The 57,671-nt window shown below is 57.7% G+C and carries 40 protein-coding genes (2 of these 40 cut by a window edge); 30 read left to right on the top strand and 10 right to left on the bottom strand.

The window, feature by feature from the left end:
• The 11 genes from FDY93_RS09980 to ligB all read left to right on the top strand — a co-directional run.
• Positions 1 to 649 carry the final stretch of a glycoside hydrolase family 43 protein gene (locus tag FDY93_RS09980; protein ID WP_246068538.1) on the top strand. The gene continues 1,064 nt to the left of window position 1, outside the view, so the window shows 649 of its 1,713 coding nt (coding positions 1,065-1,713); its start codon lies beyond the left edge, outside the window; the stop codon is at positions 647 to 649.
• A 150-nt stretch (positions 650 to 799) separates the two neighbouring features.
• Entirely contained in the window at positions 800 to 2,536 is a 1,737-nt protein-coding gene (locus FDY93_RS09975) for an IlvD/Edd family dehydratase (RefSeq protein ID WP_138235595.1), read from the top strand.
• 179 nt (positions 2,537 to 2,715) lie between these two features.
• The gene (locus FDY93_RS09970; RefSeq protein ID WP_138235759.1) at positions 2,716 to 3,474 is read left to right on the top strand and encodes an SDR family NAD(P)-dependent oxidoreductase; all 759 of its coding nucleotides are present in this window, start codon (positions 2,716 to 2,718) and stop codon (positions 3,472 to 3,474) included.
• A gap of 127 nt (positions 3,475 to 3,601) precedes the next feature.
• Positions 3,602 to 5,194, top strand: a complete 1,593-nt coding sequence (locus tag FDY93_RS09965) for an aldehyde dehydrogenase (NADP(+)) (protein WP_138235594.1) — start codon at positions 3,602 to 3,604, stop codon at positions 5,192 to 5,194.
• Positions 5,184 to 6,248 (top strand): aldose epimerase family protein, encoded by a 1,065-nt coding sequence (locus FDY93_RS09960; protein ID WP_166219709.1) that lies wholly within the window; start codon positions 5,184 to 5,186, stop codon positions 6,246 to 6,248. The genes FDY93_RS09965 and FDY93_RS09960 overlap by 11 nt, the downstream gene beginning before the upstream one ends.
• A 178-nt stretch (positions 6,249 to 6,426) precedes the next feature.
• On the top strand, positions 6,427 to 7,374 hold the full coding sequence (locus FDY93_RS09955) for an ABC transporter substrate-binding protein (RefSeq protein ID WP_171018953.1): 948 nt from the start codon (positions 6,427 to 6,429) through the stop codon (positions 7,372 to 7,374).
• A 42-nt stretch (positions 7,375 to 7,416) separates the two neighbouring features.
• Positions 7,417 to 8,907, top strand: coding sequence for a sugar ABC transporter ATP-binding protein (locus FDY93_RS09950; protein ID WP_138235592.1), 1,491 nt, complete (start codon positions 7,417 to 7,419; stop codon positions 8,905 to 8,907).
• Between the two features lie 2 nt (positions 8,908 to 8,909).
• Complete coding sequence (locus tag FDY93_RS09945) at positions 8,910 to 9,977, top strand: ABC transporter permease (protein WP_138235591.1); 1,068 nt, start codon at positions 8,910 to 8,912, stop codon at positions 9,975 to 9,977.
• Positions 9,977 to 10,966, top strand: coding sequence for a galactofuranose ABC transporter, permease protein YjfF (gene yjfF / locus FDY93_RS09940; protein WP_138235757.1), 990 nt, complete (start codon positions 9,977 to 9,979; stop codon positions 10,964 to 10,966). Before FDY93_RS09945 ends, yjfF begins: the two co-directional genes overlap by 1 nt.
• A 56-nt stretch (positions 10,967 to 11,022) precedes the next feature.
• The gene (locus FDY93_RS09935; protein WP_138235590.1) at positions 11,023 to 11,943 is read left to right on the top strand and encodes an SMP-30/gluconolactonase/LRE family protein; all 921 of its coding nucleotides are present in this window, start codon (positions 11,023 to 11,025) and stop codon (positions 11,941 to 11,943) included.
• 204 nt (positions 11,944 to 12,147) lie between these two features.
• Positions 12,148 to 13,740, top strand: coding sequence for an NAD-dependent DNA ligase LigB (ligB, locus tag FDY93_RS09930; RefSeq protein WP_246068537.1), 1,593 nt, complete (start codon positions 12,148 to 12,150; stop codon positions 13,738 to 13,740).
• Here ligB and FDY93_RS09925 read toward each other — a convergent pair.
• Both FDY93_RS09925 and FDY93_RS09920 read right to left on the bottom strand, forming a co-directional pair.
• Positions 13,711 to 16,140 (bottom strand): glycoside hydrolase family 127 protein, encoded by a 2,430-nt coding sequence (locus FDY93_RS09925; RefSeq protein ID WP_138235588.1) that lies wholly within the window; start codon positions 16,138 to 16,140, stop codon positions 13,711 to 13,713. The genes ligB and FDY93_RS09925 overlap by 30 nt on opposite strands.
• A gap of 81 nt (positions 16,141 to 16,221) precedes the next feature.
• On the bottom strand, positions 16,222 to 17,265 hold the full coding sequence (locus FDY93_RS09920; RefSeq protein ID WP_138235587.1) for an arabinan endo-1,5-alpha-L-arabinosidase: 1,044 nt from the start codon (positions 17,263 to 17,265) through the stop codon (positions 16,222 to 16,224).
• 184 nt (positions 17,266 to 17,449) lie between these two features.
• Between FDY93_RS09920 and FDY93_RS09915 the strand changes: the two genes are divergently transcribed.
• The 8 genes from FDY93_RS09915 to katG all read left to right on the top strand — a co-directional run bounded on the left by FDY93_RS09915 (position 17,450) and on the right by katG (position 30,939).
• Positions 17,450 to 18,502, top strand: a complete 1,053-nt coding sequence (locus FDY93_RS09915) for a glycoside hydrolase family 43 protein (protein ID WP_246068536.1) — start codon at positions 17,450 to 17,452, stop codon at positions 18,500 to 18,502.
• Positions 18,503 to 18,576: 74 nt separating this feature from the next.
• Positions 18,577 to 19,527, top strand: coding sequence for a glycoside hydrolase family 43 protein (locus FDY93_RS09910; RefSeq protein WP_138235586.1), 951 nt, complete (start codon positions 18,577 to 18,579; stop codon positions 19,525 to 19,527).
• A 95-nt stretch (positions 19,528 to 19,622) separates the two neighbouring features.
• Complete coding sequence (locus FDY93_RS09905; protein ID WP_138235585.1) at positions 19,623 to 21,575, top strand: glycoside hydrolase family 97 protein; 1,953 nt, start codon at positions 19,623 to 19,625, stop codon at positions 21,573 to 21,575.
• Between the two features lie 15 nt (positions 21,576 to 21,590).
• A complete protein-coding gene (locus FDY93_RS09900) occupies positions 21,591 to 23,456 on the top strand; it encodes a family 43 glycosylhydrolase (RefSeq protein WP_246068535.1) in 1,866 nt (621 codons plus the stop codon).
• A 105-nt stretch (positions 23,457 to 23,561) separates the two neighbouring features.
• Positions 23,562 to 25,112 (top strand): alpha-N-arabinofuranosidase, encoded by a 1,551-nt coding sequence (locus tag FDY93_RS09895; RefSeq protein WP_138235584.1) that lies wholly within the window; start codon positions 23,562 to 23,564, stop codon positions 25,110 to 25,112.
• Positions 25,113 to 25,310: 198 nt separating this feature from the next.
• Entirely contained in the window at positions 25,311 to 27,296 is a 1,986-nt protein-coding gene (locus FDY93_RS09890) for an alpha/beta hydrolase family protein (protein WP_138235583.1), read from the top strand.
• A 52-nt stretch (positions 27,297 to 27,348) separates the two neighbouring features.
• Positions 27,349 to 28,545: an exo-alpha-sialidase gene (locus tag FDY93_RS09885; RefSeq protein ID WP_220446155.1), complete on the top strand. Its 1,197-nt coding sequence runs from the start codon at positions 27,349 to 27,351 to the stop codon at positions 28,543 to 28,545.
• A 177-nt stretch (positions 28,546 to 28,722) separates the two neighbouring features.
• The gene (gene katG, locus FDY93_RS09880) at positions 28,723 to 30,939 is read left to right on the top strand and encodes a catalase/peroxidase HPI (RefSeq protein ID WP_138235582.1); all 2,217 of its coding nucleotides are present in this window, start codon (positions 28,723 to 28,725) and stop codon (positions 30,937 to 30,939) included.
• Between the two features lie 108 nt (positions 30,940 to 31,047).
• Here katG and FDY93_RS09875 read toward each other — a convergent pair whose 3' ends face one another.
• Entirely contained in the window at positions 31,048 to 32,862 is a 1,815-nt protein-coding gene (locus FDY93_RS09875) for an ATP-binding protein (protein WP_138235581.1), read from the bottom strand.
• Positions 32,863 to 33,369: 507 nt separating this feature from the next.
• Here FDY93_RS09875 and FDY93_RS19770 point away from each other — a divergent pair.
• A complete protein-coding gene (locus FDY93_RS19770) occupies positions 33,370 to 35,418 on the top strand; it encodes a glycoside hydrolase family 11 protein (protein ID WP_240914386.1) in 2,049 nt (682 codons plus the stop codon).
• Between the two features lie 72 nt (positions 35,419 to 35,490).
• Here the strand turns inward: FDY93_RS19770 and FDY93_RS09865 are convergent, their stop codons facing one another.
• Complete coding sequence (locus FDY93_RS09865; protein WP_138235580.1) at positions 35,491 to 36,834, bottom strand: serine hydrolase domain-containing protein; 1,344 nt, start codon at positions 36,832 to 36,834, stop codon at positions 35,491 to 35,493.
• Positions 36,835 to 36,899: 65 nt separating this feature from the next.
• A complete protein-coding gene (locus FDY93_RS09860; protein WP_138235579.1) occupies positions 36,900 to 40,322 on the bottom strand; it encodes a LamG-like jellyroll fold domain-containing protein in 3,423 nt (1,140 codons plus the stop codon).
• 923 nt (positions 40,323 to 41,245) lie between these two features.
• On the opposite strand from FDY93_RS09860, the gene FDY93_RS09855 reads away from it, so the two are divergent.
• The gene (locus FDY93_RS09855) at positions 41,246 to 44,074 is read left to right on the top strand and encodes a TonB-dependent receptor (RefSeq protein ID WP_138235578.1); all 2,829 of its coding nucleotides are present in this window, start codon (positions 41,246 to 41,248) and stop codon (positions 44,072 to 44,074) included.
• Between the two features lie 166 nt (positions 44,075 to 44,240).
• On the opposite strand, the gene ettA is transcribed toward FDY93_RS09855, so the two are convergent.
• Positions 44,241 to 45,905, bottom strand: coding sequence for an energy-dependent translational throttle protein EttA (gene ettA / locus FDY93_RS09850; RefSeq protein WP_138235577.1), 1,665 nt, complete (start codon positions 45,903 to 45,905; stop codon positions 44,241 to 44,243).
• A 179-nt stretch (positions 45,906 to 46,084) separates the two neighbouring features.
• Between ettA and FDY93_RS09845 the strand changes: the two genes are divergently transcribed.
• The 4 genes from FDY93_RS09845 (at position 46,085) to fnr (ending at position 50,522) form a co-directional block, all read left to right on the top strand.
• A complete protein-coding gene (locus tag FDY93_RS09845) occupies positions 46,085 to 47,188 on the top strand; it encodes an enoyl-CoA hydratase/isomerase family protein (RefSeq protein WP_138235576.1) in 1,104 nt (367 codons plus the stop codon).
• A gap of 66 nt (positions 47,189 to 47,254) precedes the next feature.
• Entirely contained in the window at positions 47,255 to 48,163 is a 909-nt protein-coding gene (gene mmsB / locus FDY93_RS09840) for a 3-hydroxyisobutyrate dehydrogenase (RefSeq protein WP_138235575.1), read from the top strand.
• A gap of 125 nt (positions 48,164 to 48,288) precedes the next feature.
• A complete protein-coding gene (hemN, locus tag FDY93_RS09835; RefSeq protein ID WP_138235574.1) occupies positions 48,289 to 49,689 on the top strand; it encodes an oxygen-independent coproporphyrinogen III oxidase in 1,401 nt (466 codons plus the stop codon).
• Between the two features lie 95 nt (positions 49,690 to 49,784).
• Positions 49,785 to 50,522: a fumarate/nitrate reduction transcriptional regulator Fnr gene (gene fnr, locus FDY93_RS09830; protein WP_246068534.1), complete on the top strand. Its 738-nt coding sequence runs from the start codon at positions 49,785 to 49,787 to the stop codon at positions 50,520 to 50,522.
• 17 nt (positions 50,523 to 50,539) lie between these two features.
• Here the strand turns inward: fnr and FDY93_RS09825 are convergent, their stop codons facing one another.
• The 4 genes from FDY93_RS09825 to FDY93_RS09810 all read right to left on the bottom strand — a co-directional run bounded on the left by FDY93_RS09825 (position 50,540) and on the right by FDY93_RS09810 (position 54,460).
• On the bottom strand, positions 50,540 to 50,944 hold the full coding sequence (locus FDY93_RS09825) for a hypothetical protein (protein WP_138235572.1): 405 nt from the start codon (positions 50,942 to 50,944) through the stop codon (positions 50,540 to 50,542).
• A 104-nt stretch (positions 50,945 to 51,048) separates the two neighbouring features.
• On the bottom strand, positions 51,049 to 51,603 hold the full coding sequence (locus FDY93_RS09820) for a HugZ family pyridoxamine 5'-phosphate oxidase (RefSeq protein WP_138235571.1): 555 nt from the start codon (positions 51,601 to 51,603) through the stop codon (positions 51,049 to 51,051).
• A 14-nt stretch (positions 51,604 to 51,617) separates the two neighbouring features.
• Positions 51,618 to 52,130, bottom strand: a complete 513-nt coding sequence (hutX, locus tag FDY93_RS09815) for a heme utilization cystosolic carrier protein HutX (protein ID WP_138235570.1) — start codon at positions 52,128 to 52,130, stop codon at positions 51,618 to 51,620.
• Between the two features lie 284 nt (positions 52,131 to 52,414).
• Positions 52,415 to 54,460, bottom strand: a complete 2,046-nt coding sequence (locus tag FDY93_RS09810) for a TonB-dependent hemoglobin/transferrin/lactoferrin family receptor (protein ID WP_138235569.1) — start codon at positions 54,458 to 54,460, stop codon at positions 52,415 to 52,417.
• Positions 54,461 to 54,734: 274 nt separating this feature from the next.
• On the opposite strand from FDY93_RS09810, the gene FDY93_RS09805 reads away from it, so the two are divergent.
• From FDY93_RS09805 to FDY93_RS09785, 5 genes are all read left to right on the top strand, one after another.
• A complete protein-coding gene (locus tag FDY93_RS09805) occupies positions 54,735 to 55,430 on the top strand; it encodes an energy transducer TonB (protein WP_138235568.1) in 696 nt (231 codons plus the stop codon).
• Positions 55,431 to 55,501: 71 nt separating this feature from the next.
• Positions 55,502 to 56,191 carry a MotA/TolQ/ExbB proton channel family protein gene (locus tag FDY93_RS09800; RefSeq protein WP_138235567.1) on the top strand — a complete coding sequence of 230 codons (690 nt, stop codon included), beginning with the start codon at positions 55,502 to 55,504 and terminating at the stop codon, positions 56,189 to 56,191.
• A complete protein-coding gene (locus tag FDY93_RS09795; protein ID WP_138235566.1) occupies positions 56,188 to 56,628 on the top strand; it encodes an ExbD/TolR family protein in 441 nt (146 codons plus the stop codon). Before FDY93_RS09800 ends, FDY93_RS09795 begins: the two co-directional genes overlap by 4 nt.
• 40 nt (positions 56,629 to 56,668) lie before the next feature.
• Complete coding sequence (locus FDY93_RS09790) at positions 56,669 to 57,535, top strand: heme/hemin ABC transporter substrate-binding protein (RefSeq protein ID WP_171018952.1); 867 nt, start codon at positions 56,669 to 56,671, stop codon at positions 57,533 to 57,535.
• A 122-nt stretch (positions 57,536 to 57,657) separates the two neighbouring features.
• On the top strand, positions 57,658 to 57,671 hold the start of the coding sequence (locus FDY93_RS09785; protein WP_138235564.1) for a FecCD family ABC transporter permease. 1,048 nt of this gene lie beyond the right edge of the window; 14 of the gene's 1,062 nt are visible here — the first part of the coding sequence; its start codon is at positions 57,658 to 57,660; its stop codon lies beyond the right edge, outside the window.

The raw sequence follows: 57,671 nt of genomic DNA, 5'->3' as shown, positions 1-57,671 counted from the left end.
GGCAAACACGAATGTTGTCGGTATGGTCACTTCGGACGAGTTCGACCAACCCAGGCTGCCCCTGCCTTGGCAGTGGAATCACAATCCGGATAACGATCACTGGTCTCTGTCCGCCCGCCCCGGATATCTGCGTCTGACCAATGGCCGCGTGGATACCGATCTCCTACAGGCTCGCAATACCCTGACTCAGCGCACCTTTGGCCCGGAAAGCACTGCGGAAGTGCGTCTCGACCTGTCGGCGATGCACGACGGCGACGTTGCCGGCCTGACACTGCTGCAGAAGCACTACGGCTATGTCGGTGTGGTGCGGGAAGCGGGGGAGCGATTTATCGTCATGATGAGCGCGGAGGGGAAGTCGCCGCGGGAACTCGACCGCGTGCGTCTGCAGGGCGACGTAGTCTACCTCAAGGCGCACGCGGATTTCCGCGACCTGAAAGATACCGCACACTTTTCTTACAGCACGGATGGCGAGGCGTGGCTTGCTATTGGAGCGCCGCTGGCGATGACATACACCCTGCCACACTTTATGGGCTATCGCTTCGGCCTGTTCAGTTTCGCGACCGCGGAGCCGGGAGGCCACGTGGATTTCGACTATTTCAGGCTGAATAAGCCTGCACCCTATATGCGGGGCCCGACACTGCCGCTGTGATGCTGTAGGGGCCTGCTTCGCCCGGTGCGGGTGGTTCCACTGTGCTGGCGGCGGGGGCTCCCTCGTCGCCATCGAATGCTTGGGGCTTGTTCCCGATTTTAATAAGTCATACAATAACATTTATGTGAGAACGAATGGGGTTCATTAATAATGGCCAGTGATAAGAAAAAGACGGTACTGCGGTCGGCCAACTGGTTCGGAACACGTGACAAGAACGGGTTCATGTATCGCAGCTGGATGAAGAACCAGGGTATCCCCGAGCACCACTTTGAGGGCAAACCGGTCATCGGTATCTGCAATACCTGGTCCGAGCTGACCCCGTGCAACGCCCACTTCCGCAAAATTGCCGAGCACGTCAAGAAAGGTGTGATCGAGGCCGGTGGTGTGCCGGTTGAATTTCCGGTGTTTTCCAACGGCGAATCCAACCTGCGTCCCACCGCCATGTTCACCCGCAACCTCGCGGCGATGGATACCGAAGAGGCTATTCGCGGTAACCCGATCGACGCCGTGGTGTTGCTGGTGGGGTGTGACAAAACCACGCCAGCCCTGCTGATGGGGGCCGCCAGCTGTAACCTGCCGACCATCGTGGTTACCGGCGGACCAATGCTGAATGGCAAACACCAAGGCAAGGATGTGGGTTCCGGCACTCTGGTGTGGCAGGCCCACGAAGAGTACAAGGCGGGCAACATCTCCCTGCACGAGTTCCTCAGTGCCGAGGCCAGCATGTCCCGCTCCGCCGGTACCTGTAACACCATGGGTACGGCATCCACCATGGCGTGTATGGCGGAATCCCTCGGCACCAGTCTTCCGCACAACGCCGCGATTCCCGCGGTGGACTCCCGCCGCTATGTGCTGGCGCACCTCTCCGGTATGCGCATCGTCGACATGGTGCACGAAGACCTGACCCTGTCGAAGGTGCTCACCCGCGAGGCTTTCCTCAACGCCATTCGCACCAATGCGGCCATCGGTGGCTCCACCAATGCGGTGATCCATCTCAAGGCCATCGCCGGGCGTATGGGCGTGGATCTGGATCTGGACGACTGGAAAGAAGGCCGCGGTGTACCGACGCTGGTAAATCTGCAGCCTTCCGGTCAGTACCTGATGGAAGACTTCTACTACGCCGGCGGCCTGCCCGCGGTGCTGAAGCGCTTGGGGGAATGCGGTGTTCTCAACAAAGACTGCCTCACCGTCAATGGCAAGAGCATTGGGGAGAATGTTGCGGACGCGCCTTGCTATAACGACGATGTGATTCGTCCGCTGGACAACCCGCTGGTAGCAAACGGTGGCATCTGTGTACTGCGCGGCAATCTGGCTCCGCGCGGCGCCGTGTTGAAGCCATCCGCGGCCACGCCGGCGCTGATGAATCATCGCGGTCGTGCGGTGGTGTTTGAAGACTTCGAGCACTACAAATCCCGCGTTGTCGATCCGGATCTGGACATCGACGAAACCTGTGTAATGGTGTTGAAAAACTGCGGCCCGAAGGGTTATCCGGGCATGGCGGAAGTGGGCAATATGGGCCTGCCAGCGAAGATCCTGAAAAAGGGTATCAAGGATATGGTGCGTATCTCCGACGCGCGCATGAGCGGTACCGCTTTTGGTACCGTGGTATTGCACACCGCGCCGGAAGCAATGGAATTCGGCCCGCTGGCCGCAGTGCAAGATGGCGATATGATCCACCTGGACGCGCATAATGGTGTGCTGCACCTCGAGGTGCCGGATGAGGAAATTGCCGCGCGGCTGGAAAAGCTCAAGGCCAATCGTGTTATCGCCAGTACCAGCGGTTACGAAGCTATGTACCGCAACCATGTGATGCAGGCGGATGAGGGTTGTGACTTCGACTTCCTGGTGGGGTGCCGCGGTGCGGAAGTGCCGCCGCACTCACACTGAGCATGCCATGTTTCTTTACAGATAAGCGCAGTCCGGTTTATCACGTTTGACTCCCTGCGCCCTCCGGGGCGCCTTTTTCTCGCAAACGTCGCTGGCATAAGCGGTAGACTGTGTGCTGCAGGAATCTGTATCGCGGTCCCACAGAGGGCGTGAGTAACAATGAATCAAGTGAGCGAATGATGACGCTGACCAACCAATACCCGAGCCTCAAGGGCCGGACTGTATTCGTCTCCGGCGGTGGTTCCGGCATCGGCGCCAGCCTGGTGGAGGCTTTTTTTCAGCAGGGGGCTAAAGTAGCCTTTGTGGATATTCAGGAGGATGTCTCTAACGCTCTGGTAGCGCGCCTCGGCAGCGACGATGTGCGCTTTTATCCGTGCGATCTGACCGATGTCGCGCGCCTGCAGGCGGTAATTGCACAGGCGGCTGACGATCTGGGTCCGATATCGGTGCTGATCAACAACGCCGCCAACGACACCCGCCACGATTTCCGCGAAGTCTCCCCGGAACAGTGGGACAAGTGCCTGGCGGTCAACCTGCGGCATCATTTCTTTGCCGCTCAGGCCGTGTACCCGTACATGAAGCAACTGGGCCGCGGTGCGATCATCAATCTCGGCTCCATGAGCTGGCACGCGGGGCAGGGCGGTATGCCGGGCTACACCTGCTCCAAGGCGGCCATCGAGGGCCTGACCCGCGGTCTCGCCCGCGATATGGGCCCAGACAGAATCCGCGTGAATTGCCTGGTACCCGGTTGGGTGATGACCGAGAAACAATTAAATGAGCGGATTGATGCCTCCGCACGCGAGGCCATCGACAAAGGCCAGAGCGTGAAAGACCCCTTGATGCCCGAGAGCATCAGTGCGATGGCGCTGTTTCTGGCCTCTGATGATGCTTCGATGTGTACCGCACAGAACTTCATCGTAGACGGCGGCTGGATCTGAGCCCTGACCGTAGGAGCCTGCCTACAGGCGAACCGAGCACGCACAGAACCAGAAAAGTTCGTCTGCAGGCAGGCTCCTACAAAGAAGGCAGCCGCACGAAACATCGAAAAAAATTCAGGAGAAACCAATGACCATTACCGGAAAACAACTTATCGCAGGCAACTGGACCGATGGACGCGCCGGCAATTTTTACGGTGTGAACCCCGCGACCGGCGAAGACCTGCAACCGGCGTTCACCGCGGCCGATGAATTCCAGGTGGCCGAAGCGGTCCATGCCGCCAGTGCCTGCGCGGGCGAGTTTGCCAACCTGGCACCGGCAAAACGCGCGGAGTTCCTGAATACCTGCGCCGATGAAATCATGGCGCTCGGTGACGAACTGCTGGAGCGGGTATCCGCCGAAACCGGATACCCGCGCGCCCGCGCCGAGGGCGAACGCGGGCGCACCTGCGGCCAGCTGCGTCTGTTCGCCGACTGGATTGTCAAAGGCGAGTACCTCGATGCGCGCATCGACACCGCGCTGCCGGAGCGCCAACCGCTGCCGCGCCCGGACCTGCGCAGCTTCAACCAGGCGCTGGGACCGGTGGCGGTGTTTGGGGCGAGCAATTTCCCACTGGCGTTCTCCGTCGCCGGCGGCGACACCGCGGCGGCATTTGCTGCCGGCTGTCCGGTAATCGTCAAAGGACACAATTCCCATCCCGGTACCAGCGAACTGGTGGCACAGGCTGTGGCTAACGCGGTGAAAAAATGCGGTCTGCCGGGAGGTGTTTTTTCCCTGATACTCGGTTCTGGAACCCGCGTTGGTGCGGAACTGGTCAAGTCGCCGGGTATCAAAGCCGTCGGGTTTACCGGTTCGCTGCAAGGCGGTATGGCGTTGTTCAAACTGGCCAATGAGCGTCCGGAACCCATCCCGGTATTTGCGGAAATGGGTAGCATCAACCCGGTGGTGCTTTTGCCGGAAGCGCTGAAGGCGCGCGCAGAAGCCATCGCTGAAGGTTTTGTGGGTTCCTTGACCCTGGGCACCGGCCAGTTCTGTGTGAATCCGGGGCTGGTGATTGCGGTGGAAGATGAAGGTCTGGACCGTTTCATCGCCGCCACCAGCGCCGCGCTTGCCAAGGTGCCGGCCGGTGTGATGCTGAATAAGAATACCCTGGCCGGCTATCAGAGCGGTGTCGCTCGCCTGCGCGACCAGGCGGGTGTGGAGCAGGTCGCCACTGGCGAGCCAGCCCGCGGCGACGGCGGTTTTACTTGTCAGGCGGGGCTGCTCACCGTGACCGCAAAAGAATTCCTGAGTAATCACACGCTGCAGGAGGAAGTGTTTGGCCCCATGTCCCTGGTAGTGAAGTGCCGCGACCGCAGCGAACTTCTGCAGGCGGTGTCGGCGCTGCAGGGCCAGCTTACCGGCACTTTGCAGTGCACCGAATCCGAGCTGGTTAACTACGGCGATCTGGTGGACGTGCTGCGCCAGAAAGTGGGCCGCGTTGTGTGCAACAACTTCCCCACCGGGGTGGAAGTGTGTCACTCCATGATGCATGGTGGCCCCTTCCCAGCGGCCACCGACGCGCGCTTTACTTCTGTTGGCACTATGTCCATCGCCCGTTTTGTGCGCCCGATCTGCTTCCAGAATTACCCGGAAGCGCTGCTGCCGGACGCACTGAAAAATAGCAATCCGTTGAATATTTGTCGTCTCGTCAATGGTGAAAAAACCTGTGATGCCGTCTGAATTGAGCCTGACGCGGGGGATTGTTGCCTCTGAAGTGTTTACTCGCGACGGCAGTCTGCCGCTGCAACTGGTGACGTTGGAAAATGGCCGCGGCACGCGGGTCACCTTGTGTGACTTGGGTGCCAGCCTGTATTCCATTCACACCAGGGATCGCTACGGCCACAGCGACAATATCCTGCTGACCTATGCCGACCCCCAGCACTGGTTGGAAAATCACTGGTATCTGGGGGTGACCGCGGGACGCGTCGCCAACCGCATCGGCGATGCGCGTTTCACCCTCGGCAACGAGACCTATCTGCTGCCGGTAAATGACGGCAAAAATCATTTGCACGGTGGCCCGCAGGGGCTGCATACCAAGCGTTGGCAGGTCGTACAGAGTGAATCCTCCGCGCGATTCCAATCGGTAACCTTTCGCTGTGTGAGCGAAGATGGCGAAGGCGGATACCCTGGCAATCTGGACATCGAGCTGACCTACTGTCTGGACGAAGACGATGCGCTAACGCTCGAATACCGTGCACTGACCGATGCGGATACGCCGGTGGTCCTGACGAACCATTGCTACTGGAATCTGGCGGGTGCCGACGGAATTCTTGAGCACGAGCTGGAGATTCATGCGAACCAGCTGCTGCGGCTGGACGAGCAGCTGATTCCCACCGGTGAGTTATTCAACGTTGCGGGCACTCCGGTGGATTTCCGCAAGCGCAAGAAAATCGGCCGCGATATCGACTGGTGGCCGGGAGGCTATGACAATTTCTGGGTAGTGGATGAGACTGCTGAGAAAACACTGAAGCCGATTGCTTCGCTGGTGCACCCCGCATCCGGGCGCTCGGTGAGAGTCGTTTCCAGCGAAGCCGGAGTGCAGTTCTACAGCGGCAACTTCCTGGATGGCAGCCGCAACCGCGACAGTGGATCGCCCATACACAAGTATGCTGGCCTGTGTCTGGAAACCCACGGATTTCCGGATGCACCCAATCACCAGAATTTCCCTTCGGTAATCCTGAAGAAGGGGGAAGAATACCGGCAGACGACGATCTATCAGTTTTCTGCGGAGTAAATTGGCTTTTAGCTAGAGGTGGTGGCCCTCCGGATTGGTTGGCGCTACCTCTCACCGGTATCGGGAGCTTCGCATTGAAGTTCTTTGTGTTCATTCTGAGTAGTTGGATGGACCGAATAGGGAGTTTGCTCCCCAAAATAAATATAAACAGACAATCCAAAGTGATGAGGAGTCCGATATGAAGATCTCTCAATTCCTGCCCGCCGCAATGGTGCTTGTCCTTTGTGCCAGTCACAGCGCGCTTGCCACCACCATCGGTTTTTCCCAGGTTGGTTCGGAAAGCGGTTGGCGCACGAGTTTCAGTGAATCAGTAAAAGCCGAAGCCAAAAAACGCGGTATTGAACTCAAGTTTTCCGACGCCCAGCAAAAGCAGGAGAATCAGATTAAAGCCGTGCGCAGTTTTATCGCCCAGGGCGTTGACGCGATCATGATCGCGCCCGTGGTCGAAACTGGTTGGAAGCCTGTGCTGCGGGAGGCCAAGCGTGCGCGTATTCCGGTGGTAATTTTGGATCGCAATGTAGACGCCAGCGGCGATGGACTCTTCCTCACCCGTATCGCCTCCGACTTCGTCGAAGAGGGCCGCCGCGCCGCCCGTTGGCTGATGGACGAGACCGACGGCAACTGCCGTATTCTTGAGCTGCAGGGCACCGTCGGCGCCACTGCGGCGATCGACCGCATGAAGGGTTTCAATGAAGTCATCGCGGATTTTCCCGATGCGACCATCGTGCGTAGCCAGACCGGGGAGTTCACCCGTACCAAGGGCAAGGAAGTAATGGAGGCCATGTTGAAGGCGGAGAATGGCGGCAGGGACATCTGCGCACTCTGGTCTCACAACGATGAAATGGCCATCGGTGCCATCCAGGCGATCAAGGAGGCGGGGCTGAAGCCGGGCACAGATATGCTGGTCGTGTCGGTGGATGGTGTACCGGATTACTTCAAGGCCATGGCAGATGGCGACGCCAACGCGACGGTGGAATTGAACCCGCACCTGGGCGCGCCGGCCTTCGATGTGATCGAGGCCTATCTGAAAGGCGACCGCAAAGTGGAAAAGCTGATTACCACTACCGGGGATCTGTTTACCCAGGCCACCGCCGCGGAAGAATATGCGAAGCGCGCCGGGAAATAATGAATTACTAATAGAAACCACAAGTACTGACAGGCCTGAGCTATGAATTTATTGAGCCTGAGCGGGATGGAAAAGCGCTATCCCGGTGTGAAAGCGCTGGACGGCGTGGACTTTCAGTTGCGTGCGGGAGAAATTCACGCGCTGCTGGGAGAGAATGGCGCTGGCAAGTCGACGCTGGTCAAGGTCATGACTGGTGCGCTGCAAGGTGACGGCGGCAGCATGTCATTTCTCGGTGCGCCGCTGAAACTGAAAAGTACCGCACACGCCCAAAGCGTGGGTATCAGCACGGTTTATCAGGAAGTAAACCTGCTGCCGAATCTCACCGTGGCACAGAATCTCTATCTGGGACGCGAGCCGAAACGCTTCGGGCTGATTGACTGGAAGCGAATTAATCGGCAATCGCGCGAGGTGCTGAAACGATTCGATCTGGATATTGATGTTTCCCGCCCGCTGTCGAGCTTCTCTGTGGCGGTGCAGCAGTTGATCGCAATTGCGCGCGGCGTGGATATGTCGGCGAAGGTGCTGGTCCTGGATGAGCCTACCGCCAGTCTGGACGCGGATGAATGCGAACAGCTGTTTGGCGTGATGCGCGAACTCAGGGACAAGGGTATCGGCATTGTGTTTATTACCCACTTTCTGGATCAGGTCTACGCGGTGTGCGATCGCATCACTGTATTGCGTAACGGCCAACTGGTAGGTGAGTTTGAGGCCGCGACCCTGTCTCGCAGTGAACTGGTTGGGCACATGCTTGGCAAGGAACTGCAGGCTCAGACCCATGGGCGCGAACACCGGGAAGAAAAATCACTGACGCAACCGCTGTTGGAGGTTCAGGAGCTTGCGGTGTCTGGTTCGCTGCAGCCTACTTCTCTCTGCGTGCGCCGCGGGGAAGCGGTAGGCCTTGCCGGCCTGCTGGGCTCCGGGCGCTCGGAAGTGTGCCGGGCGGTGTTCGGTGTGGATCGGAAGACGTCCGGCACGCTCAAGGTCAACGATGCCGAGAAGCATTTTCTGCAACCCGCGGATGCCATCAGCGAAGGTCTGGCGCTATGTCCGGAAGATCGGAAAACCAGCGGGATCGTCGGGCCGCTTTCCATCCGTGAAAACATTGCTCTGGCGCTGCAGGCCCGGCGCGGCTGGTGGCGCCCTATCAGCCGGGTTGAGCAGGAACGGCTGGCGCAGCGCTTCATTCGTGAGTTGCAAATCGCCACGCCGGATGCCGAGAAACCCATCGAGCAGTTGAGTGGCGGCAATCAGCAGAAGGTTATTCTCGCTCGCTGGCTCGCCACCAGTCCTCAGCTGCTTGTTCTGGACGAACCCACGCGCGGCGTAGATATCGGTGCGCACGCGGAAATTCTCAAACTGATCAGGCAGTTCTGCCGCGACGGCATGTCCCTGCTGGTGACGTCATCCGAACTGGACGAACTGCTGGCCTTTTCCGACCGCGTGGCCGTCATGCGCGATCGCCGCAAAGTCGCGGAGATCGAAGGTGATGATATCACCGAGGGCAATATCATGCGTGCCATCGCCGAGGCGTAACAATGAGTAACTTGAATACTACCGCGGGCCGGCCTCCGGCCCCGGCAAAAATAAAACTACCCCGGGTAAACGGCCGCTATCTGTGGCCGCTATTGGGGCTTTTTCTCCTGCTGGCGGTGAACCTCGCCATCACCCCTGAATTTTTTCGTATCGAAATCCAGGACGGCCGCCTCTACGGCAGTTTGATCGACGTGTTGAACCGCAGCGCACCGGTGGCGCTGTTGGCCATAGGCATGACGCTGGTGATTGCCACCGGCGGTATCGATCTGTCCGTGGGAGCCACCATGGCCATCGCCGGTGCGGTTTGCGCCAATCTGATCGTAGGCGGGGTCGACAGTATTTTCCTGGTGGTCGCTGCGGGACTTGCCGCTGGTCTGATGGCTGGTGCCGTCAATGGTGGACTGGTGAGTTATATGGGCATCCAGCCGATCGTCGCCACCCTTATCCTGATGGTGGCCGGTCGCGGGATCGCGCAGCTGATCAACGCAGGGCAAATTGTCACTTTCCAAAGCGAGGCGTTTGCCTTCATCGGTACTGGGACCTTGCTCGGTCTGCCGTTTCCTATTGTGCTGGTACTGATTGTGTTTGCACTGGTGCAGCTGCTGATGCGAAAAACCGCGCTGGGCCTGTTTGTGGAGAGTGTCGGCTGCAATGCCGGGGCCAGCTACTATCTGGGGATCAACCAGCGTGCGGTGAAAATAGTGGCGTACTGTATCGCCGGTATCTGCGCCGCGCTGGCAGGTATGATTTCCGCCGCAGATATCCAGGGCTCGGATGCGAACAATGCGGGCCTGTGGCTGGAGCTCGATGCAATTCTTGCGGTGGTGATCGGTGGTGCATCGCTGATGGGCGGGCGCTTTTCAATACCGCTTTCTATTGTGGGCGTGCTGGTGATCCAGTGCCTTGGGACAACGATCATCATGAGCGGCCTGCCGGCAAAATTTAATCTGCTGATCAAGGCTGTGGTGGTAATTTTCGTGCTGCTGCTGCAATCGCCACTATTCCAACAGCAGATGGGTGCACTCTTTGCCCGGTTTCAGAAGCGTACTAATACGGAGGCGAAGGTGTGATGCAATCTCTGTTTTTATCCCGGTTTTCGTCACTCTACATCACCACCGCGCTTTTTTGTCTGCTGTTTCTGGTTGGTGCTTTCCAGTTTGAAGGCTTTGGCAGCAGCCGGGTTGTAGCCAACCTGTTTTCGGATAATGCCTTTCTGGTGATTACCGCCATCGGCATGACGTTTGTGATTATTTCTGGTGGTATCGACTTATCGGTGGGTGCGGTGATAGCACTCACTGGTGTGGTGTGCGGTCTTTTGATCGGTGAGCTGCAGATGCACCCATTGCTGGTATTTCCTCTGGTACTGGTGGGTGGCGGCCTGTTCGGCGCGGCCATGGGGGCACTGATTCACTATTACCGGTTGCAGCCGTTTATCGTTACGCTCGCCGGCATGTTTCTGGCCCGTGGTCTGGCGACCACGCTCAGTGAGGAGTCGATTCCTATTGAGCACGCGTTCTACGATGCCGTGTCCGACTTCGGCATGCTGCTGCCCGGCGGCGCCTGGGTGGGAGCATCTACGCTGATCCTCTTGCTGGTGTTGGTGGCGGCGGTGATACTGGCCCATTACAGCCGCCTTGGTGGATATATATACGCCCTCGGCGGTAGCGCTCAGTCTGCGCAGCTGATGGGGGTACCTGTCGCTCGCACCACCGTCAGCATTTACGCTATCAGTGGATTCCTGTCGGCGCTTGGTGGGATCGTCTACTCCTTTTACACGTTCTCCGGGTACTCCCTGGCTGCCGTGGGCATGGAGCTTGACGCCATTGCGGCGGTGGTGATTGGTGGTACCCTGCTGAGCGGAGGTTCCGGCTATGTGCTGGGGACCGTAATCGGCGTATTGATTATGGGCGTCATTCAGACGTATATCTCATTCGATGGCACCCTCAACAGCTGGTGGACCAAAATCGTCATCGGTCTGCTGCTGTTCGCCTTTATCGGCATGCAGCGTTTGCTGACCCGGCAGCAGGCCGCGCGCCTTGCTACCGGCGCGGCACACTAATTGCTTCGTAAGACCCGCCGTTAAACAACGAAGCGACCGACAGTAAAGAGGCTCATATGCTGGAAGTACAACGCATAGATGCAATCGAAGTGGGCAACACCCTCGGTGAGGGTGTACTGTGGAACCACAAAGAGCAGAGCGTCTGGTGGACGGATATTCACGCATGCAAGCTCTATCGCCTCACCTGGCCCGGGCGCGTGCTTGAGGTATTCGACACACCAGAGCGGCTCTGCGCCTTCGCGTTTACCGAGCGCGACGATTGCATCGTTGCCGCGTTTGAGACCGGTTTTGCCCTGTTCGACTATCGCCGCGGCAGGATTCTGTGGCGAAAAACCCTGTTGGAAAAAGGCTGCGGGGTGCGTTTCAACGATGGCAAGGTCGACCGCCAGGGGCGCTTCTGGGCCGGTACAATGGCAGAAGACGGCCGCGAGGAACCCGCCGGAGTACTCTACTGCCTGGAGGCCAACGGTGTGGTCAGCGAGCAGGTGAAAGGTGTCCACATTTCCAATGGATGCTGCTGGGATGTCAGTTCCAGTCATTTCTATTTCGCCGACTCGCCGCGCCGCAGCATCTATCGCTACAAGTTTGACGCCCGCCGTGGTGATCTGGGTCGACGTGAACTGTTTGCCCGCACCATGTTTGGTATTTATCCTGATGGCGCCACAGTGGACGCAGAAGGCTACCTGTGGTCTGCACAGTGGCGCGGCGCGCGTATCCAGCGCTACAGCCCAGACGGCAAACTGGCGGGAGCGGTTCCCGTGCCGGTCAGTCAGCCCACCTGCGTCACTTTTGGTGGTCCAAACATGGATTTGATGTTTGTCACCAGCGCCCGGGAGTCCCTCAACGAGTGGAGCCTGGATCGCGAGTGGCAGGCGGGCAACCTGTTTGTGTTCCAGACACCGTTCAAAGGCGCCATGGGGTTCCGCTTCAGTACCAACCAGCTGCTGGAAAAAATAGCCGAGCCGGAACCTACTTGAGAGCAATTCTGACGACCTGACACTCTTCAACGATTACAGGGCAGACAAATGGATTTGTCGCTCACGCTCCGCGATCTCGCCCCGGGTTCGGGAGTTTCTACGATTCGGGTTTTTTCTCCACGCTGGCTGGCGGCACTTCTGTGGGCTGCTTCCTTCTCCCTTTGCTCTGCGGCGGAGCCACTCGCCTGCCCAGCTTGGAGCTCTGTGCGCGCGCAGAAAGAGATTACACAGCTCAGCACGCAGATTGAGGCCTGGGATCACGCCTTCTATATCGAGCACCGCTCTCTGGTTGACGACGCGGTGTATGACCAGGCGCGCAGCCGGCTTGCCAGCTGGAACATGTGCTTCCCGATGGTCGCACGCAACGCGTCGCAGTCACCGGTACGTTACCCACTGAGTCACCCGATAGCGCAGACGGGGTTGGATAAACTCCGCGATGTCGCGGAGGTACGCCGGTGGTTGGCGCTGCGAGAAGACGTCTGGATACAACCCAAAGTGGATGGCGTGGCGGTAACGCTGGTGTACCGGCGCGGAAAACTCGCGCAGATGATCAGCCGCGGTAATGGCGAGCGCGGTCAGGACTGGACCCATCACGCACTGGTAATTCCCGCTATTCACAACTCGATTCCCGACCGCCGGGAGGTGCTGGTACTGCAGGGCGAATTGTACTGGCAGCTTGATGGCCACATTCAGGCGGAGAGCGACTTCAACGCCCGTGGCCGTGCTGCCGGTGCCATGGCGTCGAACATGCTCTCCAAAGAACAGCGGTTATCCCTTGCTGTATTTGTATGGGACTGGCCGCGCGGACCCGCGTCCATGCCGGAGCGGCTTTCCGCACTTAAATCACTGGGTTACGACACATCTCCCCATACCCATCCCGTAGGCAGTGTGGAAGACGCGCGGAAATGGCGCGAGTTCTGGTATCGTCAACCGCAACCATTTGCTACCGATGGTATTGTGCTGCGCAGGGGCGATCGCCCCGCGGGAAATGACTGGCAGGCACAACCGCCGACGTGGGCTGCGGCCTGGAAGCACCCTGCGGTCACCGCATTGGCAGAAGTGACGGGTGTGGAATTTCCGGTAGGGCGCACCGGCAAAATTGTGCCGGTCGTAACGCTCGCGCCGACGCAGCTTGGCGACCGCGAAATTCGCCGGGTGAGCAGTGGATCCTTCCAGCGCTGGTTGGAATTGGATGTGCGCCCCGGCGACCAATTGCGCATCGGGCTTGCCGGGCAAACCATCCCGCAGATTCGCGATGTCATCCTGCGAGCGACCGAGCGCGCTCCGCTAAGGATACCTGATCCGCACCAATACCATATACTCAGCTGTTGGCGACCCACGGTTGGTTGCGAACAGCAGTTCCTCGCGCGGGTGCAATGGCTGGGAGATCAGCTGGAACTTCGCGGCATGGGAGAAGCGCGCTGGCTGTCACTGCTGGAAGGCGGATTACTGCCCGATCTGCTGGCGTGGTCTGAACTTTCATCTCGGCAATTGACTAGGGTGCCCGGCATTGGTGACAAGCGCGCGAAAAAAATGAAGGGTAGCTTTCAGCGCGCGCGGGAGCTTAGTTTCTCCCACTGGATGCGCGCGCTGGGTATGCCAGCCGCAAACAGTTTTGATGAAAATTTCTGGCGCCGGGAAACCTTTGCAAGCCTTGTCGATCGCGACCCGGAGGACTGGCAGAGCTTCCCCGGTATCGGTCCAAGCCGGTCACGGGAAATCATCGCCTTCCTGCAGCATCCGGAAGTTGAGCAACTACAGCGGAAATTATCCGGAATGGGTATCAGCGGATTCTAGATTATTCTCACCCTCTCTCAGTAAGCGCACACCGTAGATAGCACCGGCAACAGCGTTCTTTTCCGCAACGAACTTGAGTTCGATGACTCCGTCCCTGGATTGCTTAAATACAGCTTCCGGTACCGGATAGTCCACTTCGAAGAAATCATCGCCGTGGCTGCCATCCAGTGAGACCTCGGCAATTTCCACTCCGTTGGCTAGAATGTGAAAACGACGGTTGCTGTCCAGGCCGTAGTAGGTAATACGCAGTGTCTGCGCTTCATTACCCGGATCTTTCAACTGGTAGCTGAACCAGTCGCTGGCATGGCGCCAGTGGCGGCCACGATGAACACCCGCCTCGCTACCCACGCCGGCAAAAAAATGATCCGCCTCCGGTTGCTGCTCTCCCGGCGCTACTTTGTCGATGGTCTGTTGCGCCAGTGCCAGCTGCGCGCGATCCTTCGCTTCGCGCTGTTTTTGTTTCTCTGCCAGTTTCCGCTTCGTAGTGTGAGGCCAATACACGGTGTATCGGGATTCATGTACGCGGTGGAAGGGAATCAATTCCAGGTCGCTATCCGACGAAACAGTTTGCGTCCCCACGACTTTCAGGCTTGCCGGTGCGGCAAAACGCAGCTCATCGCCGGGCAGGCGTTGCAGACCGCGGACAAAATCCCGGTCGTCGCTGATAAAGGTAGGTGTCATTTCCTGTGGGCACATGGGGCCGCTGGCAACGTGCCCCATGCGGCTGTCGTCGGAAAAATAATCCAGTTGTTCACCGGAAATGGGGTCGGTTTTTGCCGCAAGCACCACCGGTCCATAGGTGAGCGCATAGTAGTCTGACTGGTCCGGCAGCTGTTCGGCCTGCGGGTGCATGGGCAAGTGTACCTCAACGCGATCGCCGTCTTTCCAGTGGCGCTCGATGGTAATATAGCTTCCAGGCGCTTGCTCTACAGAGAAGACTTCTCCGTTGACGGTGAGAGAGAGCAATCCTTCCTTCACCCAAACTGGATAACGCAGTTTCAGGCTGAAATCACCGCTGCCGGTGACGGTGAGTACCGTGCGCTCGGTATCAGGGATATGATTCTTCTGACTGATCTGGAGTCCTTTTTCTTTCCAGTCCAGGGTGGAGGGAATAAACAGATTGACGAACAACTCATCGCCGCGATGGGCATAGATCATTTCGCCATATTTACTGTGGTTCTCGATTCCCGAGCCCACGCAACACCACATGGCTGCCTGCGGTTGCGAGTACATGCGATAGTGATTGGGGCGCATGGGTGTGAAGTACACGAGACCACCGGTGTCCGGATTTTGCGAAGACAGGATGTGGTTGTAGAGCGCGCGTTCGTAGTAATGTACGTACCGTGTATCCGGTTCGCTCAGGTATAGCATGCGGGTAAGCTTCAGCATGTTGTAAGTATTGCAGGTCTCCGGCCCTTCCACGTCTTCGATCATCGGTGCAAAGTCGTCGGCAGGGTGGAAGTGTTCACGCACACTGTTACCGCCGATGGCTACGGTGCGGTGTTCTACAACCTGGTTCCAGAAATACGCTGCTGCATCCTGCCACTGCTTATCGCCGGCGAGATCGCCCACTCGCTTGTAGCCGATTACCTTGGGGATCTGAGTGTTGGCGTGCAGCCCGGTCAATGCGTCCTGTTGCTGTTTCAGCGGTTCGAGAATGGTGCGGTGGGAAAGCCGTTTGGCGACGGTCAGATATCTCTGTTCTCCGGTAATTTCCGCTACGTCCGCATAAATCTCGTTCAGGCCGCCGTGTTCGCTTTTCAGGATCTGTTGGACCTGTTCATCTGTCAGGGACTCGACCAGCAGCGCACCCCAATCCGACAGTGCAACCAGCATGGCCAGTGCCTGCTGGCTGTCTGCATATAAATACGCATCGCGCAGCCCTGCATAGATTTTGTGAATGTTGTAGAGCGGCACCCACTTTTCATTGAGCGTAAACAGGTCCGAGCGGATGTTTCCCTGTGCCAGTTCCTGCCACATCGCCTTGCCAGCGGGGATGCCCCCAAGATATCCATTGCCATTTTTGTCCTGGGCGCGCTTCAGTTCATCCAGCATGTAATCGAGACGCTGCTTGATTTCCTGATTACCGGTAGCGGCCCATGCAAGGCTGAGTGCTGTCAGGTAGTGGCCTCCGATATGGCCGTCGAGCCCACTATTTTCCCAGTTGCCGTAGTTGTCCGCTTTGGGTTCCAGTCCCGCGTCCTTCAAATAGGGAGCTAGCAGGCGATCCGGGTTCATGGCGAGGATATATTCGATGTTTTTATCCTGAGCATGTTTAAAGGGGCTATCCAGCAGTCTCACCTCAGACAGTGGAAATGTTTCCAGTGATGGGGATTCTTCATTGCTGCAACCCGTGAGTGTGATTGAGGCCAGGGCCAGGCTCAGGAGTATTCTCTTCATAACGATATGCTTTTAGATTTATTGTTGTGGATGTAGAAAAATTCCAGGTCTATGGGTGCCGCTTCCAGTAACTTTTTCCGGTTACTGGACTTTGAACCCCTGGTAAGAATCAAGCTGGGAAATATTCACCACCGGCCAGAGTTCCTCGTCCCAATCCATGTCCAGAATCTTCAGTTTCTGCAATCCATTGTCGGCAGATTCATACGCGTGCAGCACCAGGTAGTCTTTGCCATTAGAGGTATAGGCACTGTTGTGTCCAAGCCCCGGCCAACGCTCATTGCCAGAAATTAACGGCGTACCACCACCATTCGCCATGTCTATACCATTCTTGTCCAGATATGGCCCGGTCACGGATTTGGATCGGCCGACGGCAAGTCGATAGGTGCTGTCATCCCCCTTGCAGCAGAGCCCCCGGGAAATGAACAGATAATAGAAGCCGTTTTTGCGGAAAAGAAATGGAGCTTCGATTTCCTCCGAGCCCGCCTTATCCACCGGATGGAATTTTTGCCGGTCGCCCCGCGCAATCGTGTGCCATTCCTGTGGCTCCGCCAGTCTCGTCAGCGACGTGTCCAGCTTCACCAGCTTCAGCCCCTCCCAGAAAGAACCGAAACTCATCCACGGGGTGCCGGACTCATCAAAAATTACCGCGGGATCAATTGCATTCCAGTGATCCCGGTGAGGAATTGACTGCACCACAATACCCTGATCCCTCCAACCGTACTCCGGTGAATTCGGGTCCAGAGTCTCGGAAACCGTTACACCAATGGCCGAGGTATTCTTGCCGAAGGCCGAAACCGAGTAATACAGGTAAAAGCGTCCATCGTGCTCGATGATATCCGGTGCCCACAGATGGCCATTAAACGTAGGCGAAACGCTTTTCGCCCAGTCCGGCTCTGTAGCAAAGGCGCGGTCTGAGAATTTCCACTGGCGCATGTCTTGAGAGCGATAGATGGTAATGCCCGGGCCAGTGCTGAACAGGTAAAAGGTATCACCTTCTTTTGCCATTGCCGGGTCGTGGACATCGATCTGGCGTTCGTGTGCTGTGTCACTTTCGGCGCAGGCCGTCAGGGCGAGGCCTGCACTCAGAAGGGCGGCGGCACTGCGCCACAGAGCGAGTCGGAGCATATCTCTTCTCTTACGTTTCTCTTTATTCAATTCACGCGCTTTTCTCAATTCCTCGCCCATTGCCGCAGTAAGGACAGCAGGGGTTGGCAGGTTATTGGTAGTATAATAATATTGTTCTCGTTCCGGCAACCGAGAGCGGCGGCGGGACCCAATATCAGAACAAAGATAACGAATAAACCAAGCGATGAAGATTCGATACCTGCACAGAGCAGCGCTCGGCGCCGTCTTGCTGTGGCTGGCGGCACCGCCGGACACCGCGATGGCCGATTCCCCCTCGGCAGCGCCGCGATCCGCGCCGGCCGAGAGTCTTGTTTACCCCAATCCGCTAGTGCCGCGACGGGCCGACCCGTGGATGTTGCGGTATCGGGATCACTATTACTTTATCGCCACGGCACCGGAGTATGACCGTATCGAGCTACGCCGTGCCGATACCATTGCCGGTATCACTGCCGCAGAGCCCGAGGTTCTCTGGCGTAAGCACACCACGGGTCCCATGAGCGAACATATCTGGGCACCGGAACTGCACCGGATCGACGGAGCCTGGTATATCTATTTCGCGGCCGGTGAGGCGGAAAATCCCTGGAAGATTCGCATGTATGCCCTGCGCAACCCGGCGGAAAATCCGTTGCACGGTGAATGGGAGGAGATGGGGACTATTGCCACACCGGTAGACAGCTTTTCGCTGGACGCCACCAGCTTCGCGCACAACGGCAAGCGTTACCTGGTGTGGGCCCAATACGACACCCAGAATGACCTCGGCTCTCAGTTGTTGATGGCCGAGCTGGAATCGCCGACAAAAATCCGCGAGCCGGTCGTTACTCTGTCGACGCCGACATTCGATTGGGAAATTCAAGGCCACAAGGTCAACGAAGGCCCGGCAGTGTTGCAAAAAGACGGTCGCATATTTATTACCTACTCGGCCAGCGCCACTGATGCCAACTATGCCATGGGGCTCTTGTGGGCCGACGATGACGCCGATCTGATGAACGCGCGCAGCTGGCACAAGTCCCCGCAACCCGTATTCGCCAGTAATGCCGATGTGAAACGCTATGGCCCCGGGCACAATAGTTTTACCCTGGCAGAGGACGGCAAAACGGATCTTCTGGTGTATCACGCGCGCGATTACCGCGAGATTAAGGGTAATCCGCTGAACGATGGTAATCGTGCGACCCGGGTGCGTGTGCTGCACTGGGATGAAACCGGTATGCCGGATTTTCGTCAGCAGGAACCCGATTGATCGTTTTTTGCAAGGGCCTGCAGGCAGGCTCCCATGAAATGTACTGAATAAATGAATTAACGCGAGTGAGAAAGATGAGAAAGCAATTGATCTCCTGCCTTGGCACACTTGGCTTGGCGAGCGCGGCGACCACTGTGCTGGCAGCCAACCCAATCATCACCGATGTTCTCACCGCTGATCCGGCTGCCATGGTGCACGACGGCACCGTTTACCTGTATACCGGCCACGACGAAGCCAAAGACAACAAGGGCTTCTACGAAATGCACAAGTGGTTGCTGTTTACCTCCACCGATATGGTGAACTGGAAAAATGAAGGGTCTCCGCTGGCGGTAAAGGATTTCAAGTGGGCGAGAGGCGATGCCTGGGCCAGTCATGTGGTGGAGAAAGACGGAAAATTCTATTTTTACACCACCGTGCGTCACGATGAGAGCAAACCTGGTTTTGCCATCGGTGTAGCGGTTTCCGACAATCCGAGAGGCCCGTTCAAAGATGCTCTTGGCCGCGCACTGATCAGCAACGACATGACCACCGATACCGAAATCGACTGGGACGATCTGGACCCGGCGGCGTTTATTGACGACAACGGTGAGGCCTATCTGTTCTGGGGCAATACCAAACCACGCTGGGCCAAACTCAAGGATAATATGATTGAGCTGGATGGCCCCATCCACAGTCTGGACCTGCCGAACTTTACCGAGGCGCTTTACGCGCACAAACACGGCGATTACTACTATCTGACCTACGCCATGGGCTTCCCGGAAAAAATAGGCTATGCCATGAGCAAGTCCATTGAAGGTCCCTGGGAATACAAGGGAATTCTCAACGAGCTGGCGGGAAACTCGAACACCAATCACCAATCCGTTATCGACTATAAGGGCCGCTCATTCTTTATCTATCACAACGGCGGTACCCCTGAGGGGGGCAGTTTCCGCCGATCTGTGTGTATTGACGATCTGCACTACAACGAAGACGGTACCATCAAGCGTGTAGTGATGACGTCTGAGGGTGTGGCGCCGGTCAAATAATCCGGTCTCCTTTACTGAGGCCCGTGACTGGGCTTCCGCGAAAACAGAGCACGACAGTTTTACGCCAGAATAACTTATAACCAGGCACTACTGCGATGAGAAAATACCTGATCCCGGCACTGATGCTGGCCTATATATTGGCCATTACTGCCTGCGAGCAAAAAACAGACTACAAACTACAGAGTCCCGACGGGAGCCTGGAGGTAGTCTTTTTCCTCAACGATTCCGGCGAGGCCCGCTATGCTGTTCGCCGCAATCAGGTAACAATACTGAACAATTCGGCTCTCGGTATTGTCCTGGACGAGCGCGACCTGAGTAGTGATTTATCGCTAGTATCGGTAAGTAACCCCAAGCTGGTACACGACGAGTATGAATTGCATCACGGTAAGCGCCGACATAATACCTACACCGCCATGGAGCAGGTATTCCAACTGCAGAACAGTGAACAACAGAAACTGGAAATCGCTTTTCGTGTCTCCAACGACGGCGTGGCTTTCCAGTACCGTCTACCGGGAAAATCAACTGAGATCGCAAGCGTAACCGCGGAGAATACCAGTTTTGGTTTCGCCGAGACCACAAAAGCCTGGCTGCAACCGGTGGCTGTGGCGCAGACTGGTTTTGCCAACACCAACCCGTCCTATGAAGAACACTACCGTATGGACATCCCGGTGCGCGACGTCGAAGCCAGCGCCGCGGGTTGGGTGTTTCCGGCACTGTTCAAAACCGACGGCGGCTGGGTGCTGATCACCGAGGCGGGAATGGACGGCCACTATCACGCTTCACGCCTGCAGGGTGAAGTTGACAATGGCGAGTTTCGCATCGGCTACCCCATGGATGCGGAGCGTTTTACAAATGGTGCGCTGCTGGCGCAGTCGCAGCTGCCATTCCAATCTCCCTGGCGGATCATTGTCGTAGGTGGGCTCGACACGATTGTTGCTTCCACGCTTGGTACCGATCTTGCCGAGCCCGCCATCGCGGCGATGGAATGGGTAAAACCCGGGACAGCCAGTTGGAGCTGGGCGCTGCTGAAAGACGACTCCGTCAATTACGACACCCAAATGCGTTTCATCGACTATGCCGCTGACATGGGATGGCCCTATGTGTTGGTGGACGCCGACTGGGACCGAAAAATCGGGTATGAAAAAATCGCCGAACTGGCAGACTATGCCGCACAGAAAAAGGTGGCCCTGCTGTTGTGGTACAACTCCTCTGGAAGTTGGAACACTACCGAGTACACGCCGAAGAGTGCACTGCTGACCCGGGAACAGCGCCGCGCGGAATTCGCCCGTTTGCAGCAAATGGGCATCGCTGGGATCAAGGTGGATTTCTTCGCGGGCGATGGTGTTTCCATGATCGATTACTACCGCCAGATTCTCGCCGATGCTGCGGATTTTGAATTACTGGTGAATTTTCACGGTGCCACCTTGCCGCGCGGACTGCAGCGCACCTTTCCGAATTTCATGACCGCGGAGGCGGTGCACGGCTTCGAGATGATCACCTTTATGCAGTCGTCTGCCGACAAAGCCGCCGCGCATATGGCGATGCTGCCGTTTACCCGCAATGTCTTTGATCCCATGGATTTTACTCCCACGGTATTTTCCGCAATCCCAAATATCGAGCGCCGCACCAGTAATGGATTCGAGCTGGCACTGCCGGTACTTTTCCTGTCTGGTATACAGCACATCGCTGAAGTCGGCGAGGGCATGGCACAGGTACCGCAGTTTGCGCGCGACTACCTGCGGGATATTCCTGCAATCTGGGACGAGAGCCGCCTGCTGGATGGCTACCCGGGTGAGTTCGCGGTGATTGCCCGTCGGAGTGGTGACAGCTGGTATATATCCGGCATCAACGCCAGCGAGCAGGAAAAAACATTGCAATTGGATCTCTCATTTATTGGTGCCCGGCTCGGCAGCCTGATTGGCGATGGTTCCAATGCGAGAGAGCTGGTGCACAGCGAGATAGAAAGCGGCAGCAGTGTGAGCATTTCCATGGCATCCTGCGGCGGATTTGCGCTGCTCTTTCCCGCGGACGCACTGGCAAAAAACTGAAACTCAGGTAGTACCATGCACAGACATATACGGTCTATTCCCAAGTCTATTTTTGTTGGAATGGCCCTGGCGGCACTCTCTGCCTGTCAGCCTTCCGCCGACAAGGGAGAGGCAGCGACCGAAGCTGTACTAATGGGCAGCACACCGCTGATGGGCGTACAACCGGCGCAGGCCCAGGCGACGCCGGAAGGTATGTTCGCCAACCCGTTGTTTGCCAACGGTGCTGATCCGTGGCTGGAGTACTGGGACGGAAACTACTATCTCACCACCACTACCTGGACGTCCCAGCTGGTAATGCGCAAATCGCCAACGCTCGATGGTCTCGCCACCGCCGCGCCGATCAATATCTGGTCCGACACCGACCCGGCGCGGTGCTGCAATTTTTGGGCGTTCGAGTTCCACCGCTTGAATGGTCCCAACGGTTGGCGCTGGTATCTGATGTACACCTCCGGCCAGCACGGCACCCTCGACCACCAGCATCTTTCGGTTCTGGAAAGTGTCGGCGATGATCCCATGGGCCCATATGTCTACAAGGGGTCACCTATGCCAAATTCCTGGAATATCGACGGCACTTACTTCGAGCACAACGGCCAATTGTACTTGCTATGGTCAGAATGGGTGGGTGACGAGCAGCTGAACTGGATTTCCAAGATGACCAACCCCTGGTCCATCGAAGGGCCGCGGGTGGTCATTACCCGTCCAGAAGCCGAATGGGAGCAGAGCGGTCGCAAGGTGAATGAAGGCGCGGAAATTCTGAAAAAGGATGGCCGCACGTTTATGATTTATTCCGCAAGCTCCTGCGATACACCGGATTACAAGCTGGTAATGAAGGAGCTCACCGGTGATGACCCCATGAATCCGGAGCACTGGACCAAACACCGCGAGCCGGTGTTCCAGCGCGGCAACGGCGTATTCGGCCCCGGCCATAACGGCTTCTTCAAATCGCCGGACGGCAGCGAAGACTGGATCGTCTACCACGGTAATTCCAGAGAGACCGATGGTTGCAGTGCAACCCGTTCAGTGCGCGCGCAGAAGTTTGACTGGAAGGATGACGGTACCCCGAATTTTGGCGTGCCGGTTCCGGAAGGCGAACTCCAGAAATTGCCGGCGGGTGAAAACGGCCCGATCACCACTCGGGTGCAGGGCGCGCGTTGGACACTCGCCAGTGCGGTGAACGATCTGTGCCTGACGGGCAAGGGGAGCGGAAACTGCAAATCCGCTGACAGCGAATGGGTTCTGGATAGTACCGCCGATGGTGCCTACCGCCTGGCCAATGCTGTCAGTGGAAATTTCCTCGACGGCAGCGGTGAACTGGCCCCCTGGACCAATACCGATGCGCAGCGCTGGACGTTACAGCAGAGCGACAATGGCTGGGTACAACTGCTGAACCGGCGTTCCGGACAGGCTCTGCAGGCGAAAGACTGCAGTGGTGATGGTTGTACACAGTGGGCTCTGCAACCAGCCGGCGAAGTGGCAATTGCCAGTGTGCAGAGTGGACGCGTATTGCAGGTGGCGGGATGCGCCGCGGGCGGGCAGGTAAGTCAAGGTGCCTGGAAAGGAGAATCCTGCCAGCGCTGGAGTCTACAGCGGGAGGACGAGGGTTTTGTGAGCATCCGCAGCGGCGAACGGTGTGTGACGATTGCCAGCAACGCGGTCGTTCCCGGTGCGCCAGCAGTGCTCGGCCGATGTGACACAACCAGCAGTCAGTGGTTGCTACAACCTTTGGCGGACGGCAGCTTGCAGATCAAAAACCGCGAGAGCAAGCACAATCTGGACCTGGCCCACTGTGGACTCGCCGAGGGCAATACCTTTGCCCAAGCACCGGCGGCGGATAATGACTGCCAGAAATTCCAGCTGCGAGCGGTTCCTGTGCGCGGCTGAGTTCGACCCTGCTAACCGAGTTTATCGGGCTTGGGTGGCTGCAGCGATGTAGACCACCCCTTTTTATTTGAAAACTTGCAGTAAAAAAATAATGGAGAGAAAAGTATGAAACTGAAACACTGCCTCGCCGCCGCGGCAATAGGCCTGTCTTTTTCCGCTGCGGCCGCGGAGGAAAATCTGCGCATCACCATCGATGCCACGAATCCGGGACCAACCATCGACCGGGATATCTACGGCCAGTTCGCCGAGCATCTGGGGCGTGGGATCTATGAGGGTATCTGGGTCGGGAAAGATTCGGATATCGAGAATATTAACGGCTTCCGCACCGATGTGGTGGAGGCCCTGCGCAAGATCAATGTTCCTCTGGTGCGCTGGCCCGGTGGATGTTTCGCCGATGAGTACCGCTGGCGCGATGGAGTTGGTCCGCGGGATCAGCGCCCGGTGCGGGTAAATACCCACTGGGGCGGGGTGGAAGAAGACAATGCCTTCGGTACCCACGAATTCTTTGAACTGGTGGAACTGCTTGGTGCCAGGGCCTATGTAAACGGCAACCTGGGAACCGGCAATCCGCGGGAAATGGCCGAGTGGCTGGAATACATCACCGGTACCAGTAATTCCGCTGTGGTGGAAGAGCGCCGTAAGAATGGCCGCGATAAGCCGTGGTCTGTGGCCTATTTCGGTGTCGGCAACGAGGCCTGGGGCTGCGGCGGACATATGCGCCCGGAGTACTATGCGGATCTCTACAACCACTTCGCCACTTTCCTGAAAACTCCCCGGGGTAGTGAGCCAAAATTTGTTGCCAGTGGTGGCCACACCACCGATACCTCCTGGACCGATACGCTGAGTAAAAACATCCAGCGGCAGATGGACGGCATCAGCTTTCACTTCTACACGCTGCCGACGGGAGAGTGGGACGACAAGGGCGCGGCCATCGGTTTCGGTGAGGACCAGTGGTTTTCCACACTCTGGCAGACCATGCGGATGGACGAATTTATCCGCCTGAACAAGAAGGTGCTGGACAAGAATGATCCGGAGAAAAAGATTGGCTTCTACGTGGACGAGTGGGGCACCTGGTACAACCCCGAGGAAGGGCGCGAACCGGGTTTCCTGTACCAGCAGAATACCCTGCGCGATGCTGTAGTGGCTGCGGTTAATTTCAACATTTTCCACCAACACGCCGATCGCGTGCACATGACCAATATCGCGCAGATGGTGAATGTGCTGCAGGCGATGATTCTCACCGATAAAGAGAAAATGGTGCTGACGCCCACTTACCATGTTTACGACCTTTACCAGGTATTCCAGGATGCCAGCGCGCTACCGTTGGAGATTTCCAATCCTGTGAGTTACCGCAAGGGCGGCAAGTCGCTGCCCGGCGTGAGCGCATCTGCCGCAAAGGGCAAAGACGGCAAGCTGTATCTGTCGCTGGTAAACCTGGATCCGTCGAAGGCACAGACGGTTTCCGTGGATGTAAACGGATTGGAAGTGACTGAGGCCACGGGGCGGTTGCTCACCTCCAGCCGCATGGATGCTCACAACACCTTCTCCTCTCCGAAAAACGTTGGCCCTGCGAACTACCACGCTGCCGAAAGCGCGGGGGAATTGCAGTTGCAGCTGCCCGCCAAATCCGTAATGGTGGTGGCGCTGGGTCAGTGATCTCAGACGAATAGCGCAATAAAAAGGGGCTGTTGTCATACAGCCCCTTTTTTGTATCTGGCCGCTTGATGTAAGACAGGTGTTCGGAAACGGGAGCTGTTGCCGTTAGAATATCCCGTCGCAGGGTCGCTACGCTTACGGCGGAAACGCAGATCGACTGCAGGAAGAATAAAAAACAACCAAAAAAGAAGGTGGCAAATGATTGCTCGTCTACGTCAATGGAAGATTACCGCGCTTGTCGCGATCCTGCTTTTCCCTCAAATGGTGCCGGCCAAAGAACAGTCCTCAACGGAAGGGCTGACAGCGCGGGATTACGGTACTCTCCCCAGTATCAGCATGATGACAATTTCCCCGAGCGGTGAGCGTATCGCCTACCGTAGCACCGCCGACGGCAAGGATTTCGCCATTATTTACTCGCTGAGTGAAAAGCGTCACGTCGCGTCACTGGATCTCAGTGAAATTACCCCGCGCAATATGTATTTCGCCACCGATGATGAACTGATACTGGTGGCTTCCGAGGTGCGCAGGCTCTTTGGATTTCGCGACAAGCTGGACCTCAGCACCGCCTATGCATTCAACCTTGAGCAGCGCGAAGTGCGCCAGCTGTTGACTCCGGGCGATCTCATCTACCGAGGCCAAAGCGGTCTCGGGCGCATTGCCGGCTTCTCGCCAGACAAGAAGTTTGTATATATGCCGGCCTATGTACCGGACGACGAGTATGACCAGTCGCCGCGCATGTCCCTGGTGCAGGTGGAACTCGACTCGCCGCGCCGCCCCCGCGTCCACTTCAAAGGGCAGGACGAATCTATAGATTTCTTCCTGGATGACAAGGGGCAGGTGATCGCCCATGAGCTGTTCGATAATCGCAAAAATCGACACACGATTCTCGCGCTTCAGGGCGACGAGTGGAAGGAAATCTACCGCGAAGACACCGAACTCATGAAAATCTCCGTGGTCGGCCTGACGCCGGACCGCGAATCGCTGGTTCTTGTGGCAAACAACTCCGAGACCAATCGCGATGACTATTTCATCATGGATCTCGTCACCGGCGAGATCGAGAATGCGGGGCTCGGGCGAAGCGATGCCGATATCGAAAGCACCTTCACCGGCATGGACCGGGTTGTGTGGGGCGTGAGCTATTCCGGATTCAACCCTTCCTACAAGTTTTTCGACGAAGACCTCGACAAACGCATGGCAGAGATCCAGGCCTACTTCCCCGAACACTCTGTCTGGTTGCGTGACTGGAGCGAGGGATGGGATGACCTTATCGTGTATGTAGAAGGTTCGAATGTCGCCGGTATCTATTACAAATTCAGTAAAGGACAGGCACCGGTACAGATGGCTTCCGCACGCCCGGGAATTGCGGACGAGATGGTGCATCCGATTGGGCGCATGAGTTTCAGGGCCAGAGATGGAATGATCATTCCCAGTCTGCTCACCATCCCAAGAAACTCCGTTGCAGAGCTGAAAAATCTTCCTGCGGTGCTGATGCCACACGGTGGCCCCGGCTCCTACGACCGTGTGGGTTTCGATTGGCTGGCGCAGGCGCTGGCCAATCGTGGTTACCTGGTGATTCAGCCGCAGTTCCGCGGCTCCACCGGTTTTGGCCTCGCGCATTACACTGCGGGACATGGCGAGTGGGGCGGTAAAATGCAGGATGATCTCACCGATGCGGTGAGCGTGCTGGCAAAAAAGGGAATTGTGGATCCGGAGCGCGTATGTATTGTCGGTGCCAGCTATGGCGGTTATGCGGCACTGGCCGGTGGAGCCTTTACTCCGGAGCTTTATCAGTGTGTGGTCTCCATCAATGGAGTTGCGGATTTGGAGGATATGCTGCGGGATGAGGAGCGCCAACACGGCGACGATCACTGGGTAGTGGCGTACTGGCAGAAAAATATCGGCAAGGGCGAAGCGTCCCGGGATCTGTTGCGCAAGGTATCGCCAGTGCGGTACGCGGACAGTTTTCAGGCTCCGGTGCTGTTGATCCACGGTGAAGATGATCTCACCGTACCTTTCTCGCAATCTAAGGATATGTACAAAAAACTCAAACGCGCGAAAAAGCCGGTGCAACTGGTAGAGCTGAAAGATGAAACCCATCATCTGCTCCACAACGAAACCCGGCTGCAGACAGTGGAAGCAATAGTGGATTTCGTAGACCAGTATCTGCAACCAAGCACAGAATGACCGTATTTTCAGCCCGCTTTTGCGGGCGCCTGAAACCAATTGGAATTATGCGATGAGAATGACCGCAGCAGCTGGCGCTCCGGTGCAGATTAAAAAATGGCTGTCGACCCTGCTTCTACCGACCCTGCTCTCAGCCCCGATCAGCGTTGCCGCTCAGCCATTTACCGTGACTACTGACCTGTTCGATAGCGCGAAGCCGGATACACTGGGACTGTCGACGCCGGAAGGCGTTGAACACGTTACTGTTTACACCGGCGAAGCGGGCAAGAGCCAATATAACCACGGCACGGTCCTGTATGCCTTTGCGGGCAAATTGTATCTGCAGTGGCAGAGTTCCAAGCGTGACGAGGATGCGGCGGATACTTCCGTACTCTACGCCAGCAGCCGCGACGGGCTGCATTGGAGCGAGCCTGCGGTGCTGGAAAAGGCACGCAGCGACGCGTTGGTGACCACTGGTGGCTGGTGGTCAACGGGGGATACACTCTACGCATTCCTCAATGTGTGGCCAAACGATCTGCAACCCCGCGGTGGCCATGTGGAAGTGCTGGCGAGTAGTGACGGTGAGCACTGGAAAAATGTTGGCCGCCCCATTTTTGCCGATGGCCACCCGCTGGACGGTATTATCGAGCAGGATTTCCATCGCTCCCAGCGGGGCCGTATCGTCACGGCACTGCACCGGCAGCCGGGTTTGCGCGCGACTCCGGTTTACACCGATGACGCATCTGCACTTTCAGGCTGGAAGGTCGGTGCATTTACCAATCACTCGATCGAAAAGGCAGTGAGCCGCGAGCTGGAGCCAAGCAGTTTCCGGCGCGAAGACGGGGCCCTGGTAATGGTGTTTCGAGACCAGCAGGGTAGCTTCCGCGTGCTGGCGTCACTGAGTTGGGATAATGGCGAGACTTGGTCCAGCGCGCAGCCTACCAACCTGCCGGACTCCCGCGCCAAACAGAGTGCGGGCAATTTGCCAGATGGCACTGCATATCTGGTAAATAATCCCAGCGGCTCGAAAAACCGCGAGCCGCTGGCGATAACCTTGAGCGGCGACGGTGAAATGTTTGACCAGGCTTTTCTGCTGCGTGCGGGCGGCGCGCAACTTGCGGACCCCCGCTATGATGGTCTGTACAAACGCAGGGGGTTTAGTTACCCGAAATCCTTTGTGTGGAAAAACCATCTGTACGTGGCATACGGGGAAAACAAGGAAGACATCGTCGTTACCCGGGTGCCTCTCGCCAGTCTTCAGGCAGATTGATGGTTTTCTGTTCCATGGATTGTCGCTGCTTATAAGGCTGATATCCCGCGGCTATTGGTTTTCATAATTAAATTGTCACTGTTAATAAGGTCGATAATAACCTCTAATTTCAACGTGATTGTGTACCTCTATAGGATTCTTTTGTCCGATGGATGAAACTATAAGGAACGCAATCCAATGCTCAAGAAAGCCCTGTCACTGGCGGTGACTCTGACAACCGCCATCTCCATTAACGCCAACGCTGCTGCCACTGTCGAGGCCATGTCCAATCAGGACTGGTGGCCCAACCGTATCGATCTGCAACCACTGCGTATGAACGCGGCGAAATCCAACCCGATGGGGGGAAATTTCGACTATGCCGAAGCCTTCAGCAAGCTGGATCTGGCTGCCGTTAAAAAAGACATCGAGACGGTACTCACCACTTCTCAGGATTGGTGGCCTGCGGACTATGGCCACTACGGTCCATTTTTCATCCGTATGGCCTGGCACAGCGCTGGTACCTACCGCGTGTACGATGGCCGCGGCGGTGCCGGGGGCGGACAGCAGCGTTTTGAACCGTTAAACAGCTGGCCCGACAACGTCAGCCTGGATAAGGCCCGCCGCCTGTTGTGGCCGGTAAAGCAGAAATACGGCAACGCCATTTCCTGGGCAGATCTTATGGTGCTGGCCGGTAATGTTGCCCTGGAATCCATGGGCTTCCAGACATTCGGTTTTGCCGGTGGTCGTGAAGACGACTGGGAAGCTGACGTGGTGTACTGGGGATCCGAGCGCGAGTGGCTGGGTAACAACAAGCGCTACGATGGCAAGACGCTGGAAAAGCCGCTGGCAGCCGACCACATGGGACTGATCTACGTGAACCCGGAAGGTCCCAACGGGAACCCGGACCCGAAACTGGCGGCCGCGCGCATCCGCGATACGTTTGGCCGCATGGCGATGAACGACGAAGAGACCGTGGCGCTGATCGCTGGTGGCCATACCTTTGGCAAGGCGCACGGTGCCCACAAGGCCGACAAATGTATCGGTGAAGCGCCCGGCGGCGCGCCGCTGGAAGAGCAGGGCCTCGGCTGGAAAAACAGCTGCGGCAAGGGACATTCCGAAGATACCATCACCAGTGGTCTCGAAGGTGCCTGGACCTCCAATCCCACCAAGTGGACCAACGAATATCTGACCTGGCTGTTCACCCTGGACTGGGAAAAAACCAAGAGCCCCGGTGGTCACATCCAGTGGACGCCGAAAAATGCGGAGCAGATGCAGATAGTTCCGGATGCGCACCTGGCCAGCAAGCACCACGCGCCGATGATGTTCACTACCGACCTGTCTCTGCGTTTTGACCCGGAATACCGGAAAATTGCCGAGCGTTTCCACAGGAATCCGCAAGAGTTTCAACTGGCGTTTTCCAAGGCGTGGTTCAAACTGACCCACCGCGATCTGGGCCCGCGTGCACGCTATCTGGGTGACGAGGTGCCGGAGGAAGTGCTGATCTGGCAGGACGCGATTCCTGAAGTAGACTACACGCTGATCGACGACAAGGACATTGCCGTGCTCAAAGCGCAGGTACTGAAGAGTGGCCTGACGATCCCGCAACTGGTGCGCACAGCCTGGGCTTCCGCCTCTACATTTCGAGGTACCGATATGCGCGGTGGCGCGAACGGTGCGCGCGTGCGCCTGGCGCCGCAGAGCGGCTGGGCTGTGAACAATCCGAAGGAGCTGAACCGCGTGCTGGAGCAGCTGGAGAACATCCAGAAAGACTTCAATCGCAAAGCAAAAAATGGCAAGCGGGTTTCCCTGGCTGACCTGATTGTCCTCGGCGGGGCGGCAGCCATTGAGCAGGGCGCGAAAAAAGCCGGCTACACCGTAACCGTGCCGTTCAAACCGGGCCGCAACGATGCCACTCAAGCAATGACCGACGTGCAGTCCTTTGCGTTCCTTGAGCGCAAGGCCGACGGTTTCCGCAATTACTACAGCGAGGAGGCTCACCTGGCACCGGTGGATATGCTGATCGACAGCGCTAACCTGTTGACCCTGAGCGTACCGGAAATGACGGTGCTGGTAGGCGGCATGCGCACCCTTGGTGCCAACTATGGCGACAGCAAGCACGGTGTATTCACGGATAAACCGGGCACCTTGAGCAATGATTTCTTCGTAAACCTGCTGAGTATGGATACCAAATGGTCCCGGTCTTTCAAGGAAGATGGCTTGTATCAGGGGCTGGATCGCAAAACCGGTAAACTGAAGTGGACCGCCACTCCGGTGGACCTGATTTTCGGCTCCAATTCTGAGTTGCGCGCGGTGGCCGAGATGTATGCCACCAACGACAATGGCGAGAAATTTGTGAACGATTTCGTCCGCGCGTGGACCAAAGTCATGACCCTGGACCGCTTCGATCTGCAGTAATCCGATCTCTCACAGGATGGATTTGCCATAGTGCGAAATGCCGCTGACAGGATGCGGCCAATAAAATGGGCGGCCACTGGCCGCCCATTTTATTTCTTTCGCGAGGCGTCAAACGAGATGTCTGTTGATTGCGGAAATCAGTTGTGGAAAGGCAACGGGTTTGGTCAGGTAGTCGTTCATACCGGCGTCGAGCGCGGCGCTTTGCTGATCCTTGAATGCCGCGGCGGACAGCCCGATGATCGGAATGTGGCGGAGTTCGGGGTTCTGGCGAATCCGCTTGGTGGCTTCGATACCACTGAGGCCGGGTAGCTGCACATCCATAAAAATCATGTCCGGACGAATTTCCTGCGCTTTTTTGACCCCTTCGAGACCGTCGGCCACGAATGTAGCAATCAGCTTTAGGTCGTCGCAGAACGCCTGCATCAGAGCCTGATTCAGCGTATTGTCCTCGAAAATCAATATCTGGACCCCCTCAAGAGCCGGGCCAGGTTGCCGGTGCTCTTCCTGCTGTAGACTGGGCCGTGTCCCTTCCCGCAACGGCAGCTCGACGGTGAAGCGTGCACCGACATTCTCGTTGCTCTCAAGGCTGATGGTCCCTCCGAGCAGTTCCACCAGGCTGCGCGTGATGGGCAGGCCCAACCCTGTTCCCCGGGATTGCCCCGCGAGGGATTTATCAACCTGCTCGAAAGGTTCAAAAATGATGGCCTGCTGTTGCGGGGCAATACCGATTCCATGGTCTGCCACTGCAATCGATAAAATGTTGCCGTGCCGTTTTTCCAGTGTGATGGCAACGTCACTATTGGCTGGAGAAAACTTGATGGCATTACCAATCAGATTGATCAATATCTGCGAAAGTTTTCCGCGATCGATACGAATAAATTCAGGTAAGTCTGGATCTATATCGCAGTGCAATCGCAGGTGCTGGTGGGCAGCCTGGGGTTCACACGATGTCAGTATGTCCTGGATCAGGCCGCAAAGCTGAAAGTCCTCGTCTATTGCCTCGATCTTGCCAGCCTCAATTCTGGAAATATCCAGCACGTCGTTCACCAGCTCAGCCAACTGCTGGCCACTGGTGGCAATTTTCTCCAGAAAGCCGTGAAACTCCTGTGGCAGCCCGAAGCTGCTACTGCGATGGTTCAGCACTTGGCTGAAGCCGACGATGGCATTGAGCGGGGTGCGGATCTCGTGGCTCATGTTGGTCAGGAAGCGGGTTTTCGAGCGGCTGTAAAACTCGGCTTTTTCCTTGGCCTGCATTAGATCGCGTTCGAGCGCCTTGCGTTCGGTGATATCCAGGATCACACCGATGAGGCCGCCGAGGCGACCATCCTGTAGCGCGTATGCGGCTTTATTGAAAATGACATCGTGCAGGCTTCCGTCGGCGTAGACCACCTGGGATTCGTAGATCTGTTGCCCCCGCTGGCGCATCAGTTCGATGTCTTTCTCGTGGTAAACACGCGCCTGGGGTCCCGGCGATACGCCGTAAACGGATCTGCCGATAATCTCCTCCCGGGGCTTTCCCAGGAAGGTTTCAAACGCTCGGTTGCAGCCGGTGTAAATACCGTCGGCATCCTTGTAAAAAATAGGGGCGGGGATGGCATCCACGAGAATCTGAAGAAACCGTAACTGGTCGGCAAGCGCTTGTTCGGTGGTTTTATGTTCACTCAATTCACGCTGAAACTGCTCGCGGAGTTCTTCCTGCTCCACCAGCATCCGGATACGCTGCCGGCGATAGAGCAGGTAGCAGCTGAATCCCACCAGTGCGGCGGCCAACGTCATCCTTACGGCCAAACCGGTCAGCCGTGAGTCCTGCGCTATCCAGATAGCGATCCCCCACTCACAGGCCCCCAACACGGCAAGAATTACAAGGCTGCCCGGCAGGAGGTAGCGATATAGCGGCAGCTGCGCCCTGTTTAAGCGATCCATGGCAAGGTCTGTATTGGCGTCGGTATCCCGCCACCCTAATCAAACATGCCGAGCTCGGCAATCTTTCTGTTTTTCATAATGGTGGCGCGATTTTCTTTTAACCCGGGGCGCCCCAGGTGCAAACCCCGAGCGCAGCGTTCACTGTGTGCCTACTCCACCCGTTTTTATACAGGATTGGGAAATACGTATTTTTCCTTTTCCCGAACCGCTTCAATCTGTGATGTATGTCTTTTTTTTATGATGAGTTTTGCGCCATTGGCCGTTTTTAGCGCGATTGCGTTCGGCACTTGTTGACACGGGTTGAGTGTGAACCCATTTTGTTAGCGCTAACATGTTGGCTGTATGAGAGGGCTTTTCCCGTATCTGCGCAGCGGGACCTCTCCAAAAAAATAATGATTCTCAACATGGAGACGCGATCTGATGAGAAATCTTCGCAATCTGTTCACGCCGTCGCTCGCAGAGTGCAGGCCCGCAAAACAACGCAACAATCTCCGGCCCGGTGGCAAAATGCCAGCGCTGGTATTGTCACTCGTCACGGCCCTGAGCGTACTCACGGCCAATGCCCAGACCCTCACCTCCAACCAGACCGGCAACCACAACGGTTACTACTACTCGTTCTGGACCGATGCCCCCGGCACGGTATCCATGACCCTGGGCGCCGGCGGTAATTACAGTTCCAGCTGGAGTAACACCGGAAATTGGGTGGGCGGCAAGGGCTGGAATCCCGGTGGACGCCGCACGGTCAGCTACTCCGGTACGTTCAATCCGTCGGGCAACGGTTATCTGACTTTGTATGGCTGGACCCGCAATCCACTGGTGGAGTATTACATTGTGGATAACTGGGGAACCTATCGCCCGGGTGAGAGCGGCACCTATTACGGCACTGTCAATTCCGATGGCGGTACCTACGATATCTACCGCACACAGCGGGTCAACCAGCCCTCCATTGAAGGCACCGCGACCTTCTACCAGTACTGGAGTGTGCGCCAGCAGAAGCGCACCGGCGGCACCATCACCACCGGCAACCACTTTGATGCCTGGGCGAGCCACGGCCTGAACCTCGGCACGCACGATTACATGGTGATGGCCACCGAGGGATACCAGAGCAGTGGTAACTCCAATATCACGTTGGGCAGCAGCGACGGAGGCTCGGGAGGGAGTTCCGGTGGCAGCACGCCATCCAGCACGGATATCGTGGTGCGCGCGCGCGGCGCTGCCGGCGGCGAGCACATCAATCTGTTGATCGGCGGCACGGCGGTGGCGAGCTGGAACCTCACCACCAGCAACGCGGATTACACCTACAGTGGCAGCGCCGCCGGTGATATCCAGGTGGAATACGACAACGATGGCGGCAGCCGCGATGTCATCCTGGATTATGTCTACGTCAACGGCGAAACCCGTCAGGCGGAAGACATGGAGTACAACACGGCGACTTACGCCAACGGCGAATGTGGCGGCGGTTCCTATTCCGAAACCATGCACTGCAATGGGGTGATCGGTTTTGGTGATACAGACGCTTGCTTTAGCGGCAGCTGCAGTGGTGGTGGATCTTCCGGCGGCGGTGTCGGCAGCAGCTCATCCGGTGGTGACACCTCGGGGAATATCGTGGTGCGCGCCCGCGGCACCAGCGGCAGTGAACATATCAAACTGATTGTTGGTGGGACTGTAGTTGCGGACTGGACACTGAGTACCAGCGCCCAGGACTACACCTACATCGGCAGTGCGTTTGGCAACGTCGATGTCGAGTATGACAACGATACCGACGGTCGCGATGTGATTCTGGATTATGTCCAGGTCAATGGCGAACTGCGCCAGGCCGAAGACATGGACTACAACACGGCGACCTACGGTAACGGTGAATGCGGCGGCGGCTCCTATTCCGAGACCATGCACTGCAACGGTGTGATTGGCTTCGGACACACGGACGACTGCTTCAGCGGCAACTGCGATTCGGTTGCTGACGGTGGTGGTAACACTAATTGTAGCGGCTATGTCGGAATCACGTTCGATGACGGCCCCAACAGCAACACCGCAAGCCTTGTCAGTTTGCTTCAGCAGCACAATCTGACGCCGGTGACCTGGTTCAACTGGGGGCAGCGGGTAGCCAGTAATCCAGGGCTGGTATCCCAGCAGCTGAGTGTGGGAGAGGTGCAGAATCACAGTTATACCCATCCGCATATGACCAGTTACAGCTACCAGCAGGTTTCCAGCGAAATGAGCCAGGCAAACCAAGCCATAGTGAATGCGGGTGCGCCTACACCGACTTTGTACCGACCACCCTATGGCGAAGTGAACGGCACTATTCAGCAAGCGGCACAGGACCTGGGAATGCGGCTGGTGACTTGGGATGTGGACTCGCAGGACTGGAATGGTGCGAGCACTTCTGCGATCGTCAATGCCGCCAATCAACTGCAGGATGGCCAGATCATTCTGATGCATGATGGATATGCGAGCACCAACAATGCGGTTGCACAGATCGCAGCCAACCTGAGTGCGCGGGGGCTTTGCCCCGGGCGGATTGATCCGGCCAGCGGACGGGCGGTGGCTTCTTCCTAACGTCTGATTTTAGGCTTCAGCAGCATCTGCGGTGGATAAACGCAGATGCTTGCTGGAAATCACCGCCCGCTGTTATTGGCCGGCGGCGCTCAGTTTGTACGCGCGGCTTAGAAACGCCGGGTAGAGTGCGTCGCGCTGATACATATTCACGTAAAACAGAGCGATCAGATTATTTTCGGGATCGATGATGTATTCCGTACCCATCATTCCTCCCCAGGCGAAGGCAGAGTTCGATACTTCCGGTGCGGGTTTTTTGTGTTCGTTATAGAGTTCGAATCCAAGGCCGAAGCGAAAGCTATTGTCACTGTTTTTTGGTTCCGGTAAGCGATTGACAGTGGTCATCAGCTTCACGGTTTCCGGTTTCAGGATGCGATGCCCATTGAATGTTCCCTTGTTGAGCAGCATCTGGCAGAACTTTGCGTAGTCCCCAATGGGGCCGTTCAGGCCGATAGCCCCCTCCGCGTAGGTTTGCTGAGTGCTTACGGCGCCCCTGCTGTACACGGTTGACCCGGGAATCAATTTACCTTCCGCCAGACTGTAGGGCGTTACGAAACGCTCAAATGCTTCCGGTTCGTAGTACCAGTCTGTCTCGTTCATGCCGAGCGGTTTCAGTACTTTTTCCTTCACATATTCCTGCAATGTCGTGCCGGAGATTCGCTCTATCATATAGCCGAGCATGTTGGTGCTGATATGGTAGTCCCATGCAGAACCGGGATCGAAGCCGAGGGGATACTTCGCCAGGTCGAGCATCTCTTCTTCCAGGAAGCGCGCCGCGTAATTGCCGCCGCCGGTGTGCTGGCCACTGGGCTGTATGGTCGGTTTTTTGCCGTCGAATCCGAGCGGTGCGCCCGATTTTCCGCTGTCAGCCAGGCGCGCCTGGCCGGCGAGGCCGGCATTCAAACCAGAGGTGTGCGACATCAGGTGGACGAATGTCATGGGCGTGGAGGCGGGCCGGGTTTCGTAGCTGCCGTCTTCATTTATGGCGGTAATCACCTGGTTGGGAATACCGGGAAAATATTTCGAGACCGGATCGTTGATATCCACCAGTCCCTGCTCCACAAGAGTCATGAATGCAACGGTTGTGATGGCTTTGGTCTGGGAAAACAAAACGTAGTAATCCTCCACTGAAGCGGGTATCCGACGTTCTTTGTTTTTCCAGCCAAAGGCGTTGGAATAAAGTACCTCGCCATCTACGGCCACAAAGCCGGCCACGCTTCCGGTCTTTTCCCCGTCCACGTAGGATTGCAGTAAATCGTTGATTTCCTTTACCACCGGCGCTTCTGCATATTGCTGTGCTTCGCGATAGATAAACTGTTGCGGGGTACGGTTTTCCGGTGCCATCTCCATCGCATGCACGGCGGCCGCAGTCGCGACCAGTATGGACGCGGTTGCGATCCTCAAAATAGGCAACTTCATAAATTTTTTCCTTCCTGTTGGATGCTGGAAAAGGGCGCTCGTGAGAGCACCCTTGCCGCTGCAGCTTATTGCTCGGCGAGCAATTCTGCTTCGTAGAGTTTTACCATATCAGATGCCGGGATCGCGTCCGCGTAGATTTTCAGTTCGTCCATCATGCCAGCGTAAGGTGTATCCCAGAAGTTTACGCCGAGAGCGAAGTGGCGTTCGGCGGCAGGACCGAAAACATCCGGGAAGTTACTGCCACTGAAGGCATTTTCACCGTTGATATACACACTTACGTCCCCGCCACTGACGGTTACCGCCAGCTGGCTCCAGTTATCCTGCGGAATCTGTGCCCCGGTGTTGGCATCGTACCAAGCGGTACCGGACCACAACATGGTGTCGTTGCCGAAACCGTTGGGCAGCAGGCTGATCCAGCTGGAATCGGAGGCCCAGCCGAAGAAGCTGGTGGTATAGGCGGTCAGCGCCGATGGGCTCAGCCACAGGGTGAAGCTGTAGTTGTTATCCGCGATCAGGCTGTCGGGCAGTACCACACCGGAAGCGCCGTCGAATACCGCAGCCTGGCCAATGACACCTTGGGCGTAGGTAATGGCTCCGCCGGTTTCGTTGATCAGTTTGCCAACCACGGTACCACTGCCGAAGTTACCGGTGGTTTCATCCAGATTCTGCTCAAAACGATAGTGGGCTACGGGTTCAGGCAGACCGGAGGATTTCACCGTAGCGATGAAGGACTTCGTTTCCTGGGCGCCGTTCAGGGTCACAATGGCGGTAAGAGCAACTTCCGCATCGGTGCCTTGCGGGCGAGTGACGATTGCGGTATCGCCGGATACCTCGATTACTGCGGGGTCCGACGAGGTCCAGTGAATGGCCGCGGCGTATGGGCCGGTAACGGGTAACTGGATATTTTCGGCAATCGCGGAGAGGTCGCCGAGATCGAGGATCGCTGCGGCGGAAGCCAACAACTCCGCATCAGATTTGTTGTCGATATCCAGGAAGCGGACTTCTTCCGCAGTCAGCGCGGCCTCGTAAATCTTCAGCTCGTCAATCATGCCAGTAAAGGGCGTATCCCAGTAATTGACGCCGAGGGCGAATTTTCCGGTGTTGTTGCTGAAGAAATCGCTGAGGCTGCCTCCGGAGAATTTCTGCTCGCCGTTCAGGTACACATTCACCAGTCCTTTATTGACGGAGAAGGCCATATGGGTCCAGGTTCCCTCAGCGATACGCTCGCCGGCGGAACCGTCGAACCAGACCTCGCTGCCGCTCCACAGCATGGTGTTGCCGTCCCAGCTCTGGGGCAGGAAACTGACCCAGTTGTTGGAGTAGGGTGCGTTATTCGCATCTATCTGCTCGTTTACCGCGCCGAAGAAGGCGGTAGTAAAGCCGGTGACAATACTGGGGTTGGCCCAGAAGGAAACCGTGTACTCGTAGTTGTTGATCAGCCCTTCCGGCAAGAGCACCCCGTTGCTGCCATCCAGTAGCAGTGCCTCTCCAGCCTGACCTGCGCCGTAGGCGATGGTGCCGGTGCTGTTGATCCGGTCGCCGGTCTCAGTAGCCGGATCGAAACGGCCGGCGGATTCTGTCAGGTTGTTTTCAAATGGGAACCAGGCGGTGCGGTTGTAGGCCTGTCGTTGCGGGATGGTGATGTCGAAGGACTTGCTGCTGGTCGCGCCGTTAAGCTCAATCGTGGCGGTCAGGGTAACGGTCTGATCTCCGGCGCCGACATTGGGGCGCACCACATCGCCATTGGGTTTTATCACCTGCTCATTGCTACTGGCCCAGGTAATTTCTGCGGCGCGGGTCCCGCGGGTGGGCAAGGTCAGGCGGTTATCGGTGCTGCTGGCCGGCAGAACAAGAGCGTCGCTGATGTTTGCCATCACTTCCGAATCCGCCAGGCTCTCCATCTTCGAGCCCCAGATGGACTCGCCGCTGCCAGACACGGCGGTGAATACCGGTACCAGACTGTCCGACACTTCGCTCCACTGCCACTGGGTTACCCCCTGATAAGTGACGCTTGTACCGTCGATGTTTAGTGTGAAGCTGATCCGTTCCGGATTTTCTACATTGTGCGCATATTCACCGCTGACCTCGCCGCTGATCGTGCCGTCGTCATTCAGGGTGACGTAGTGCGTGGGCTTGGCGGTGCGGTTTATATCCTTGCCGTGATTGATGAGCTTGTAGGTGCCGTTCAGATCATTGCTGTCGACAATGTTGTCGCCGGCAATGGGCGCATAGCGCTGCGGCGACGCCACCAGCCAGCCATCGGCGTTCACATACAGCTCGTGCACCCGCACAGAGTGCTGTTCGCCACGGTTCGGGAAGCGGGTATGCGCAATCAGCAAATGCTTGCCGGTGTTTGCATCGTAATAGGCGGAATTGTGGCCGGGGGCCAGGTAACCGCGGCTGGCCACGGTGTCGCCCACGTCGGATTCGAATTCAAACCCGCCCATCAGCTTCACACCGTAGGGGGCAATACTGTCCCAATTGCCGCGGGCATCGACCATGTCATTGCCTTCGGCGTCCAGGAAAGGACCGTCCGGGTTTTTGGAGCGCGCTACGCGGATGTTATAGCCGTCGGTGGAGACGAAGCCGCCGAAGGACATAAACAGGTAGTAGTAATCGCTCTCCGGGCTGTACAGCATGTAGGTGCCTTCGATGGCACTGTGGTCACCGCCGGTGAGGTGCTTGCCATACCCCTGACCAGGGAGCGGTTTGCCGGTAGTCTCGTCCATTTCCAGAATGAAGATGCCGCCGGAATAGGAGCCGTAGGTCATCCACAGTTTGCCGTCTTTATCGTGGAAGACATCCGGGTCGATGGCGTTGGGGTGTATCCAGGCGTTGTATTCGGTTTCGCTAAAGCCCTCTGGTCCATAGCCCGCGGCTACTTCCTCGGCCGTGAGGCCAGAGCGCAGAAAAATACCGAGATCGGTGTAAGGGCCCTCAATGCTTTCAGAAACCGCGACCCCCAGATAAGAGCGGGGCGTATTGCAGTCGCCGGTCTCGCTCTCGGGATTGGCGCAGTGGTTGTAATAGAAATAGTACCTGCCGTCGTTCAGCTTGATTACGTCCGCAGCCCAGGATCCTTTGTGGCCGCCTACCCACTCGATGCCTTCGGAGATTTCGCTGGAGTAGGTATTGAACAGTTTGTTCTGGTCGACCGTATCCGCGGTTATCCCGGGCGCAACCTCTTCCCAGATCATCAGATCACGGGACCTGGCCGCGGCCAGGTGGGAGCCAAATACGTAAAACACACCGTCATCGTCGCGGATTACCGAGGGATCGTGCACAGGCATGTCGTTATAGAGGATTGCCGATGCTTCGGCGGTGGGGTCTGCTGTATCTGGAACCCTGGGGCGCTCCGGTTGGGGATCGGGCTGTGGTTTGACGATAGGGCCATCGCCGCCGCCGGAATCTGAGTCAAGACATCCTGTGGTTAAAAGAATGGTGGATAGCACTAGAGCCTGGTAGCTGGCCCGCTGGTTGCTTTTCATGGGGGGAATCCCTCTTTTATTTATTATCTGGAGTTTCTCTCTGCTATTGCCCCTCGTGCGCACTCAAAACCGCAGTGCCCAGCGAGCTGTCGGTGTCGGCAGCAGCTTCGCCGCCACCCCGGCATGGGTAGCCATGAATCTTGCCAATAAGAATATGGTATTACAATAATATTTTGATTGAGTGACGAATATACGGGCAAAATTCCCGCTGCTGTATGGGAGTAATGCTGCTTAGTGCTGAAGCCTTGCGGTGGATGTTGATTTATTGCACGGTTAATGAGGAATTGTGCGTCATTCTGGCAGGTCGTTCGGTAAGATAGGAGGAAAGTCGTTGGTTCCCGGGCTGCCAGCCAAGCAATCTGGTTACAACGCGTATGATTCGGCGATTTTTCACTCTCAAATATCATTTTGTATAACAAAAAGCGAAAAAACGTCGTTGACGAGGTCGAATTAAGGGGCTAGGATGCCAAAAAGTAATACAAATAGGTGTAAATACTCCTGACCCTGTCTGGCAGCGACTGCGTGGCAGCCATAGGACCGACACCGAATATAAGAGAGTGCGAGCCGGCCTGGCCGAGATGAGCACCGAATAATAAGAGAGTCGAAGACAAGCGATGTGCGAGAGACGGCTTCCCCGCGCCCTTCAGGGGCTGCATCAGTCGTCTGTTGCCTGCCCAATCAGCCAGTATGGCTCTCATCTGCCCGATACCGAATGGGGTTTGTGCTCTCAGAGCGATTAATCCCTTGATGCCCGCGATTCGTCAGCGGAGCGAGACCCGCCGCCATCCAGTGGCCGGCACGCTCGTCTGGCTGATCACTGGCCAAAGCCCACGCAGAGGTTCAGCGTGGAAAAACCGGGAGCGGTGCCCGCCCTCTCCGGAATTCGGCAACACAATAAAAACACCCAAGATGGGAGAGATAATATGTTCAAGCGACACCTATTGAGTTCGTCCATCGCCATGGCAACGGCACTCGGCGGTATGAGCAGTGCAGTGCAGGCTCAGGATACTAAGTACGATGCGGAGTTTGATGAGTCAACGGCACTTGAAGAAGTGGTGGTGACAGGTGTTCGGGCGAGTTTGTCCAAAGCGATTGATATCAAGCGGGACAAGTTCCAGATTGTGGATTCCATTGTTGCGGAAGACATTGGCAAATTCCCAGACAACAACGTAGTGGAAGCCCTCCAGCGTGTAACCGGCGTACAGGTAACAGATCGCGGAGCCGGCGAAGTTTCTACCGTCGCCATCCGCGGCCTGAGCGATGTGACAACTACCGTAAATGGCCGCCAGATTTTCACGGCATCCGGTCGCTCCGTCGCGCTGGCCGATATTCCCGCCAGCCTGTTGCGGGGTGTTGAAGTTTACAAAACTCGCGCGGCTTCCCAGATTTCCAGTGGTATTGCCGGGCAGATCGACATTCGCACCAACCGACCATTTGATTTCGACGGCAGTAAAGTGGTACTGGCTGGCCGCGGAATTTATCAAGAGCAGGCCGACTCTACGGATCCCAACTTCAGTGGCCTGTTTGCCAACTCCTGGGAAGGAGGCTTCGGCAAGTTTGGCGCGCTGGTGAACGTGTCTTACGCGGAAACCAACTATCGCGACCAGAGTATTACTCCGGGCGCCGCGGTTCCGTTTGTAACCGGCGATGCGCCGGAGGGATGGGTGCCTTATGAGCGTATCCAGACTGATGATGATCGTGTGGCCGAAAGCCCCGTGTGGGAGCCCGGCCTGGAAAGTGGCTTGCCATATGGCGCAGGCTCTACGCTGACCATGAATGGCGAAGAGGTTGAGTATATTCTGGGGCGTGATGCCGTATTTGCCTCGGATTTTACCGGTAAGCGTGAGCGCCCGGCCGCAAATATCTCCCTGCAGTGGGCTCCGAATGAAACTTCCGAGTACTTGTTCGAAGCCTTTTATAACGGCTATCGCAATGAGTCATTCAACTCCCTGAATTTCACTTTCGTGGACTGGTGGGGAGACAACTCTCACCTGCCGAGGGGCGGTGAAGTTGAGCTGTTTGATGGCACCAATGTGGTCAAGAGTCGCGATGTGGCCGCACCCTATGGTTTCACCAGCGGCGACATCCTGAGTGGTAAAACCGACAGCTTTGTCTATGCCTTGGGGGGCAACTGGGACATCAGCGACAGCTTCCGTCTTTCTTCCGAGCTGATCTATCAAGACAGTACCTATGAAGAGAGTTTCATCGCGATGCGATTTGATCGCGTTGCCTATGGTCTCGGTGTGGATTTCAATACCGGCAACGGGGAGCCGGCGCTGGAGTTCTACGACAATCCGGAAACACCGGATGTGGACGAGAGTGACCTGACCGATGCCGCTCAGTGGAATGTTGCCCAGCTGTATGACAACGGCGGCAGTCGCGAAGGCGATGCGGTGACCTTCAAGCTGGACGGAGAGCTGGATGTAGATTGGGGGCCGATCAATCTGGTGAACTTTGGTTTGCGTCATGAAGGGCGTTTTGCCTCCGAAGCAACTCGCGGGCAGGAAGGATTCCTGGGACGTAATGCTGCTGAGTTCAATGACAACCTGGTCAGCATCAACAAGAATTTCTACGATGGTCGCGCGGATATCCCACTGTCATGGGCGGCGCCCAATGGGCACTATATTCGCGACAACATCGATGAGTTCCGTGCGCTTTATGGTCTGACTGCAGAGCAGGCCTTGACCACCTTCGAATTGGATGAAGATACCACTTCCGTTTACGCGCAAGCGGATTACGAGTTTGATATCGCCGGCCATATCCTGGATGGCCAGTTCGGTGTGCGTTATGTCCACACCTCTCGCGATATGACGTTCTTTGATGTTGCCCAGCTTGATGAGAATGGCAATGCTGCGCCCGAGACTGGTAGCGGCAGCAACTCCAAACTGCTACCCACTTTCACAGTGCGCTATGGAATCACTGATGATCTTATTGCACGCTTTGCCTATACCAGTACCTTGCAGCGTCCGGGTTTCACTCAGCTGAACCCATGGATCAATTACTCTCCCACGGTAACCGATGCCAACGGTACCGCCACGGCCGGTAATCCGGATCTGGAGCCGGTGGAATCCCAGAACTACGACCTGTCTCTGGAGTGGTACTTTGCCGATGCAAGTGCACTCTATGGCACGGTATTCCGCCGTGATATCGAAGGCTTCTTCTACGACGCGAAGAGTTACGTTACACATCAGGCTGAAACTGAGGATGAACCCTCCCGTTATATCCTGACCACCCCGGGCAACACCTCCAACGGTGTGCTGCAGGGGCTGGAGTTGGGTGCAACTTACTTCCCGGAAAACCTGCCGGGCCTGCTGGACGGTTTTGGGATTCAGGCCAGTTATACGATGTTGGACTCCGAGCAGGAAGTACCGATTTACGACGACCTGACTGGCAAGCTGATAGGAATGGATGACACCCCGATCTTCGGCGTTTCCGATTCCTCCTACAGCGTTGTGTTGGCATACGATAAGAACGACCTCGATATGCGTCTTTCCTACGTATGGCGTGATGACTTCCTGGCGAACTACGAAGCGCGATCGTTCGCGAACCCCCTGGGCGTATATCGCGAGGCTGAAGTCAGCATGGATTTCCAGGCGAGCTACGATGTTAATGACAATTTTGTCGTTACCTTCGATGCGACCAACCTGACCGACGAAGAATATCGTAGCTACTACGAAAACCAGTCGGTTTATAACCTGGGCAACGCCATCTTCAGCCGCACCTTCGCCCTGGGCGCCCGTTACTCATTTTAATCGTTCTTTCTGATTGGTATCGTGACCCTCTTCAGGCAGCCTTCGGGCTGCCTTTTTTGTTGCCGGGGCTTTGAGGGATGGTGTTGAACTCGAGTTCCACAGTCATTGCACATAAAAAAAGCCCGCGTATGCGGGCTTCATGATTCTACTGTGGGTCGAAGAACTATCAGGTCTTCAACTTCTTATACTGCATCCGATGCGGCGTGGCATTCTCTCCATTCCGCTTCACGAAGTCCTCGTGGTACTCGGTGTAGTTGCCTTCAAAGAACACCACACTGCTGTCGCCTTCGTAGGCCAGGATGTGAGTCGCCACGCGGTCGAGGAACCAGCGGTCGTGCGAGATCACCATGGCGCAGCCGGGGAAGCTCAGCAGGGCTTCTTCCAGGGCGCGCAGGGTTTCGATATCCAGGTCGTTGGACGGTTCGTCCAGCAACAGCACGTTGGCGCCCTGTTTCAGGGTGTAGGCCAGGTGCAGGCGGCCGCGCTCACCGCCGGAGAGTTCGCCCACACGTTTCTGCTGATCACTGCCCTTGAAGTTGAAACGGCCAATATAGTTGCGCGAGCCCACTTCGTAGTTGTTGATCTTGAGAATGTCGTGGCCGTCGGAAATGCATTCCCACACGGTCTTGTTGTTGTCCAGGTTTTCGCGGCTCTGGTCAACGCTGGCGATCTGCACGGTTTCCCCGATTTTGATCTCACCGGAATCCGGCTGCTCTTTGCCGTTGATCATGCGGAACAGGGTGGATTTACCCGCGCCGTTGCCGCCGACGATACCGACAATCGCGCCCTTGGGTACGCGGAACGACAGGTTGTCGATCAGCAGGCGGTCGCCGAAGCCCTTGGACACGTTGTTGAATTCAATCACGTTGTCGCCCAGGCGTTCACCCGGCGGAATGTAGATTTCGTTGGTCTCGTTGCGGGCCTGGAATTCCTGCGACTGCATTTCTTCCAAACGGGCGAGACGCGCCTTGCTCTTGGACTGACGGCCTTTTGGATTCTGGCGGGCCCACTCCAGTTCTTTCTGCATGGCCTTGGCGCGGGCCTGTTCACCCTTCTGTTCCTGCTCCAGGCGCTTCTCTTTCTGCTCCAGCCAGGTGGTGTAGTTGCCTTCCCACGGAATGCCGTGGCCGCGGTCCAGTTCCAGAATCCAGCCGGCGACGTTGTCGAGGAAGTAGCGGTCGTGGGTAATTGCCACCACGGTGCCGTCGAAGTCGTGCAGGAAACGCTCCAGCCAGTACACGGATTCCGCGTCCAGGTGGTTGGTGGGTTCGTCCAGCAGCAGCATGTCCGGGCGCGACAGCAGCAGGCGGCACAGGGCCACGCGGCGCTTTTCACCGCCGGACAGGTTGTTTACATCCGCATCCCACGGCGGCAGGCGCAGGGCGTCGGCGGCCACTTCGAGACGGTGCTCGAGGTTGTGCGCATCCCAGGCCTGGATAATGTCTTCGAATTTCTGCTGTTTCTTGGCCAGTGCATCGAAGTCGGCATCGGGTTCGGCGTAGTCGGCGTAAACCTGCTCCAGGCCGGCGAGGGCGTCGATAGCCTCACGCACGCCGTCTTCCACGTTGCCGCGTACGTTCTTGGCCGGGTCCAGCTGCGGCTCCTGGGGCAGGTAGCCGACCTTGATACCGGGCATGGCGCGGGCTTCGCCGTTATAGTCCTGATCCACGCCGGCCATGATGCGCAGCAGGGTGGATTTACCGGCGCCGTTCAGGCCCAGTACGCCGATTTTGGCGCCGGGGAAGAAGGACAGGGAAATATCTTTCAGGATTTCGCGCTTGGGAGGAACAACCTTGCCCACGCGGTTCATGGTAAAGACGTATTCAGCCATTAGAGATCGATTCCAGTCGGTCAGAATTTGGGCGCAAGTTATCAGGTTGGCGGGAAACTTCAACCTGCGAAGAAACGCTCCGGTGAGGCGCGGGGAAGCGGGCCGGGAAGCCGGGGGTAATGCCACCACCAACCCATCTGTGTTTAACTTTGCCCCAAACCAAACAACCGGAAACCAGTATGACCCAGGAATCACCCGTCCTCGTCGAACGCCAGGGCGCACTCGGCAAATTGACACTCAATCTGCCCAAAGCCCTCAACGCCCTTAATCTTGACATGATCGACCGGATGGCTGCGCAGCTGGATCAATGGGAGCAGGACGACACTGTGGCCTGTATCTGGATCGACGGCGCCGGCGACAAGGCCCTGTGCGCCGGTGGCGATGTGGTGGCGCTGTATCGGGAATCCGGCAGTTACGGCGAACAGGGCGCCAGCCAGTTCGTGCAGGACTTCTTCACCCGCGAATACCGCCTCGACTATCGCATCCACACCTACCCCAAACCCATCGTCGTGTGGGGCAGCGGCATCGTTATGGGCGGTGGCATCGGCATTATGAGTGGCGCCAGCCACCGCATCGTCACCGAGACCACCCGTATGGCCATGCCGGAAATCACCATCGGCCTCTTCCCCGATGTGGGGGGCAGCTGGTTTCTGAACCGGATGCCGGGCCGCACTGGCCTGTTCCTGGGCCTCACCGGCGCACAGTTCAATGGCACAGATGCGCTTTACTGCGGTATGGCGGATCGCCTGTTGCCCGCCGCCGGTAAAGAAGCCCTGCTTGATGCACTGGCCGCATTGACATTCACCGCGGACGAGGATCAGAACCATGTACTGGTGAGCAAGGCGGTCCAGTCGCGGGAAATGCCCGCCGGTGAACACCCGGCACCGAATCTGCGCGTCCACTACGATGTGATCCAGGAACTGACCGACGGCGCGACGCTGCCCGACGTATACCAAACCATCGCTGACTATAGTGGCGACGATGAATGGCTCCAGCGCGCGGCCAAAACCTTGTGCGCGGGCTGCCCGCTCACTGCGTGGATTGTGTGGGAGCAGCTGCGCCGCAGCAAACACATGTCGCTCGCGGATGTACTGCGGATGGAGTTGGCACTTGCGGTAAATATGTGCAGCAATGGCCAGGTAAAAGAAGGGGTGCGCGCCCTGTTGATCGACAAGGATCGCAATCCCCGCTGGCAACCGGCGAAGCTTGAAGATGTTACGCGCGCGCAGGTGGACGCGTGTTTCGCCGAGCCCTGGAGCCGAAGTCCGCTGCAGGATCTGTAATTGACGCGTCCGCCGGCGGCGGAAGTCATCCCTTAGGAAAAATAATAAAGAAATGGAGTTGAAAGAATGGAACAGTCACAAAGAATCGCCTTTCTCGGTCTCGGCAACATGGGAGGGCCGATGGCGGCAAATCTGGTGAAACACGGTTTTTCAGTCACCGCGTTTGACGTGTCGAAACCGATGCTGGAAAGTGCAGTCGCCAATGGCTGTCGTCGGGCAGACAGCGCCCATGCCGCAATAAACGGCGCAGATGTGGTGGTGTCGATGCTTCCCCACGGTGAGGCAGTGCGGTCTCTGTATCTCGGTGTACACGGCCTGTTGCAGGCGATGGATGCCAAAACCCTGCTGATCGACTGCTCCACCATCTCCGCCAGCGACGCCCGCCAGGTGATTGCCGCGGCCGGCGAGCGCGGTATCGACGCAATTGATGCACCGGTGTCCGGTGGCACCGCGGCGGCCGCTGCGGGGACACTGTCATTTATGTGTGGCGGTGAGGAAAAAGCGCTTGAGCGGGCGCGCCCGGTACTTGAAGCCATGGGCGCGAATATCTTTCACGCGGGCCCCGCCGGCAGCGGTCAGGTGGCGAAGATCTGCAACAACATGCTGCTCGCGATTCACATGATAGGCACCGCCGAGGCGTTGCAGATGGGGGTGGATAACGGGCTCGACCCCAAAGTGCTGTCGGACATCATGCGTGCCAGCTCTGGCGGCAACTGGTCGCTGGAAAAATACAATCCCTATCCGGGCGTGATGGACAATGTGCCGGCGGCGCGGGACTACCAGGGCGGTTTTTCCGTGGCGCTGATGCTGAAGGATCTCGGGCTCGCCATGGATACCGCCGCCGGCAGCGCTTCTTCTACACCACTGGGGGCACTGGCAAAAAACCTGTACCAGTTGCACGGCGGCGACCCCATCAACCGCGTGCTGGATTTCTCCAGTATTCAGAACCTGTTCCGCCGCCCGGTGGGCAATTGAGCGCGGGTGAATTTTGCCCAGACTTGATCCAGATCAAGAGGTGAATCGGCGGCTCCGTTAGCCTCCGCCTGCTTGCCACCGAGGTCAGAAACCGAGGTGAAAACAGGAGGCTGACGGAAATAGACATGGAAACTGCGGAACTGAGTTCGCCGGCATTGCTTACGCCCGAGCTCTTGGAGCGCTATGCCGGCCCGTGCCCGCGCTATACCTCTTACCCCTCTGCCGACCGCTTTGTGCCTATGCACGCGCGCGGGGGTAGCTCCGGTGCGCCGCCTTGGGCGGCGTTGCAACAAGCGCAGACCTTGTCTCTTTATGTGCACATACCATTCTGCCGCTCCCTTTGCTACTTCTGCGCCTGCAACAAGGTTGTCACCAAAAGGTACGATTCCGCAGCGAGTTACCTGGAGACTGTGTTGCGAGAGGCGCGCTGGTATCGCGATTGTGTCGTCGAGGCGCCTGTGACCCAGCTGCATCTCGGCGGCGGCACCCCAACGTTCCTTAACGACGGCGACCTTGAGCGGTTGATCCTTGGTCTCGGTGAAGTCTTCCCGTTGCAGGTCGGGGACGATGTTGAGTACAGCGTGGAAGCGGACCCGCGCACCCTCGCACCGCACACGCTGGACAACTTGCGGCGCCTCGGCTTCAACCGCTTGAGCATGGGGATTCAGGATTTCAATCCGGCTGTGCAACGGGCCGTCAACCGAATCTGCCCCCCTGAAGACGTCCTTGCACTGACTGAGGGTGCGCGGGCGCGGGGCTTTCGTTCCATCTCCTACGATCTGATTTACGGACTTCCGGGGCAGAGCGTGACGAGCCTGGAGCAGACCATCGACATTGTGTTGGAGCACGCCCCTGACCGCATCGCGCTGTACCACTACGCCCACCTGCCGCAGCGCTTCAAGGCCCAGCGCCTGATCAGCTCGGATCTGATTCCCCCACCTGCCGACAAGATCGCCATGCAGCTTGCCGCCACCCGGCGGCTGACGGGGGCGGGCTACCACTTTCTCGGTATGGACCATTTCGCGCGGCCGGACGACGGCATGGCGCAAGCTGCCGCCGAAGGGCGCCTCGCGCGCAACTTCCAGGGATACACCCTGATGCCGGCGGATGCGCTGATCGGCCTGGGTGCCTCCGCCATCAGCTACAGCCGTGACGGCTACTGGCAGAACCAGCACGGCGTCAAGGATTACACCGCGGCGGTGGGCGGATGTGGCAACGCCATTTCCCGCGGTTGGAAGCTGAGTGACGACGACCGCCTGCGCCAGTGGCTCATTATGGAACTGATGTGTCGGTTGCGCGTGGAGCGGGGGGCGGTGGAATCGCGCACCGGCGCGCCCTTTGAGCACTACTTCCACGACGAGCTGGCGCGCCTGCAGCCGATGGTCGATGACGGTCTGGTGGCGCTGGATGAGATTGGTCTTCACGTCAGCGAGCGCGGGCGCTGGTTCCTGCGCAATGTGGCCGCCGCATTCGATGCGCACCTGCACCGCAGCGGCAGCGGCGGGCGCTATTCGCGGGTGTTATGACTAGACAGGGAGGATACAATTTGCCAGAGGGAGTCAACGCGGTGCGGTTCAGCAGCAAAGCGGTAACTAGAGTGGCCGCCGGGAGAGTGATCGGTTTGAGTAATGAGAAAAAATCGGCGGAACAGATCTCAAAGGTCAGTTGCAGCAACTGCTCGGTCAGGGCGCTGTGCCTTCCCGCGGGCCTTACTGCGCAGGATATTGACCGTCTCGAACAGATCACCCGCAAGAAAACCGTGATCAAAGCCGGCGATCAGTTGTTTCGCGCTGGCGACAAATTCACCAGCCTGTACGCCATCCGCTCCGGTAGTTTCAAGTCTGTGGTCATCGCCGCCGATGGCAGCGCCCAGGTCACTCACTTCGCGCTGCCGGGCGAACTGCTCGGCCTCGACGCCTACAGCACCCAGGCCCACCCCAGCTATGCCGAGGCGCTGGAAAACAGCAGCGTGTGCGAATTGCCCTTTGCGCAGCTGGAAACCCTCGCGCAGCAGGTGCCTGGGTTGCAGAAGCAGATTTTCAATCTCTTCTCGGAGGAGCTGCGGCAGGAAAAAGACGTGGTCATGCTGCTTGGCAAGCGCTCCGCAGAAGCGCGTTTGGCGGCCCTGTTGATCAACATCTCCGAGCGCTACACGCGGCGCGGTTACTCGGCGACCGAGTTCAACCTCACCATGCCGCGCATCGACATCGCCAATTATCTCGGGCTCACCGCGGAAACCGTCAGCCGCTTGATTTCCCGCTTCCAGAAACAAGAGCTGATCAAGGTGCAGGGCAGAGCCATTACCCTGCTCGACAAACCCGGCCTCGCAACCCTGGCCGGCGTCAGCTGCAGCGATTGACCGGGCAGGGCGGAAAATCAGAAGTAGTAGTCTTCCAGGTCGATTTTTTCCCAGTCGTACACCAGGCGCGGGCCGTCGGCGGTCACCAGGCTCACCTTGTTCGCCTCCAGGCAATCGGACCAGTCGACCCGGTTCAGGTCCACCATCTCTGCGCCGCCGTGCACCTTCACGATGGAGTCCTGCCACGCCTGGTGGCAGTAACTGGGAATCTCCCCCTGAATCAGCAGCTCGTAGCCGAGGTATTTTTCATAGTTCAGCTGCGGCATACGGTTCAGGTGATACCGATTGTCCTCCCCCAGCAGAAAATATTTGCCGTTCTCCTGCACCAGCGTACCGGTTGCTGTCAGCGGCTGCTGCGCCGGATTGGCGGCGCAGGCGGAGAGAAAAACGAGTGGCAGCAGATAGCCTTTACGGGAATCCATGTTGGTTACTCTTTGGTTATTTGTTACCAAAATAGCAACTGACGATTGCAGTTGCGTTTCAGTTTTTTTGCCGCCACCGGATTCGCTGGATCACGTCGCAAAGATCAGGCCGCGTCGCTGTCCTTCTCGCGGTGGCCGTCCTTGAGGTGCAGGGCTACCTGCTTTTCCAGACCTTCCAGTGCATACGCTTGGCCAAAACCCTTTACATAGCGGCCTGCGCTTGGCTTCAACTCGAACAGGTGGAAATCCTCGAGATTTTTCAGATGATCCATCACCGGTCCGAACTTCTCCCGCAGTTGCTCAATGCGCTCCCGCCATAACGGCAGCTCGCGACCGATCATTCCCGCCTCCACGTTGAACGTCACCCGCAAGCGCGCAAACGCCTGCCTGGTATCCGCCTCGTCCGCATTAAATATCACAGAAGCCTTACGATGCGCTTTCAGGTTCGCCGCATGCTCGGAAAGATCGGAAATAAACAGGTAAAAGTTGCCATCCGCCGCCAGGAAAGGCGCCGTGCTCGCGTGCGGGTAGCCGTCTGGCGTCAGGCTCGCCAGGTTCAGCAGTCTTCGTGTGGCGATAAAATCGCGCACCTCCGCCACCAGATCTGCACCGTCCTCAGTTTTTGGATGTTCAGCCTGTGTCGCTTTGTGTTCGCTCATGGTCAGATTCCCCCTCAGGAATGTGCAGTGCCGGCGGTTGCCAGCTGCTGCTTTAACTGTTTGAAACGCGCTACCTGTTCCGGAATCAGCTGGCGCTGTGTATCCCGGCCCAGAAATACCTTGAAGGCACAGTTGCCGCTGGACGCGAGAAACACCATGGAATGGCTCTCCGCGCCGCGGTGGGGCTTGCTCACAAAGGCCACTTCCACAATGCCGTCCACCAGCAGGTGGCCATGGAAAGGACTTTTGTGATGCATGAAGTTGTAGTAGCCATGGGCAATGTTGCCCTTGGGGAACTCGCCCTTGAACTCGAATACCGACCCCTCGCTTTGCACGATGGTGGTGACCTTGCCCCAGCTGGGCAGTTCTTCAATCAAATTCCAGACGTATTCACCACCAGCGAGCGAGGCCATCTCCGCGGGTAGCTGGGCGATGATCTCGCGCACACTGGTGTCGAGCTTGTCCGCCATCTCTTCCAGCGTGTAGCCGGATTCACTGTCGAGTAATTCTTTTATCTGCTCTTGCATAAGCAATTCCAAAACTATTTCAGTAACCACAAAACCAGCCGAAGCAGTGGTGGCCATTGCGCAAACGATTGCCGACAGGTTGTTTGCGCAATGGCCACCGCTGATTCGGCGGGATACGGAGTTCACTTGTAGTGGAGCTCCGTAGTGGGGTGGAACTCACGGGTAATGGCGCTCCGTAGCGGCGCGGTCCCAGCGGTAATGCTCCGGCAAACAACCTGTCGGCAATCGTTTGCCGGAACATTCCCCCTGGGGCCGCTCAGGTCGTGCTAAATCCTGTGCTGAAATTAGAAGCGGTAGCTCGCGGACAGTTTAATGTTGCGGCCCGGCATATACAGTTCCTGGAAGGCCACGCGGTATTCCTCGTCTGCCAGATTGTCCAGCGCCAGGGCCAGTTTCAGGCCGTTCAGGCTGCCGGTGGCCGGCTCCCAGGTCACGTAGGCGTCAGCCAGGGTGTAGCTGTCGAACTCGCGGGTCTCGGATTCCGGCAGTTGCTCCTGCGCGGAAACCAGCGAGGTGCGCAGGCCCGCCTTCAGGTCGCGCTGCAGGAGGTAATAGCCCAGGTCCAGTACCCACTTGTCTGCCGGAATATTGCTCAGGTAGCTGTCGTCGGAGAGATCGCGGCCCTCGGTCTGGCCGTAGGAGAGGCCCAGCGCCAGATCGTTCACCAGATAATTGGCGCCGAGTTCAAACCCCTTCAGCTCCGCTTCGTCCACGTTCTGGTACGTGGTATTCATGGGGAAGCCCATTGTGGCGTGGGGATTCACCACCAACTGCTCAATAAAATTGTCCACCTTGTTGCGGAATACCGCAGCGCTGGCGGTCAGCTCGTCGTTGCTGTTGACGAGGCCGCGGAAGGCGAAGTCCGCACGCAGCTCGGTATTGCGGGCCTCCTCTGCTTCCAGATCCGGATTGGGGATAAAGGTGTTACAGAAGGGGCCGAAGTAGCAGAAGTGCGTGCCCTGGGTGTACATCTCTTCCACCCCCGGTGCGCGGAAGGCCTTGGCGTAGCTGGCGGTCAGGGTCATCCAGTCGCTGGCTTTCACCGCTGCGGTGAGGGATGGCGACACTGCGCTGTCGTCGCGGGCGGAGTCCGCCAGTTGCTGGCTCTTGGCTTCAAAGCGGTCGTAGCGTACGCCGGGGGTCAGGGTGAAGACGTCGGCGAAGGTGAAGTCGGCCTGGGCGTAAAGGCCCAATACGTCGGTGTCGGCGTTCAGGTTGGCGGGGCGATTATCGCCGTCGCGCACCGTGGTCACATCGTCCTGATACCAGTCGAGACCGTAAATCCATTGGCCACCGAAACCGTCGGTGGCCCAGTCAGTAGAATTGGTGAGGGCGATACCGGTTGTCTGTACTTCGGTGTTGTCCTGTTGCCCCTCACCCTGTGTCGGACGGAACTCGTCGAACTGGGTGTCGTTTCGGTACAGCGTGAACTTTGACGTGTGTTTGCCTTCCAGTGCTTGCAGCAGGTAGTTGGCGGTCACATTCTGGTCGGTGATATCGCGCTCCACCAGCGGCGAGCTGGCGCCCACATTGCTGTTGGGGTTGGAGGGCACACCCTCCTCACGGTTGTTGTGGCGGAAGGAAATGTCGAAGCGCTGGTTGTCGCTCAGCTGGAAGCCGGCCCGGGCGAGCAGGGCGGTGTTTTCGCTGGCGCTGTTTTCCAGTTCTTCGCCGCCGCCGATTTCCAGGTTGTCGTGATCGGCAACGCTGCCATTCACTAAATAATCAAAGCGGCTAGACAGTCCATAGATCGCGGCGGTGGTCTCGGAGGAATCGCCATTGCTGCCGAATTCTTGTTTCAGATAGCCTCCAAACGTATCGCCACTCTTCAACAGGTCGGCGGAGCTTTTGGTGGTCATCGCCACTACGCCGCCGACGGCGCCGGAACCCCACAGGCTGGAGGCCGGGCCTTTTTTCACTTCCACCTGCTTCAGCAGTTCCGGGTCCAGTTGGTAGGTACCGCGGTGCCCGGAATTGAAGTTCTGGCGCGCGCCGTCGATGGTCTGCAGGACGCGCAGACCGGACAGGCCGCGGATATTCGGGGACTGGTTGGAGTAGCGGGGGCCGCCTTCCACCTGCACGTTCGGTTCGTATTTCAGCGCCTGGGCAATGGATTCCGGCTGCTGCTCTTCCAGTTGTACACGCTCCACCACCACCGTGCTGGGGTCTTTCTCTTTTGCCGACGGGTTGCGGTCGGCGGCCACCACCACTTCACCGAACTGGATGATCGGTTGCCCGCTGTCGGCGGTCTGCGCTGCGACACCGCTGGCGCTCAGCGCCAGTACCGTGGCGGCCAGAGGGTTGAGAGTAAAAGTCTTGATTTGGCCCATGGAAGGTGTCCCCTTTCTGGAAATTGTCCATTCTTGGTGTGCGATTGTTTCCGTGGCCGCCGATTTTTTCTGTGGCTGGCGGTTGGTACGGTTGCGGCGAACGGTAGTAATTGAGGATCTGATTGTAAATGCAAACAATTATCATTTGATAAAAAATTGGCAAATTGCTAGGCTCGCTGCCGTAGTTCACTAACTGGGGCGCTCGTACCTGTTCGCCCCGGATTACTTCACATTGAATTTCTATGGCGTCTGCGGATGCGAATGAGGGTTGCGCGTGAAATTGCGCCTGACAGTGATGGTCGTCTGCTCCCTTGCGCTGCACGCGTGGCTGTTGTGGGCGGCACCGGCACAGGAGGTGCGGGCGCCATCTGGCACGGTGGCGCTGAAGTTGGGGCAGCTGAAACTCGCGGCGGAAACGCAGGAACAAGAAACCGAATCCCAACCGGTGGAAAGGCTTGCCGAGCAGCAAGCGGTTGAGGTTCCCGCGCCAAAAAAAGAGCGGGGCAACAAAGAACCGGTGAAGACACTGGACGGGAAAGCGCCGGAACAAAAGGCACCGGTGGCGAATGAAGAGGTTGCCGCACAGCGGGATTCAACGTCCGGGAGCAAAACATATTCCGCTGTGAAAGCGCAGGCTAATGTTGCTGCGGCCCCGATCCCGCAAAGCGCCCAGCGAAACGTGAGTGAAGAGCCGGTGCTGGTGGAGAGGCCGGTTTTCGCCCACCCGCCCGGCGCGCCGGTGTATCCGGAGCTGGCACGCCAGCGCCGTCAGCAGGGCACCGTGGTGGTCGAAGTGCAGCTTGATCATACCGGGGCGCAGCTGATGCGGCGGTTGTTGCAGTCGTCCGGTGTCGACAGTCTCGACCAGGCGGCGTTAACCGCGGTGGCAAAGTGGGAGTTCCTGCCCTACCGGGAAGACGGCCGTGCGCGCCTTGCGCGCGTGCGGTTACCGATCCGCTTTTCGCTGTAGGGAATACATCGGTGATGCATTACCGCGTTGCCACTTGAAAGGCAGTGGCACCGTCAACACAAGAGAGCGACATGTTCGAGCATCAAACCTGGTCTGAACTTTTTTCCCAGCTCGGCCCTGTGGGCTGGCCGCTGCTGCTGGTGTCGGCGTTGGCGTTGGCGCTGCTGGGAGAGCGCCTGTGGCTGCTGTTGGGCACCGCACACCGTGGTATCAGCGGCTCGTTCAAGCGCCTGCAGTGCACCGAGGAATCCGGCCTGGACCAGCTGGCACAGCAGTGTGAACAGGAGCGCGCACTGGCGAGCCGCGCCATCGCGCTGTTGCTGCAGCACCGCCATATGGACAAGCCGCAGCGCGAGGAAATCGCAGCGGTGTGGCTGCAGGATCAGCGCCGCCAGCTACACAGCGGCCTGCGTCTGTTGATGGTGATCGGCATCATCAGTCCGCTGCTGGGGCTACTGGGTACAGTGCTGGGATTGATCGGGATGTTCGCCGGTCTTTCTGGCAGCAATGAACCGGTGACGCCGGCACTGTTGGCGGATGGCCTTGGTATGGCGCTCAGTACCACTGCGGCCGGTCTGATCGTGGCGCTGCCGGCCATCGCCGGCGCGCACCTGCTGGCGATATGGAGTGACCGGGTGGTGGCGGATCTCGAGTATCTGTTCAATCGCGGCAATCTGTGGCTCGAGGGGGTGGACCCCTGCTGTAAAACCCCGGATACCTGCACGCCTGCGCCGGTGAATCTTGCGGTGCCGGCGCGATGATCAATATCAATCCCCCGGGCGAGCGGGCGTTTTCTCTTGCCAACCTGGCGCCGGACCTGACACCGCTGCTGGACATAATTTTTATTGTGCTGGTGTTCCTGTTGCTCACCGCAAATATGCGTCTGCCATCGCTGCCGATGGATTTGCCGGCGAGCGAGCATGCGGCTTCGTCGATGCCGACGGACCCGCTCACTGTCTCGCTGTCAAACCGCGGCCCCGACCTGTGGGGTATCAATGATCGTGGCTACAGTAATCAGGTGGATTTTGAGCAGGCGCTGCTGGCGGAATTGGTGGCGGAGCCTGCGCGCCCGGTGGCGCTGGCTTCTGATCGCAATGTGCCGGTGCAGCGCATGCTGGATCTGTTTGCGCTGCTGCAGAAGCAAGGGGTGGAAGTGGCGGAAATCGCCCTACACCCCCGCGCGGCGGATGCACGGTAAGTAATCCGCAACCCCCATGTTTATCGACGGGACTCGAACTATGACGCTTTCAAACCTCCAGCCGCTGACGCGTGCACTCTGTTGTTTTTTCTCGGCCGCCGCGCTGGTATTCACCGGGGCTGCCGCCGCCGCGGCACCTGAGCGGGTGATCAGTGCCGGCCACTCCATCACCGAACTGGTGTTGGCACTCGGCGGCGGCGACAGCCTGATCGCGGTGGATTCCTCCACCCGCCTACCAGCGGAGTTCCGCCCGCTGCCGGTGGTGGGGTACTACCGCCAGTTACCGGTGGAGGGGCTGCTGGCGCAGAACCCGCAGTTGCTAGTGGGGGGCGATCACATGGGGCCGGCGACTACCCTGAAACTCCTGCAGGATTCAGGCGTAAAAATCCTGCAACTGCCTGAGGCCGGGAACGGGGAGGAGCTGCTTCGCAATATTGATCGGCTAGCACAGGAGCTGGACAAGCCGGCGGCGGCCATCAAGCAATCCGTGCAGGCGCAGTTGCGGGCACTTACTGCGGCGCGGGCCGCGCTGGCGCAACCGCCGCGCATTTTGTTCGTGCGTGCACAGCAGGGGCGCGGGCTAAAGGCCGCAGGCACGGGCACCAGCCCCGACAGCCTGATCCGCCTCGCCGGCGGTGTGAATGCGGTGGCGTTTGAAGGGTATAAACAACTGTCGGATGAGGCACTGGTGGAGCTGCGCCCGGACTGGATTCTGTTTTCCAGCGATCAGGCGGAGCAGCTGAACGGTGGTGCCGAGTTGCTGCAGTGGCAGCCGCTACTAAAACTGACCCCGGCGGGCAAGCGCAGTGCTTTTTATTCCGTGGACGGTTATGCACTGCTAGGGGGGATTGGCCTCGCCAGCCTCAAAGAGGCGAAAAAGCTGAACGAAAAATTCGTTGCTAAATGATCGAAAGAGCACATTCCTGTAGGAGCCTGCCTGCAGGCGAATCGCGGTGCATCGGTGCTGCACGTTCGCCTGCAGGCAGGCTCCTACAAAAAATCCGCGCCCGTTCTTGAGGTAACCCGCCGTTGGAATTCCGTCT

It is taken from the genome of Microbulbifer harenosus (genome assembly GCF_005771435.1).
Lineage (GTDB): Bacteria > Pseudomonadota > Gammaproteobacteria > Pseudomonadales > Cellvibrionaceae > Microbulbifer > Microbulbifer harenosus.
The sequence above is the reverse complement of the archived record's forward strand: the minus strand, read 5'-3'. Positions and strand labels throughout refer to the sequence as shown.

What these genes read in the sequence shown, in the direction of transcription:
- FDY93_RS09975 (WP_138235595.1), top strand. Translation starts at nt 800, where the DNA reads ATGGCCAGTGATAAGAAAAAGACGGTACTGCGGTCGGCCAACTGGTTC.
- FDY93_RS09970 (WP_138235759.1), top strand. Translation starts at nt 2,716, where the DNA reads ATGACGCTGACCAACCAATACCCGAGCCTCAAGGGCCGGACTGTATTC.
- FDY93_RS09965 (WP_138235594.1), top strand. Translation starts at nt 3,602, where the DNA reads ATGACCATTACCGGAAAACAACTTATCGCAGGCAACTGGACCGATGGA.
- FDY93_RS09960 (WP_166219709.1), top strand. Translation starts at nt 5,184, where the DNA reads ATGCCGTCTGAATTGAGCCTGACGCGGGGGATTGTTGCCTCTGAAGTG.
- FDY93_RS09955 (WP_171018953.1), top strand. Translation starts at nt 6,427, where the DNA reads ATGAAGATCTCTCAATTCCTGCCCGCCGCAATGGTGCTTGTCCTTTGT.
- FDY93_RS09950 (WP_138235592.1), top strand. Translation starts at nt 7,417, where the DNA reads ATGAATTTATTGAGCCTGAGCGGGATGGAAAAGCGCTATCCCGGTGTG.
- FDY93_RS09945 (WP_138235591.1), top strand. Translation starts at nt 8,910, where the DNA reads ATGAGTAACTTGAATACTACCGCGGGCCGGCCTCCGGCCCCGGCAAAA.
- yjfF (WP_138235757.1), top strand. Translation starts at nt 9,977, where the DNA reads ATGCAATCTCTGTTTTTATCCCGGTTTTCGTCACTCTACATCACCACC.
- FDY93_RS09935 (WP_138235590.1), top strand. Translation starts at nt 11,023, where the DNA reads ATGCTGGAAGTACAACGCATAGATGCAATCGAAGTGGGCAACACCCTC.
- FDY93_RS09925 (WP_138235588.1), bottom strand. Translation starts at nt 16,140, where the DNA reads ATGAAGAGAATACTCCTGAGCCTGGCCCTGGCCTCAATCACACTCACG.
- FDY93_RS09920 (WP_138235587.1), bottom strand. Translation starts at nt 17,265, where the DNA reads ATGCTCCGACTCGCTCTGTGGCGCAGTGCCGCCGCCCTTCTGAGTGCA.
- FDY93_RS09915 (WP_246068536.1), top strand. Translation starts at nt 17,450, where the DNA reads ATGAAGATTCGATACCTGCACAGAGCAGCGCTCGGCGCCGTCTTGCTG.
- FDY93_RS09910 (WP_138235586.1), top strand. Translation starts at nt 18,577, where the DNA reads ATGAGAAAGCAATTGATCTCCTGCCTTGGCACACTTGGCTTGGCGAGC.
- FDY93_RS09905 (WP_138235585.1), top strand. Translation starts at nt 19,623, where the DNA reads ATGAGAAAATACCTGATCCCGGCACTGATGCTGGCCTATATATTGGCC.
- FDY93_RS09900 (WP_246068535.1), top strand. Translation starts at nt 21,591, where the DNA reads ATGCACAGACATATACGGTCTATTCCCAAGTCTATTTTTGTTGGAATG.
- FDY93_RS09895 (WP_138235584.1), top strand. Translation starts at nt 23,562, where the DNA reads ATGAAACTGAAACACTGCCTCGCCGCCGCGGCAATAGGCCTGTCTTTT.
- FDY93_RS09890 (WP_138235583.1), top strand. Translation starts at nt 25,311, where the DNA reads ATGATTGCTCGTCTACGTCAATGGAAGATTACCGCGCTTGTCGCGATC.
- FDY93_RS09885 (WP_220446155.1), top strand. Translation starts at nt 27,349, where the DNA reads ATGAGAATGACCGCAGCAGCTGGCGCTCCGGTGCAGATTAAAAAATGG.
- katG (WP_138235582.1), top strand. Translation starts at nt 28,723, where the DNA reads ATGCTCAAGAAAGCCCTGTCACTGGCGGTGACTCTGACAACCGCCATC.
- FDY93_RS09875 (WP_138235581.1), bottom strand. Translation starts at nt 32,862, where the DNA reads ATGGATCGCTTAAACAGGGCGCAGCTGCCGCTATATCGCTACCTCCTG.
- FDY93_RS19770 (WP_240914386.1), top strand. Translation starts at nt 33,370, where the DNA reads ATGCCAGCGCTGGTATTGTCACTCGTCACGGCCCTGAGCGTACTCACG.
- FDY93_RS09865 (WP_138235580.1), bottom strand. Translation starts at nt 36,834, where the DNA reads ATGAAGTTGCCTATTTTGAGGATCGCAACCGCGTCCATACTGGTCGCG.
- FDY93_RS09860 (WP_138235579.1), bottom strand. Translation starts at nt 40,322, where the DNA reads ATGAAAAGCAACCAGCGGGCCAGCTACCAGGCTCTAGTGCTATCCACC.
- FDY93_RS09855 (WP_138235578.1), top strand. Translation starts at nt 41,246, where the DNA reads ATGTTCAAGCGACACCTATTGAGTTCGTCCATCGCCATGGCAACGGCA.
- ettA (WP_138235577.1), bottom strand. Translation starts at nt 45,905, where the DNA reads ATGGCTGAATACGTCTTTACCATGAACCGCGTGGGCAAGGTTGTTCCT.
- FDY93_RS09845 (WP_138235576.1), top strand. Translation starts at nt 46,085, where the DNA reads ATGACCCAGGAATCACCCGTCCTCGTCGAACGCCAGGGCGCACTCGGC.
- mmsB (WP_138235575.1), top strand. Translation starts at nt 47,255, where the DNA reads ATGGAACAGTCACAAAGAATCGCCTTTCTCGGTCTCGGCAACATGGGA.
- hemN (WP_138235574.1), top strand. Translation starts at nt 48,289, where the DNA reads ATGGAAACTGCGGAACTGAGTTCGCCGGCATTGCTTACGCCCGAGCTC.
- FDY93_RS09825 (WP_138235572.1), bottom strand. Translation starts at nt 50,944, where the DNA reads ATGGATTCCCGTAAAGGCTATCTGCTGCCACTCGTTTTTCTCTCCGCC.
- FDY93_RS09820 (WP_138235571.1), bottom strand. Translation starts at nt 51,603, where the DNA reads ATGAGCGAACACAAAGCGACACAGGCTGAACATCCAAAAACTGAGGAC.
- hutX (WP_138235570.1), bottom strand. Translation starts at nt 52,130, where the DNA reads ATGCAAGAGCAGATAAAAGAATTACTCGACAGTGAATCCGGCTACACG.
- FDY93_RS09810 (WP_138235569.1), bottom strand. Translation starts at nt 54,460, where the DNA reads ATGGGCCAAATCAAGACTTTTACTCTCAACCCTCTGGCCGCCACGGTA.
- FDY93_RS09800 (WP_138235567.1), top strand. Translation starts at nt 55,502, where the DNA reads ATGTTCGAGCATCAAACCTGGTCTGAACTTTTTTCCCAGCTCGGCCCT.
- FDY93_RS09795 (WP_138235566.1), top strand. Translation starts at nt 56,188, where the DNA reads ATGATCAATATCAATCCCCCGGGCGAGCGGGCGTTTTCTCTTGCCAAC.
- FDY93_RS09790 (WP_171018952.1), top strand. Translation starts at nt 56,669, where the DNA reads ATGACGCTTTCAAACCTCCAGCCGCTGACGCGTGCACTCTGTTGTTTT.